At 66.8% G+C, this 57,410-nt stretch carries 48 protein-coding genes, 1 tRNA gene and 1 riboswitch (1 of these 50 running past the window's edge); of the genes, 29 read left to right on the top strand and 20 right to left on the bottom strand.

What is annotated here, in order from left to right:
• Positions 1–797, top strand: partial view of an ROK family transcriptional regulator gene (locus tag OC550_RS12660; RefSeq protein ID WP_262106117.1) — the 3' portion only. It extends 433 nt beyond the left edge of the window; only the last 797 of its 1,230 coding nucleotides appear in the window; its start codon lies beyond the left edge, outside the window; it ends in the stop codon at positions 795–797.
• Between the two features lie 464 nt (positions 798–1,261).
• On the opposite strand, the gene OC550_RS12655 is transcribed toward OC550_RS12660, so the two are convergent.
• Positions 1,262–1,334: transfer RNA gene (locus OC550_RS12655), tRNA-Arg, on the bottom strand.
• 17 nt (positions 1,335–1,351) lie between these two features.
• Positions 1,352–2,011 (bottom strand): hypothetical protein, encoded by a 660-nt coding sequence (locus OC550_RS12650; protein ID WP_262106116.1) that lies wholly within the window; start codon positions 2,009–2,011, stop codon positions 1,352–1,354.
• Positions 2,012–2,150: 139 nt separating this feature from the next.
• Between OC550_RS12650 and pcrA the strand changes: the two genes are divergently transcribed.
• From pcrA to fdhA, 7 genes are all read left to right on the top strand, one after another.
• Positions 2,151–4,517 (top strand): DNA helicase PcrA, encoded by a 2,367-nt coding sequence (pcrA, locus tag OC550_RS12645; RefSeq protein ID WP_262106115.1) that lies wholly within the window; start codon positions 2,151–2,153, stop codon positions 4,515–4,517.
• Between the two features lie 132 nt (positions 4,518–4,649).
• On the top strand, positions 4,650–5,657 hold the full coding sequence (locus OC550_RS12640; RefSeq protein ID WP_262106114.1) for a mechanosensitive ion channel family protein: 1,008 nt from the start codon (positions 4,650–4,652) through the stop codon (positions 5,655–5,657).
• A 233-nt stretch (positions 5,658–5,890) separates the two neighbouring features.
• Positions 5,891–7,054 (top strand): ADP-forming succinate--CoA ligase subunit beta, encoded by a 1,164-nt coding sequence (gene sucC / locus OC550_RS12635; protein ID WP_262106113.1) that lies wholly within the window; start codon positions 5,891–5,893, stop codon positions 7,052–7,054.
• 20 nt (positions 7,055–7,074) lie between these two features.
• Positions 7,075–8,010 carry a succinate--CoA ligase subunit alpha gene (gene sucD / locus OC550_RS12630; RefSeq protein WP_262106112.1) on the top strand — a complete coding sequence of 312 codons (936 nt, stop codon included), beginning with the start codon at positions 7,075–7,077 and terminating at the stop codon, positions 8,008–8,010.
• A 229-nt stretch (positions 8,011–8,239) separates the two neighbouring features.
• Positions 8,240–9,295 carry a zinc-dependent alcohol dehydrogenase family protein gene (locus OC550_RS12625; RefSeq protein ID WP_262106111.1) on the top strand — a complete coding sequence of 352 codons (1,056 nt, stop codon included), beginning with the start codon at positions 8,240–8,242 and terminating at the stop codon, positions 9,293–9,295.
• 116 nt (positions 9,296–9,411) lie between these two features.
• Positions 9,412–10,197 (top strand): MIP/aquaporin family protein, encoded by a 786-nt coding sequence (locus OC550_RS12620; RefSeq protein ID WP_262106110.1) that lies wholly within the window; start codon positions 9,412–9,414, stop codon positions 10,195–10,197.
• A gap of 77 nt (positions 10,198–10,274) precedes the next feature.
• Positions 10,275–11,489 carry a formaldehyde dehydrogenase, glutathione-independent gene (gene fdhA, locus OC550_RS12615; RefSeq protein ID WP_262106109.1) on the top strand — a complete coding sequence of 405 codons (1,215 nt, stop codon included), beginning with the start codon at positions 10,275–10,277 and terminating at the stop codon, positions 11,487–11,489.
• Between the two features lie 121 nt (positions 11,490–11,610).
• Here fdhA and OC550_RS12610 read toward each other — a convergent pair whose 3' ends face one another.
• The 3 genes from OC550_RS12610 to OC550_RS12600 are packed head-to-tail and all read right to left on the bottom strand — an operon-like array spanning position 11,611 to position 16,406.
• Positions 11,611–14,091 carry an FAD-dependent oxidoreductase gene (locus OC550_RS12610; protein ID WP_262106108.1) on the bottom strand — a complete coding sequence of 827 codons (2,481 nt, stop codon included), beginning with the start codon at positions 14,089–14,091 and terminating at the stop codon, positions 11,611–11,613.
• Between the two features lie 57 nt (positions 14,092–14,148).
• On the bottom strand, positions 14,149–16,023 hold the full coding sequence (locus tag OC550_RS12605; RefSeq protein ID WP_262106107.1) for a BCCT family transporter: 1,875 nt from the start codon (positions 16,021–16,023) through the stop codon (positions 14,149–14,151).
• Positions 16,024–16,055: 32 nt separating this feature from the next.
• Positions 16,056–16,406 carry a bifunctional 3-phenylpropionate/cinnamic acid dioxygenase ferredoxin subunit gene (locus OC550_RS12600; RefSeq protein WP_262106106.1) on the bottom strand — a complete coding sequence of 117 codons (351 nt, stop codon included), beginning with the start codon at positions 16,404–16,406 and terminating at the stop codon, positions 16,056–16,058.
• A gap of 307 nt (positions 16,407–16,713) precedes the next feature.
• Between OC550_RS12600 and OC550_RS12595 the strand changes: the two genes are divergently transcribed.
• The 3 genes from OC550_RS12595 to OC550_RS12585 all read left to right on the top strand — a co-directional run bounded on the left by OC550_RS12595 (position 16,714) and on the right by OC550_RS12585 (position 20,363).
• Entirely contained in the window at positions 16,714–17,892 is a 1,179-nt protein-coding gene (locus OC550_RS12595; protein WP_262106105.1) for an NAD(P)/FAD-dependent oxidoreductase, read from the top strand.
• A 62-nt stretch (positions 17,893–17,954) separates the two neighbouring features.
• Positions 17,955–19,157 (top strand): aromatic ring-hydroxylating dioxygenase subunit alpha, encoded by a 1,203-nt coding sequence (locus OC550_RS12590; protein WP_262106104.1) that lies wholly within the window; start codon positions 17,955–17,957, stop codon positions 19,155–19,157.
• Between the two features lie 120 nt (positions 19,158–19,277).
• Positions 19,278–20,363 (top strand): S-(hydroxymethyl)mycothiol dehydrogenase, encoded by a 1,086-nt coding sequence (locus tag OC550_RS12585; protein ID WP_262106103.1) that lies wholly within the window; start codon positions 19,278–19,280, stop codon positions 20,361–20,363.
• A 103-nt stretch (positions 20,364–20,466) separates the two neighbouring features.
• On the opposite strand, the gene OC550_RS12580 is transcribed toward OC550_RS12585, so the two are convergent.
• The 3 genes from OC550_RS12580 to OC550_RS12570 form a co-directional block, all read right to left on the bottom strand.
• Positions 20,467–21,273 carry an IclR family transcriptional regulator gene (locus tag OC550_RS12580; protein ID WP_262106102.1) on the bottom strand — a complete coding sequence of 269 codons (807 nt, stop codon included), beginning with the start codon at positions 21,271–21,273 and terminating at the stop codon, positions 20,467–20,469.
• A 57-nt stretch (positions 21,274–21,330) separates the two neighbouring features.
• Positions 21,331–21,762, bottom strand: coding sequence for a cupin domain-containing protein (locus OC550_RS12575; protein WP_262106101.1), 432 nt, complete (start codon positions 21,760–21,762; stop codon positions 21,331–21,333).
• Positions 21,763–21,902: 140 nt separating this feature from the next.
• Positions 21,903–23,507, bottom strand: coding sequence for a cytosine permease (locus tag OC550_RS12570; protein ID WP_262106100.1), 1,605 nt, complete (start codon positions 23,505–23,507; stop codon positions 21,903–21,905).
• A gap of 171 nt (positions 23,508–23,678) precedes the next feature.
• Here OC550_RS12570 and OC550_RS12565 point away from each other — a divergent pair, with 171 nt between their 5' ends.
• Positions 23,679–25,187: a PucR family transcriptional regulator ligand-binding domain-containing protein gene (locus OC550_RS12565; protein ID WP_262106099.1), complete on the top strand. Its 1,509-nt coding sequence runs from the start codon at positions 23,679–23,681 to the stop codon at positions 25,185–25,187.
• A 52-nt stretch (positions 25,188–25,239) separates the two neighbouring features.
• The gene (locus tag OC550_RS12560; RefSeq protein WP_262106098.1) at positions 25,240–25,674 is read left to right on the top strand and encodes a nucleoside deaminase; all 435 of its coding nucleotides are present in this window, start codon (positions 25,240–25,242) and stop codon (positions 25,672–25,674) included.
• A gap of 30 nt (positions 25,675–25,704) precedes the next feature.
• On the opposite strand, the gene OC550_RS12555 is transcribed toward OC550_RS12560, so the two are convergent.
• The 6 genes from OC550_RS12555 to OC550_RS12530 form a co-directional block, all read right to left on the bottom strand.
• Positions 25,705–26,523, bottom strand: a complete 819-nt coding sequence (locus OC550_RS12555; RefSeq protein WP_262106097.1) for an IclR family transcriptional regulator — start codon at positions 26,521–26,523, stop codon at positions 25,705–25,707.
• Between the two features lie 89 nt (positions 26,524–26,612).
• Positions 26,613–27,866: an aminopeptidase P family protein gene (locus OC550_RS12550; RefSeq protein WP_262106096.1), complete on the bottom strand. Its 1,254-nt coding sequence runs from the start codon at positions 27,864–27,866 to the stop codon at positions 26,613–26,615.
• A 237-nt stretch (positions 27,867–28,103) separates the two neighbouring features.
• The gene (locus OC550_RS12545) at positions 28,104–28,889 is read right to left on the bottom strand and encodes a creatininase (protein ID WP_262106095.1); all 786 of its coding nucleotides are present in this window, start codon (positions 28,887–28,889) and stop codon (positions 28,104–28,106) included.
• Between the two features lie 76 nt (positions 28,890–28,965).
• Positions 28,966–30,315 carry an MFS transporter gene (locus OC550_RS12540; RefSeq protein WP_262106094.1) on the bottom strand — a complete coding sequence of 450 codons (1,350 nt, stop codon included), beginning with the start codon at positions 30,313–30,315 and terminating at the stop codon, positions 28,966–28,968.
• A 290-nt stretch (positions 30,316–30,605) separates the two neighbouring features.
• Positions 30,606–32,078, bottom strand: coding sequence for a cytosine permease (locus OC550_RS12535; RefSeq protein WP_262106093.1), 1,473 nt, complete (start codon positions 32,076–32,078; stop codon positions 30,606–30,608).
• A gap of 80 nt (positions 32,079–32,158) precedes the next feature.
• A complete protein-coding gene (locus OC550_RS12530) occupies positions 32,159–32,833 on the bottom strand; it encodes a GntR family transcriptional regulator (RefSeq protein WP_262106092.1) in 675 nt (224 codons plus the stop codon).
• A 147-nt stretch (positions 32,834–32,980) separates the two neighbouring features.
• Between OC550_RS12530 and glyA the strand changes: the two genes are divergently transcribed.
• From glyA to OC550_RS12485, 9 genes are all read left to right on the top strand, one after another.
• Complete coding sequence (gene glyA, locus OC550_RS12525; RefSeq protein ID WP_306556932.1) at positions 32,981–34,264, top strand: serine hydroxymethyltransferase; 1,284 nt, start codon at positions 32,981–32,983, stop codon at positions 34,262–34,264.
• Positions 34,264–35,481, top strand: a complete 1,218-nt coding sequence (locus OC550_RS12520) for a sarcosine oxidase subunit beta family protein (RefSeq protein ID WP_262106091.1) — start codon at positions 34,264–34,266, stop codon at positions 35,479–35,481. The genes glyA and OC550_RS12520 overlap by 1 nt, the downstream gene beginning before the upstream one ends.
• 19 nt (positions 35,482–35,500) lie before the next feature.
• Entirely contained in the window at positions 35,501–35,821 is a 321-nt protein-coding gene (locus tag OC550_RS12515) for a sarcosine oxidase subunit delta (RefSeq protein WP_262106090.1), read from the top strand.
• Positions 35,818–38,718: a sarcosine oxidase subunit alpha family protein gene (locus OC550_RS12510; protein WP_262106089.1), complete on the top strand. Its 2,901-nt coding sequence runs from the start codon at positions 35,818–35,820 to the stop codon at positions 38,716–38,718. The genes OC550_RS12515 and OC550_RS12510 overlap by 4 nt, the downstream gene beginning before the upstream one ends.
• Complete coding sequence (locus tag OC550_RS12505; RefSeq protein WP_262106088.1) at positions 38,711–39,349, top strand: sarcosine oxidase subunit gamma; 639 nt, start codon at positions 38,711–38,713, stop codon at positions 39,347–39,349. The genes OC550_RS12510 and OC550_RS12505 overlap by 8 nt, the downstream gene beginning before the upstream one ends.
• Complete coding sequence (locus OC550_RS12500; protein ID WP_262106087.1) at positions 39,349–40,749, top strand: L-serine ammonia-lyase; 1,401 nt, start codon at positions 39,349–39,351, stop codon at positions 40,747–40,749. The genes OC550_RS12505 and OC550_RS12500 overlap by 1 nt, the downstream gene beginning before the upstream one ends.
• Before the next feature lie 10 nt (positions 40,750–40,759).
• Positions 40,760–41,632 (top strand): formyltetrahydrofolate deformylase, encoded by an 873-nt coding sequence (gene purU / locus OC550_RS12495; protein ID WP_262106086.1) that lies wholly within the window; start codon positions 40,760–40,762, stop codon positions 41,630–41,632.
• 511 nt (positions 41,633–42,143) lie between these two features.
• Positions 42,144–42,767 carry a TetR family transcriptional regulator gene (locus OC550_RS12490; RefSeq protein WP_262106085.1) on the top strand — a complete coding sequence of 208 codons (624 nt, stop codon included), beginning with the start codon at positions 42,144–42,146 and terminating at the stop codon, positions 42,765–42,767.
• Positions 42,764–44,344, top strand: a complete 1,581-nt coding sequence (locus OC550_RS12485; RefSeq protein ID WP_262106084.1) for an MDR family MFS transporter — start codon at positions 42,764–42,766, stop codon at positions 44,342–44,344. The genes OC550_RS12490 and OC550_RS12485 overlap by 4 nt, the downstream gene beginning before the upstream one ends.
• Before the next feature lie 295 nt (positions 44,345–44,639).
• On the opposite strand, the gene OC550_RS22375 is transcribed toward OC550_RS12485, so the two are convergent.
• On the bottom strand, positions 44,640–44,795 hold the full coding sequence (locus OC550_RS22375) for a hypothetical protein (protein WP_368736939.1): 156 nt from the start codon (positions 44,793–44,795) through the stop codon (positions 44,640–44,642).
• A gap of 51 nt (positions 44,796–44,846) precedes the next feature.
• Positions 44,847–45,986 (bottom strand): VIT1/CCC1 transporter family protein, encoded by a 1,140-nt coding sequence (locus OC550_RS12480; protein WP_262106083.1) that lies wholly within the window; start codon positions 45,984–45,986, stop codon positions 44,847–44,849.
• Positions 45,987–46,239: 253 nt separating this feature from the next.
• On the opposite strand from OC550_RS12480, the gene OC550_RS12475 reads away from it, so the two are divergent.
• Positions 46,240–46,650 carry a YidH family protein gene (locus OC550_RS12475; protein WP_262106082.1) on the top strand — a complete coding sequence of 137 codons (411 nt, stop codon included), beginning with the start codon at positions 46,240–46,242 and terminating at the stop codon, positions 46,648–46,650.
• A gap of 2 nt (positions 46,651–46,652) precedes the next feature.
• Positions 46,653–47,000, top strand: coding sequence for a DUF202 domain-containing protein (locus OC550_RS12470; RefSeq protein ID WP_262106342.1), 348 nt, complete (start codon positions 46,653–46,655; stop codon positions 46,998–47,000).
• Between the two features lie 118 nt (positions 47,001–47,118).
• Here OC550_RS12470 and OC550_RS12465 read toward each other — a convergent pair whose 3' ends face one another.
• Positions 47,119–48,642: a sodium:solute symporter gene (locus OC550_RS12465; RefSeq protein WP_262106081.1), complete on the bottom strand. Its 1,524-nt coding sequence runs from the start codon at positions 48,640–48,642 to the stop codon at positions 47,119–47,121.
• A gap of 188 nt (positions 48,643–48,830) precedes the next feature.
• Between OC550_RS12465 and OC550_RS12460 the strand changes: the two genes are divergently transcribed.
• The 3 genes from OC550_RS12460 to OC550_RS12450 all read left to right on the top strand — a co-directional run bounded on the left by OC550_RS12460 (position 48,831) and on the right by OC550_RS12450 (position 52,317).
• A complete protein-coding gene (locus OC550_RS12460; RefSeq protein ID WP_262106080.1) occupies positions 48,831–49,406 on the top strand; it encodes a helix-turn-helix domain-containing protein in 576 nt (191 codons plus the stop codon).
• 99 nt (positions 49,407–49,505) lie between these two features.
• Positions 49,506–50,630: an agmatinase gene (gene speB / locus OC550_RS12455; protein ID WP_262106079.1), complete on the top strand. Its 1,125-nt coding sequence runs from the start codon at positions 49,506–49,508 to the stop codon at positions 50,628–50,630.
• A gap of 4 nt (positions 50,631–50,634) precedes the next feature.
• On the top strand, positions 50,635–52,317 hold the full coding sequence (locus OC550_RS12450) for a thiamine pyrophosphate-binding protein (RefSeq protein WP_262106078.1): 1,683 nt from the start codon (positions 50,635–50,637) through the stop codon (positions 52,315–52,317).
• Between the two features lie 201 nt (positions 52,318–52,518).
• On the opposite strand, the gene OC550_RS12445 is transcribed toward OC550_RS12450, so the two are convergent.
• Positions 52,519–52,947, bottom strand: a complete 429-nt coding sequence (locus tag OC550_RS12445) for a very short patch repair endonuclease (RefSeq protein ID WP_262106077.1) — start codon at positions 52,945–52,947, stop codon at positions 52,519–52,521.
• Between the two features lie 169 nt (positions 52,948–53,116).
• Here OC550_RS12445 and OC550_RS12440 point away from each other — a divergent pair, with 169 nt between their 5' ends.
• Both OC550_RS12440 and OC550_RS12435 read left to right on the top strand, forming a co-directional pair.
• A complete protein-coding gene (locus OC550_RS12440) occupies positions 53,117–53,977 on the top strand; it encodes a methylenetetrahydrofolate reductase (RefSeq protein WP_262106076.1) in 861 nt (286 codons plus the stop codon).
• Entirely contained in the window at positions 53,862–54,611 is a 750-nt protein-coding gene (locus OC550_RS12435; RefSeq protein WP_306556923.1) for a maleylpyruvate isomerase family mycothiol-dependent enzyme, read from the top strand. The genes OC550_RS12440 and OC550_RS12435 overlap by 116 nt, the downstream gene beginning before the upstream one ends.
• A 7-nt stretch (positions 54,612–54,618) precedes the next feature.
• Here OC550_RS12435 and OC550_RS12430 read toward each other — a convergent pair whose 3' ends face one another.
• Positions 54,619–56,025 carry an aminomethyl transferase family protein gene (locus tag OC550_RS12430; protein ID WP_262106341.1) on the bottom strand — a complete coding sequence of 469 codons (1,407 nt, stop codon included), beginning with the start codon at positions 56,023–56,025 and terminating at the stop codon, positions 54,619–54,621.
• Positions 56,026–56,211: 186 nt separating this feature from the next.
• The gene (locus OC550_RS12425; RefSeq protein ID WP_262106075.1) at positions 56,212–56,997 is read right to left on the bottom strand and encodes a M23 family metallopeptidase; all 786 of its coding nucleotides are present in this window, start codon (positions 56,995–56,997) and stop codon (positions 56,212–56,214) included.
• Between the two features lie 2 nt (positions 56,998–56,999).
• A riboswitch (cyclic di-AMP (ydaO/yuaA leader) is annotated at positions 57,000–57,171 on the bottom strand.
• Positions 57,172–57,410 lie beyond the last annotated feature (239 nt).

Genomic DNA, 57,410 nt, shown 5'->3' with positions numbered 1-57,410 from the left:
TCGGTGTCGGGCTGGCTGCCCCCGGCCCGATCAGCCTGCCTGAGGGCATGATGGTCTCGCCGCCGATGCTGCCGGGCTGGGACCGGGTGCCGCTGCGGGAACCGCTGGAACGCCTGATCGACCTGCCGGTACTGCTGGACAAGGACGTTACGGCGGCGGTGGTGGCCGAGCTCTGGGCCGGTGAACGCGAGGCCCCGGCCAACTTCGTCTTCATCTATCTCGGCACCGGCCTGGGTGCCGGCGTGGCCCTCGGCGGCGAGGTGCTGCGCGGTTCTTCCGGCAACATCGGCGAGATCGGCCACTTCCCGGTGCCGGACGAGGTCCCGCTGTGCGGCTGCGGCCGGCGCAACTGCGTGGGCATGAGCCTCAACTTCGCCGGGCTGATCCGCCAAGCAATCGACGCCGGGATCTTTCCGCCGAACCACGATGCGCAGCAGCTGCCAGAGACCACCGCGGCGATCCTCGAGCTCATCCAGCTGGCGGAATCGGGCCACCCGGAGGCGCTCTCCATCCTGCGCCGAGCCGCGCGGAACCTCGCCTTCGCCGTCGCACAGGTGGTCAACGTGCTCGACGTGGACACGGTGATCTTCGGGGGACCGCTCTGGGACCCGCTGTCGGAGCTCGGACTGCCGGTTCTGCGAGAGGAGTTGCCCCGTGAGGTCGTCGCCCGCGAAATCCACGGGCTGGAAGTGGTGGGCTCCTCCCAGGGCCCCGAGGTCGGCGCGATCGGCGGGGCGTGCCTGATCCTCGACGACGCCTTTTCGCCGAGGGCCAGCGGGCTGCTGTTGGGCAACTGACGCGTAACAATCGCCACATAACGTCACAACCCGCAAGGTTCATCCGCAGTTAACCCGTCGGGCTTGATTAAGTAAATCAAATGGATTTACATATATACCAACAGCGGGTGTTCGTATGACTACGCCATCTCTTGGAATGAACGGTCCAAGAGCGGGTGCGGCCCTGGGGAGGGGCGCCGGCTGTTGAGCCATGCAGGAGGCTGTGGCTGCCTCGGGTTCCGGGAACGGGAAGTCCGGAAACCGAGGTGCCCGCTCAGGGGCGTCGCGGCTTCTGCCTGGTCAAGCACCATGAAGCGGCCGTCGGCTGCGCATCCGTGGGGGGATGCGCAGACGACGGCCGCTCCAGTTAAGTCTCCTGCCTGGCAGGTTCGCGGGACCCGCGGGCGGGTGTCCTGCGGCCCGCGCACAGATGCCTGCGGCAAGGGCACAGATGTTTCCGCGGCCCGCGGTCGCCGACCTGAAAGTGCCCCCGATTGGATTCGAACCAACGACACCGGCTTTAGGAGAGCCGTGCTCTATCCCCTGAGCTACGGGGGCAACGGATCGAGTTTAGCTTAAGCGTTGGGGTCCGCGGCGGTGGCCTGGGTCCCGCGGGGCCTGGCGAAGACGGCGACCAGGGCGGCCGCGATGCTCAGGCCGAACAGCACGGATTTGGCGGTTGTGAGGAAGCTGGGCCACCCGGCGTCGCCCACGGGATCCGTGGCCAGCATCGCGTCCACCGTCAGGTTCTCCGCCACGTCCGCAATGACGTACAGCAGGACGGGCGCCCAGCAGAGCCAGCGCAGTGCCCGGCCCTTAAGCTGCTGGCCGATCAGCAGGAGCCAGGTGAAGCCGAACAGCAGCGGGAAAATCGTGTCCGCCGTCTTGTGCCAGTAGTTGTACTGCTCCGCGCCCTCTGCGCCGATGGCGGTGCGAAGTTGCTGGGCATAGTCGGTGGAGTAGCCCGTGATCAGCGTGTCCGGTACCGCGAGGCCGCCACTGAGCTGCTGCAGCTGTGGCATCACGATCAGGAACGAGTAGCCGAACAGCAGGGCCGAGGACACGGCGCCGGCGATGATGATGGCGGAGGCATTGCCTGCGGCCTTCCGGGGCGTGCGGTCTGTGGAGGGATTGACGACGCCGGGGCTCGCGCCTGCGGCAGCGGCCTCGCCAGGGCGGGGGGCGCCAGCGGCGGGACCGTGTTTGCGTGCGCGCTGTGCCGGAGTCTTTGACATGGCTCCATTATCCCCGCTCCGTCCCCTTTACGGCTGGGAAGTGATTGCCGCTTGGCCGCGGCCTGCGCACCGCTGCACGGCTTGGCCCTGAGCGGATCCGTCCGCCGCTGTCAGTGGCGGCGAATAGACTTAAAGGACCATGGATTTTCTGACAGACCCGGCTTACGATGCACCGCCCGCCCCAGCCCTGCCGACTGCGCAGGAGCTGCTGGCCGGACTGAATCCGCAGCAGGAGGAGGCCGTCAAGCATGCCGGCTCGCCGCTGCTGATCATTGCCGGCGCAGGCTCGGGCAAGACCCGGGTGCTCAGCCACCGGATTGCCCACCTGCTGGCGACACGCCGCGCCCGGCCCGGGGAGATCCTCGCTATCACCTTCACCAACAAGGCCGCCGCGGAGATGCGCGAACGGATCGAGTCCTTGGTGGGGGAGCGGGCCCGGAGCATGTGGATTTCCACCTTCCACTCCTCCTGCGTCAAGATCCTGCGCCGCGAAGCGAAGAACGTCGGCCTGAACTCGAACTTCTCCATTTATGATTCGGCGGACACGCTGCGGCTGATCACGCTGGTGGCGAAGGGCCTGGACCTGGATCCGAAGCGCTTCGCGCCGAAGGCCATCGCGCACAAGATTTCGGCGTTGAAGAATGAGCTGATCGACGAGGAGTCCTACGCCTCCACGGCCAACTACTCGGACCCGTTCCAGCAGGCCGTTGCGGACGTCTACAAGGGCTACGCGGAACGCATGCGCCAGGCCAATGCCTTCGACTTTGACGACCTGATTGCCCAGGTGGTCTACCTCTTCCAGGCGTTCCCTGCGGTGGCGGACTCGTACCGCAGGCGTTTCCGGCACATCCTGGTGGACGAATACCAGGACACCAACCACGCCCAGTACGTCCTCGTCAGGGAACTGACCGGGGCCGGGGACGCGGACACTCCTGCGGGGGAGCTCACGGTGGTCGGAGACTCGGATCAGTCCATTTATGCCTTCCGCGGGGCGGACGTGCGCAATATCGTCGAGTTCGAGAAGGACTATCCGGACGCCCGCACCATCCTGCTGGAGCAGAACTACCGCTCGACCCAGACCATCCTGTCTGCGGCGAACTCGGTAATCTCGCGGAACCCTGACCGGCCCGCCAAGCGGCTCTGGACGGCGGAGGGAGACGGGGCCAAGATCGTCGGTTACGTGGGCGAGAACGAGCACGACGAGGCGCGGTTCATTGCGGATGAGATCGACCGCCTGCAGGACGCCGGGCAGGTGCGGCCCGGGGACGTGGCCATCTTCTACCGCACCAACGCCCAGTCCCGTTCCATCGAGGACCTGCTGATCCGGGTCGGACTGCCCTACAAGGTGGTCGGCGGCACGCGCTTCTACGAACGCAAGGAAATCAAGGACGCGCTGGCTTACCTTCGGGTCCTTGTGAACCCGGATGACGTGGTGAACCTCCGGCGCATCCTCAACGAGCCCAAGCGCGGGATCGGCGACCGCGCGGAATACGCCGTGGCGGCCCTCGCCGAACGCGAGCGGATCTCCTTCATGGAGGCGCTGCGCCGGGCCGAGGAAGCGCCGGGAATGGCCACCCGGTCGGTCAACAGCGTGGCCGGCTTCGTCAAGCTGGTGGATGACCTGGCGGAGGTGGCCAGCGGTTCCGGTCCGGCGTCCGCGCTGGAAGCCGTGCTGGAACAGACCGGCTACCTCGCGGCCCTGCGGCAGAGCAACGATCCGCAGGACGAGTCCCGGGTGGAGAACCTGGCCGAGCTGGTCGCGGTGGTCCGCGAATACGAGCGGGACAACCCCGAGGGCTCGCTCGGCGGCTTCCTGGAGCAGGTGGCGCTCGTGGCGGACGCGGACCAGATTCCGGACGCGCCGGACGACGAGGGGGCGAAGCTCGCCAAGGACCAGGGCGTGGTGACGCTGATGACCCTGCACACGGCCAAGGGCCTGGAGTTCCCGGTTGTCTTCGTCACCGGCCTCGAGCACGGCGTGTTCCCGCACCAGCGGGCGATGGCGGACCCGAACGAACTGGCGGAGGAACGCCGGCTGGCCTATGTGGGGCTGACCCGGGCCCGCCAGCGGCTGTACCTGACCCGGTCCGAATCGCGCAGCCTGTGGGGACAGAGCCAGTACTACCCGGCCAGCCAGTTCATCGAAGAGGTCCCCGCCGAGCTGATCGAGTGGAAGCGGGAAGGGGCCCGGCGTCCGGCCTTCGTGGGCTCGAGTGGCGCCGGCTCCAGCCGCTTCGGAGGATCCCACTGGGGCGCCGGCCGCGCCTCCGGCCAGCAGGTTGCCCCGCAGCCCCTGGCCCCCGCGGCCGTGCGCCAGGGGCGGGTCCAGCCGCAGAAGGAAGTCATCGCCCTAACCGTCGGGGACAAAGTCAGCCACAGCAGCTTCGGCAGCGGCACCGTGCTGTCACTGGAGGGTGCGGGCGACAAGACTGTGGCGAAGGTCAAGTTCGACGTCGGAGAGAAGCGGCTGCTGCTGCGCTACGCGCCGCTGACGAAGCTGGACTAGGGGCTTTTCCCCGCGTCGGCCGGAACCAGTCCGGAAAGCCTCCCGGCGGGGGACCGCCCTGCCTGTCCGGCGGGGCGCGGGAGCGGCCGGAGCATTTGGGTTACGGGCCGATAACGCCCTACCGTTTTGACCATGGATTTTATCGCGGTGGATGGCGCCGACGTTGCGGCAATGGGTTCCTTGGATTTCTGGCTGGATAAGCCGCTCCGTGTCAGCGTCATCATCATCGGGGCGTTCCTGCTGAACCTGGCCGTGCGCATCGTCATCCGCCGCACCACGGGGAAGATCGCCGACGGGGAAACCGCCAAGCTGGAGAAGCTGGAAACGGCCAAGGTCGGCAAGAAGGACCCGCGCTACTGGCTGATGCAGGATTCCCCGATCGCCGTGGTCCGGCGTGCCCAGCGCGCCAAGACAATCGGCTCGGTGCTGCGCTCCATCGCCACGGTGGCGATCTCCGCTATCGGCATCCTCATGGTCATGACCGAGCTCGGCTTCAACCTCGCCCCCCTGCTGGCCAGCGCCGGTATCGCGGGCGTCGCCATCGGTTTCGGTGCCCAGACCCTGGTCAAGGACTACCTGTCCGGCCTGTTCATGGTGGCCGAGGACCAGTACGGCATCGGCGACGTCGTGGACCTCGGTGAAGCCTCCGGAACGGTGGAATCCGTCGGGCTGCGGGTGACCCAGGTCCGCGCCGTCGACGGAACGCTCTGGCACGTGCGCAACGGCGAGATCCTGCGTGTGGGCAACTCCTCGCAGGGCTGGGCCCGGGCTGTGCTGGACATTCCCGTGCCCTACGACGCCGACGTCGAAAAGGTCAGCGACCTGATCCTGCGGTCCGCGAAGGAACTGCGCGAGGACGACGAGTACAGCCGCGTGATCCTCGACGATCCGGAGCTCTGGGGCGTCGAGGCGCTCACGGGTGAATCCATCACGATCCGGCTCGCAATCCGCACCAAGCCGCTGGAACAGTGGGGCGTGGCCCGCGCCATGCGTGCCCGGCTCAAGCTGGACCTGGACCGCGCCGGCCTGCGGATTCCGCTGCTGAACCAGACCGTGATCCGCGACGGCGGCACCACCGTTCCGGCCGGATCCGAGAGCCATGCGGACGCCGCGGAAAGCGCCGCGCAGCCCGCGCGCTAGGCCGCCCCGCCCGGCGTATAGCGGTTCCGGCACGTACCGCAAGCCGTGACATTTCTACAACTGATAGAACTGTGCCCTTGATCACGAAACACGGTAGTCTAGGCCAGGCGCCTCGTGCCAAGGGACTAAAGTTCCCCATGGAGCGTGATCGCTGCCCGGGCCTCCTGCAGGCGGCCCGGTGAGGATCACCCGCTCCGAGTCAGAAACGACTTCGACGTAGAAGGACACAACCCGTGGACCTGTATGAATACCAGGCGCGCGATCTCTTTGAAGCACACGGTGTACCCGTGCTGGCTGGAATCGTTGCGTACACCCCCGAAGAAGCCAAGGCAGCTGCGGAAAAGATCGGCGGCGTCGTCGTCGTCAAGGCGCAGGTGAAGGTTGGCGGCCGCGGTAAGGCCGGCGGCGTCAAGGTCGCGAAGACTCCGGATGAGGCGTTCGAGTACGCCTCCAACATCCTCGGTATGGACATCAAGGGCCACACGGTCAAGAAGGTCATGATCGCGCAGGGCGCGGACATCGCTGAGGAATACTACTTCTCCATCCTGCTCGACCGGGCCAACCGCAACTACCTGGCCATGTGCTCGGTGGAAGGCGGCATGGAGATCGAGCAGCTCGCCGTCGAACGCCCCGAAGCGCTGGCGCGCATCGCCGTCGATCCCGCTGTCGGCATCGACCAGGCCAAGGCTGACGAGATCGTCGCCGCCGCCGGCTTTGCCGAGGAACTGCGCCCGAATGTCGCCGAGGCGATCATCAAGTGCTGGGACGTCTTCAAGAAGGAAGACGCCACCCTGGTCGAGGTCAATCCGCTGGTCAAGACCGGCGCCGGCGACATCATCGCCCTGGACGGCAAGGTCTCCCTGGACGAGAACGCTGACTTCCGCCAGAGCGGCCACGCCGAGCTCGAGGACAAGGAAGCCACGGATCCGCTCGAGGCCCGTGCCAAGGAACTGGACCTGAACTACGTCAAGCTGGACGGCCAGGTCGGCATCATCGGCAACGGCGCGGGACTGGTCATGTCCACCCTGGACGTCGTCGCCTACGCCGGCGAGCGGCACGGCAACGTCAAGCCCGCCAACTTCCTCGACATTGGCGGCGGCGCATCGGCCGAGGTCATGGCCAACGGCCTCGACGTGATCCTCAACGACGAGCAGGTCAAGAGCGTGTTCGTCAACGTCTTCGGCGGCATCACCGCCTGCGACGCGGTCGCCAACGGCATCGTCAAGGCCCTGGAGATCCTGGGCGACAAGGCCACCAAGCCGCTGGTTGTCCGCCTCGACGGCAACAACGTGGACGAGGGCCGCCGCATCCTGCGCGAGGCCAACCACCCGCTGGTTACCTCGGCCACCTCCATGGATGAGGGCGCCGACAAGGCCGCCGAGCTGGCGAACGCCTAAGGATCGAGGAAAAAAAGAACATGGCTATCTTCATCAACAAGGACTCCAAGGTCATCGTCCAGGGCATCACCGGCGGCGAAGGCTCCAAGCACACCGCCCGCATGCTGCATGCCGGGACCAACATCGTCGGCGGCGTGAACGCCCGCAAGGCCGGCACCACCGTCAAGCACAAGGACCAGCACGGCGCCGAGCTTGAGCTGCCCGTCTTCGGCTCGGTCAAGGAAGCTATGGCTGAAACCGGCGCCGACGTCTCCATCGTCTTCGTTCCGCCGGCCTTCACCAAGGACGCCGTCGTCGAGGCGATCGAAGCCGAGATCGGACTCGTCGTCGTCATCACCGAAGGCGTGCCCGTGCAGGACTCCGCCGAGTTCTGGGCCCTGGCCCAGTCCAAGAAGGACGCCAACGGCGAGCAGGTCACCCGCATCATCGGCCCGAACTGCCCCGGCATCATCACCCCCGGCGAGTCGCTGGTCGGCATCACCCCGGCCAATATCACCGGCAAGGGCGGCGTGGGCCTGGTCTCCAAGTCGGGCACCCTGACCTACCAGATGATGTACGAACTGCGCGACCTGGGCTTCTCCACCGCCATCGGCATCGGCGGCGACCCGGTCATCGGTACCACGCACATCGACGCCCTGGCTGCGTTCGAGGCGGATCCGGACACCAAGGCGATCGTCATGATCGGCGAAATCGGCGGCGACGCCGAGGAGCGTGCGGCCGAGTTCATCAAGAAGAACGTCACCAAGCCGGTCGTCGGCTACGTGGCCGGCTTCACCGCCCCCGAGGGCAAGACCATGGGCCACGCCGGCGCCATCGTCTCCGGCTCCTCGGGCACCGCGCAGGCAAAGAAGGAGGCCCTCGAGGCCGCAGGCGTCAAGGTCGGCAAGACCCCGTCCGAGACGGCCCACCTGCTGCGCGAGGTCTACCCCGAGCACGAAGAGGCCTCGAACCTCTAAGCACGCGGCACCTGGAGGAACCTTCTTCCGGATCGACTGCTCTGCTGATGCCCTTTTCCGCCCGAAAAGGGACATCGGCTGCTTCCTGGATCAGGGGAGTACGACGGCGCCCGTTCACCTTCCGTTCGGAAAGGCGAACGGGCGCCGTCGTACTTTAACGTGGCGGCGCGGCAAGCTGGCCGGGCGGCGCTAGTCTGAAGACGCATCCCACTGACCGAAGGAGAGACGCGTGCGAGCTGCCGTTATTCATGGACCAGGAGACATCCGCGTGGAAGACCGGAACTACCCCGAGCTGAAGCTGCCGACCGATGCCCTGGTCCGCGTCACGGCGGCGTGCGTCTGCGGTTCCGACCTCTGGCCGTACCGCGGGGTGCGTCCCACCGAAGAACCGCGGGCGATCGGCCACGAGTTCATCGGCGTGGTCGAGAAGGTCGGTGACGCCGTCTCCACACTGGCGCCGGGGGACTTCGTGATCGCGCCGTTCGTGGTCAGCTGCGGAAACTGCCCGTCCTGCCGGAACGGCATCACCGTGGCGTGCAGCCACCGGGCGGGTTGGGGCGGGGAGGACGAGCATGGTCACTACGTCGACGCCGGGCAGGGCGAGGCGGTCAGGGTCCCGTTGGCGGACGGGACTCTGGTCCGCGTACCCGGCGTCACCGAGCCGGAGGCGGCGCTGGCGGCGAGCCTGCTGACGCTGTCGGACGTGATGGCCACGGGGCACCATGCTGCCGTGAGCGCCAAAGCGGGCCCCGGCCGGACCGTCGTGGTGGTCGGCGACGGCGCCGTGGGGCTGTGCGGGGTGCTGGCGGCGAAGCGGGTGGGCGCCGAGCGTGTCATTGCGATGTCCCGGCATGCCGACCGCCAGGCGCTGGCGCGGGAGTTCGGCGCCACCGACATCGTGTCCGAACGCGGCCGGGACGGAGCGCAGAAGGTCCGCGAGCTGCTGGGTGGCGTGCTGGCCGATTCGGTGCTCGAATGCGTCGGGACCAAGGAATCGATGGACCAGGCACTGCGCTGCACGCGGCCCGGCGGCAGCCTCGGCTACGTGGGCGTGCCCGCGGCCGGACCGGAACTGCCGATCGGAGTGCTCTTCGCCAAGAACATCTCGGTCGCCGGCGGCATGGCACCGGCCCGGACCTATATCCCGGAGTTGCTGGAGGACGTGCTGTCCGGCGCCATCGACCCGGGCCGCGTCTTCGATGTCGAGATGCCGCTCGAGGACGCGCCGGAAGCCTACCGGGCTATGGATGAGCGCCGTGCCATCAAGGTGTTGCTGAAGCCCTGAGCGCGGTTGTGCCCTTCTACCCATTGACTCATTCCAATGGCCCCGCCTAGACTCGCAGCCAGCTAGCCAGTTCCATTTTCGTAACTTTTTCTGCGTTATCGAATGGATGGTGCAAAATGACCCCGCCTCTCATGCGACGCCTTGCCGCAGAAGTGCTTGGCACGGCAGTACTGGTAGTTTTTGGCGTCGGCTCCGTGCTGGCGGCGCTGACCGCGGGCCAAGGAGAGCTGACGTACCCGGGCGTTGGATTCATTGCCCTGGCGTTCGCTATCGCCGTCGCAGTGTCCATCTACGCATTGCTGGCGGTTTCCGGCTCCCACATCAATCCGGCCGTAACGATCGCCTTGGCCGTGACGCGGCGCTTTCCCTGGGCAGAGGTGCTTCCTTACTTCATCGCCCAGTTCGTGGGCGCCGCCGTCGGCAGCCTCCTGCTGGTGGCATCCTTCGGAACGCGGGCTGTTGACCTGGGCGGCGGCGCGACCGCGCTGGGAGATGGAGTCTCCTACGGCCAGGGCATCGTCGCCGAGGCCTTGGGAACCTTCCTGCTCATGCTCGCCGTCATGGCGGTCGCGGTGGACAGGCGCGCCCCCAAGGGCTGGGCCGGCCTGATCATCGGGCTGGCCGTCGCGGGAGCCATCCTGGTCATCGGCCCCCTGACCGGCGGTTCGCTCAACCCCGCCCGCACATTCGGGCCCGATCTCGTCCAGTCCATCTTCGGCGGCCAGGTCGAGTGGTCACAGTTCCCCCTCTATATCATCGGCCCTTTCATCGGCAGCATTGTCGCCGCCGTGGTCTACGATCTGGTGGTCCGCCCGCGCGAGGTCCCCGAAGCCGAACCACGGGCGGACAAACCGTCAGTGGCACCGGAGAACAGCAAGAAGCATTTTTCCGACGACGAATAATCAGGCGCGTTCAATCGAGCCAACAGATTCGCGGGGCACTGCGGCCTCGCGCCTACTGGAAACGAGAGGAAAACACCATGACGGGAAACCGTGTTGTCGTTTATAAGGGGCCCGGGGAAGTAGCGGTTGAGACAATCGACTACCCGAAGCTCGAGCTGCCGTCCGAGGTAGCCAGCAAGATGGGCATCCAGCAGAAGGCCCCGCACGCCGCGATTCTCAAGCTGGTCGCGACTAATATCTGCGGCAGCGACCAGCACATGGTCCGTGGGCGCACCACCGCGCCGGCCGGCCAGTCGCTCGGCCACGAGATCACCGGCGAGGTCGTCGAGACCGGCGATGACGTGCTCTTCGTCAAGGAAGGCGACATCTGCTCAGTCCCGTTCAACATCGCCTGCGGCCGCTGCCGGATGTGCAATGAAGGCAAGACCGGGGTCTGCCTCAATGTGAACCCGGCCAGGCCCGGCGCGGCCTACGGCTACGTGGACATGGGCGGGTGGGTCGGCGGGCAGGCCGAGTACGTGATGGTGCCCTACGCCGACTTCAACCTGCTCAAGTTCCCGGACCGGGACCAGGCGCTGGAGAAGATCCTGGACCTGACCATGCTCTCCGACATCTTCCCCACCGGCTATCACGGCGCGTTCACTGCCGGCGTCACGACAGGCTCCACGGTCTACGTCGCCGGAGCGGGGCCGGTGGGACTGGCCGCTGCTTTTTCCTCGCAGCTGCTGGGCGCCTCGGCGGTCATCGTCGGCGACTTGAACGCCGAACGGCTGAGGCAGGCCGCAAGCTTCGGCTGCGAGACCATCGACCTGAGTCAGGAAGGCTCGCTGCCGGAAAGGATCGAGCAGATCCTCGGCATCCCCGTAGTCGATGCCGCGGTGGACGCGGTCGGGTTTGAGGCCCGCGGGCACGGCGCCAACGCCGGTGAGGCGCCGGCCACGGTGCTGAACGACGTCATGTCGGTGACGCAGGTGGGCGGCGCGCTGGGCATTCCCGGCCTCTACGTTACCGGGGACCCCGGCGCCGTCGACGAGAACGCAAAGGTCGGCCAGATCGGCGTGAATCTGGGGACCGGCTGGGCCAAGTCGCTCTCGTTCACCACGGGACAGTGCCCGGTGAAGCGGTACAACCGCAAGCTGATGAACCTGATCTTGGCCGGCAAGGCGGACATCTCCAAGGCCGTGAACGCCACCACAATCAGCCTGGACGACGCGCCCCAGGGCTACCGGGAATTCGACCAGGGAGCGGCGAAGAAGTACGTGATCGACCCGCACGGGATGGTTCCTGCCTAGGCGATGGTACGGGCGGCCGGGGCGTAGCAGGCCCGGGCCGCGCAAACGAGGGGCACGGCCCGCAGCGAACGGCGGACTGTGCCCCTCCCTTTTGCACTCATCGGCTGGGCCGGCGAAGGAATCAGCCTCTCAGCCGCTCCATGCCCGGATCGACCAGCGGCTCGGCGGTCACCGTGGCGGCAATCCGGCGGCCGAAGTACTCGATCTCCACCTTCTCGCCCTCCACCGCATCGGCCGGCAGCCAGGCATAGGCGATCGGCTTGCCGATGGTGTGGCCGAACGCGGCGCTGGTGACATAGCCGGCGGGCCTGGCCTGGAAGTACACCGGCTCCTTGCCGAGCACAACGGAACGGCCGTCGTCGATAGTCAGGCAGCGCAGCCGCCGCCCGGATTCCTGCGGGACCGCCAGCGCCTCGGAGCCGACGAACGGCCCCTTGTCCGCCTTGACCGCGAAGCCCAGGCCGGCCTCCTCGGGGCGGTGTTCGGCAGTGACCTCGTGTCCCCACAGCCGGTAGCCCTTCTCCAGCCGGAGGCTGTTGAACGCCGCGCGCCCGGCGGCGATGATGCCGTGCTCCTGCCCGGCCTCGAACAGCGCGTCCCACAGCCGCAGGCCCTGGTCCGCCGTCGTGTAGAGCTCCCAGCCGAGCTCTCCCACATAGGACAACCGCATCGCGGTGACGCTCAGGCCTGCAATCCGGACCTGCGCGGTGCGGAAGTACTTCAGCGAGTCGTTGCTGAAGTCGTCGTCGCTGACCTTCGAGATGACCTCGCGCGCCAGCGGCCCCCAGAGGCCGATGCAGGCGGTGCCGGCAGTGATGTCGTGCACCTGGACCCAGCGGGTGGCGTCCGCCGCGCTCTGCTCGGCCGCCTCGCGGCGCAGGTACTCGAAGTCGACGTTGTTGTTGATGCCGGCCTGGAACCGTTCGGCGCCAAGCCGCGCCACCGTGATGTCGCTGCGTACCCCGCCTGCCTCGTCGAGCAGCAGGCAGTACGTGACCGCGCCGGGCTTCTTATTGATCTGCCCGGTGCTCAGCCGCTGCAGCAGGTCCAGCGCGCCGGGGCCGGAGACCTCCACACGCTTCAAGGGGGTCATATCGTAGAGTGCGACGGCGGTGCGCGTCTTCCACGCTTCGGCGGCGGCGATAGGGGAGTGGAAGCGGGCGGACCAGTTGTCGCGCTCCGGCGGCTGCCAGGCGGCGGGCAGTTCCTCGAGCAGGCCGGCGTTCGCTTCGTACCAATGCGGCCGCTCCCAACCGCCGGATTCGAGGAAGAATGCGCCCAGTTCCTGCTGCCGCGGGAAGAAGGGGCTGGTGCGCAGGTTGCGCGGGGACTCCTTCGGCTGCAGCGGGTGCAGCACGTCGTAGATTTCCACGAAGTTCTGCTGCGAGGTTTCGCTGACGTAGGCCTCGGAGCGCTGCACGTCCTCGAAGCGCGTGGCCTCGCATTCGTGCAGGTCCGTCCGGGAACGGCCCTCCACCAGCAGTTCCGCCACCGCCTTCGCGACGCCGGCCGAGTGGGTGACCCAGACGGCCTCGGCCAGGTAGAAGCCCTTGACGTCGGGGGACTCGCCGATCAGCGGCCCGCCGTCCGGGGTGAAGGAGAAGATGCCGTTGAACCCGTCCTCGATCCGGGCACCTCGCAGCATCGGCAGCAACCGCTGGCTCTCTTCCCACGAGGGCTCGAAGTCTTCCGACGTGAAGTCCAGCCGCGACGGCATCCGGTGCTCGGACATCTGCTCCGCGGTGAAGACGGGCAGCTCGTCCAGATCCACGGGCATGGGCCGGTGCGCGTACGAGCCGATGCCGATGCGCTCGCCGTGCTCGCGGTAGTACAGGTCCGCGTCCTGGTGCCGCAGGATCGGCAGCCGGGCGCCGTTGGGCAGCTCGTTCCGGCCGGCCAGTTCGGGCACCGGCGTGGTCTTCACATACTGGTGCGCCAGCGGCAGCAGCGGAACGTCCATGCCAACCATGGCGCCGATCTTCGGGCCCCAGAAACCTGCGCAGGAGACAACGATGTCGGCCGGCACCTCGCCGTCGTCCGTCAGCACTGCGGCGACCCGCCCGCCCTCCTCGCGAATCCCGGTGACCGCGGTGGAACCGCGGAAGACAACGCCGGCCGCGGACGCCCGCTCGATCAGCAGCTGGACGGCGCGGGCGGCCTGGGCCAGTCCGTCGGACGGGACGTAGAGCGCGCCGAGGACGCGGTCGCGGTCCAGCAGCGGGTAATGCTTCTCGCACTCGTCCGGGTCGACCAGCCGGCCCTCCACGCCCCAGGACGTGGCATAGCCGAGCTTGCGCTTGAGGTCCTCGAGCCGCTCCTCGGTGGTGGCTACCTCCAGGCCGCCGAGCTGCCAGAAGCACGACTGGCCGTCCTTGCTCAGCGACAGCAGCTTGTCGACGGTGTAGCTGGCGAATTCGGTCATCGTCTTGGAGGCGTTGGTCTGGAAAACCAGGCCGGGGGCGTGCGAGGTGGAACCGCCGGCCAGGTGCAGCGGACCCTGCTCGAGCACCGTGACATTGTTCCAGCCGCGTGTGGCGAGCTCGTCGGCGAGGTTGGCGCCGACGATGCCGGCTCCGATGATGACGACGCGAGGTGAGGTCATGGGTGTTCTCCTAAGTAACGTCTTGGTCTAAAAAGCGGACGCGGGCATCCGGGGGCGTTAGCTGGTACTCGCCGGGCAGCGCTCGCCGTCCGGACATTCGCCGTCGCACTCGTGTTTGGTGACAAGGTCGAAGCGCACGCCCCGGTGCTGGTCCACACCGGAGCGGATGGCACGCTCCACCACCGAGTCGGCCAGCCGCTTGCGCAGGGCAAGCGGGTCGCGGCGCAGGTCCTTGACCAGGGCGAAGCACATGAGGGACATCACCAGCACGAATGGCAGCGCCGACACGATGGTGACCCGTTGCAGGCCGCTGAGGGCTTCGGCAGGTTGGTCGCCGCCGGCCAGCAGCATAACCGCGGCGACCGCACCGGTGAGGGCGCCCCAGAAAATGACCACGCCCCGGCGTGGTTCCTCCGTGCCATTGGAACTGAGCGAACCCATCACAATGGAGGCCGCGTCGGCGCCTGTGACGAAGAAGATGGCCACCAGAACCATGGCGAGAATCGAGACCGCGCCGGCGATGCCATTGGACAGCGGCAGGTGATGCAGCAGATCGAAGAGCGCGCTGTCGAAGGAAATGGTGGGCGTGCCGTCGACGATGGTGGCGAGTCCGTCTCCCGCGGCCGGAGTAGCGTCGGCCGCGGACTGGATATTGATAGCGGCGCCGCCGAAGACGCCGAACCAGATCACGCTGACGATGCTCGGCACCAGCAGCACACCCGTGACGAACTGTCGGATGGTGCGGCCGCGGCTGATCCGGGCAATGAACATGCCAACGAAGGGCGTCCAGGACACCCACCACGCCCAGTAGAAGATGGTCCAGCCGGACATCCACGTGCGCAGCGCGTCGTCACCCACGGCCTCCGTGCGGGAGGCCATCTCGGCCAGGTCCCGGGCATAGTCGCCGACGGCCGCCGGGATCAGGTTCAGGATGAAGAGCGTCGGCCCGGCCACGAAGACAATGATGGCAAGGACCACGGCCAGGACCATGTTGATGTTGGAGAGCCACTGGATGCCGCGGCTGATCCCGGAGACGGCCGAGGCGATGAAGCAGGCGGTAAGGACGGCAACGATGACGACAAGAACGGGCGTGGCCAGTTGGCCGCCGATCCAGCCGTTGGAAGCCATGCCACTGCCGATCTGCAGGGCCCCGAGTCCGAGGGATGCCGCGGTACCGAAGAGCGTGGCGAAAATGGCCAGCATGTTGATGACCTTGCCGAGCGGACCTTCCACCCTCCGGATTCCGAAGAGCGACGTGAAGGTTGCTGAGATGAGCTGTCTGCGGCCAAGCCTGTAGGTTCCGTAGGCCATGGCAGCGCCCACTACCGCGTACATGGCCCATGGGTGCAGGGTCCAGTGGAAGATGGAAGTCGCCATGGCCGATTGGACGGCCGCAGGCGTCTGGCCGTCGACCGTGCCCGGCGGCGGGGAGATGTAGTGGTAGAGCGGTTCTGCCACACCGTAGAACATCAGGCCGATGCCCATACCTGCGGCAAACATCATCGAGATCCAGGAGACCATGGAGTACTCGGGCTTTTCGCCGTCCCTGCCCAGCGGGATATTACCAAAGCGGCTCAGGGCCAGCCACAACACGTAGACCACGAACAGCGAAGCCACCGCGACGAAAAGCCAACCGGTATTTTCCATGACCCAGTCCAGCATTACCTGGGACGTGGCCGCGAAGTTCTCCTTGCCGGAAAACCCCCAGATGACAAATGCCAGGGTTAGCAGACCCGTCACCCCGAAGGTGACCTTGTCGAGGCCCTCCCTGCCGAACAGCCGGCGACGCGTCGCAGCCTGCTCGGTTTTGCTCTCTCGCAGGGCCTGGAGGATCTGCCGGTCCTCTTCGACCGGAGCGAGCTCCGGTTCCGTATCCGGGCCAACGGGAGGTACGTTGCTTTGGCCGACGGTGACGTCGCTGTTGATTGCCATGAACGGTTCCTTTGTATATCGGGGGAGAGGACTCAGGCGTGGCCGTCGACGGTCAGGCCAGGCGGGAGGTTCGGAGCCTCAGCGGATTCCTCGACCATGATGTCGCCGTCGACGACCGATACCTTATGTACCCGGACCGGCAGCTTGGCCGGGGGAGAGTCGACCTGCCCGGTGCGCAGGTCGAACTTGGAGGCATGCAGCGGGCACTCGACTTCGCAGCCCTCAACCCAGCCGTCGGCCAGCGAGGCGTCCTGGTGGGTGCAGGTGTCGTCAATGGCGAAAAGCTCGCCCTCCTCCGTATGGAAGACGGCGATGGGTGGGGCGGTATCGAGGCGCAGGGCGTCTCCCGGGGCGAGGTCCTTGAGCGGACAAGCTTTGTGCATCGGCTGCGACCTTTCGTCTGCCACGATCTGCCGTGAGCTGTAGTTCCGTTATGAACAACGTTGTTCACAATAGGCAACACCATGCGGTGTGGGGTGGGTCACTGTCAAGGGTTTTTTGTTGCGGCGAGGTAAACAATCTCCCTATTGCCAGTGATGCTGGAACCGGTCATAAAAAGTCTTGACAGGACTTCCGGGCGGCTTCATGCTGTTTCACATGGCGACACAAGTTGCCAATGGCGCGATATCAAGCCTCACCCCGCTCCCGCCAAAGGGAGCACCCTTTTCCATCTGTCTGAAAGGGCAATCTATGCAGACTCTCGCAGTGGTCGGAGCCTCCCTCTCAGGGCTCTCCGCCGCACGCGCGGCCCGTGCCCAGGGGTTCACCGGCAGGCTCATCATGATCGGCGACGAAGAGCACCGCCCCTACGACCGTCCCCCACTGTCCAAGGACTTCCTGGCCGGCAGGATCACCACCGATGACCTTGCCCTGGAGACCGCAGGGGAGGACCTGCAGGCAGAGTGGCTAGTAGGCAGCCGTGCGGTCCGCCTGGATGGTGATTCCCGCACCGTCACTCTGGCCAACGGCGAAAGCCTCTCCGCGGACGGGATTGTCCTGGCTACCGGCGCGTCCGCCCGCACTCTGCCGGAGTTGGCCGGCCTGGCCAACGTCTTCAGCCTGCGCACCCTGGCGGACGCCCAGCTGCTGGGCGAGGAACTGCAGCCGGGCCGCCGGCTGGTTGTCGTCGGAGCAGGCTTCATCGGAGCCGAGGTAGCCTCCACGGCGAAGTCCCTTGGCCTGGAAGTCACCGTCATCGAGGCGCAGCCCACTCCACTCAGCGGTCCGCTGGGCAAAGAGATGGGAGCCGTCGTCGGAGGGCTCCACGGCCTCAACGGCGTGGAACTGATCTGCGGTACGGGCATCGACCTCTTCTATAGCGGAGAAGGGACAGTCACCGGACTGCGGCTGACGGACGGCCGCTACGTCCCGGCAGACCTCGTGCTGGTCGGCATCGGTGCCATCCCGAACACCGGCTGGCTTGCGGGCTCCGGAGTGGAAACCGGCAACGGCATCGTCTGCGATGCCGCCGGCCGGACCAACGTGCCCGGAATCGTGGCCGTCGGCGATTGCGCGGCCTGGTTCGACTCGCGGCTGGGAGCCCATCGCCGGGTGGAGCATTGGACCACCGCCACGGAGCATCCCGAGGTCGCCGTGGCCGCCCTGCTGGACAGGCCAGCGGCCCGGCCAATCAAGGCTCCCTACTTCTGGTCCGACCAGTACGGAGTGAAGCTGCAGTTCGCGGGCAACGCCGCCGGAGCCGACCACGTGTCCATCGAAGCCGGCGATCCCCGGGAACATAACGTCCTGGCGCTCTACTACCGCGGCGAGGAGCCGGTGGCGGTTCTTGGCATGAACCAGCCGCGGCTCTTCACCAAGTGGCGCCGCACCCTCAGCACTTCAGTCGCGACCGATTCCGTCGCCGCCTGACCTCAGTCCGGCCCGTCCTTTCGCCACCGACCGTCACATCGTCTTCAACAGAGGAAGCAAGCATGACCACCGAAATCATTTCCGAGAGCCTGATCGCCACGCTGCCCGGGCACACGTATACTGATGCCGCCATTTTCCGGGCCGAGCAGGAGCGGATTTTCGAGCAGATGTGGTTCTGCGCGATCCGCTCGTCGGATCTGGATAAGGCAGGGGCGTGGAAGACGGTGCAGATCGGCCGGGAGTCCGTGCTGATCAGCCGGACGCGCAAGGGCGAGATCCGCGCCTTCTACAACATCTGCCGGCATCGCGGTGTGAAGCTGTGCATGGAGGAATCCGGCGAGGCCGCCCGCTCCTTCCAGTGCCCGTACCACGCCTGGACCTACGACTTCGAGGGCAAGCTCATCGCTGCGCCCAACCTCACCAAGATGCCCGACATCGACCGGAACGAGTACGGCCTGGCCAAGGTCCACATCCGCGAGTACCTGGGCTACGTCTGGGTCTGCCTGGCCGACGAACCGCCCTCCTTCGAAGAAGACGTCATGGGCGCCATCGAAGAGCGCCTCGGTGACGTCCACGCCGTCGACGGCTACGACGTCGCCAACCTGAAAGTCGGCCGGCGGATCAGGTACGACGTGAAGGCCAACTGGAAGCTCATCATCGAAAACTTCATGGAGTGCTACCACTGCGCGACCATCCACCCGGAGCTGACCGAGGTGCTGCCGGAGTTCGCCGACGGCCTGGCCGCACAGTACTTCGTCGGCCACGGCGCGGAATTCGGCGATGACGTCAAGGGCTTCACCATCGACGGCTCCGAGGGCCTGGATGTCATCCCCGGCGTCGGCGAGGACCAGGACCGCCGCTACTACGCGATCACCATCAAGCCCACGGTCTTCGTCAACCTGGTGCCCGACCACGTGATCATCCACCGCATGTTCCCGCTGTCGGCCGACCACACCATCGTCGAGTGCGACTGGCTCTACCTGCCCAGCGTGGTCGAGTCCGGCAAGGACGTCACCGCTTCGGTGGAACTGTTCCACCGCGTGAACATGCAGGACTTCGACGCCTGCGAACGCTGCCAGCCGGCCATGGCCTCCAAGATCTACTCAAAGGGCGGGGTACTCGTCCCCAGCGAACACCACATCAGCGCCTTCCACCAGTGGGTGCACGGCAAGGTCGGCGACGTCCAGCGCACCGGCGAAGACCTGCTGGGCATCACCCAGGACACCGCCCCCCTGGAAGAACGCGCCCAGACCATCGTGGGCTAGGACGTATCCGGCGACCGCCGACGATTCTCTCCGGTTGCCCGGCCTGCTTGATGACTTCAGGCAGGCCGGACAGCCGCCAGCCAACAGAATTCCCCGGGTATGAAAGGAACTGCCCCCAGCATGGTTCATAAGGTCAAGGCCGTTGTTGCCACAGAGAAGAACGCCCCGGTCAGCATCGAGACGATCCTCGTGCCCGACCCGGGTCCGGGAGAGGCCCTGGTCGACATCCTCACCTGCGGCGTCTGCCACACCGACCTGCACTACAAGCAGGGCGGCATCGGCGAGGACTTCCCCTACCTCCTCGGCCACGAAGCCACCGGCACCGTCGCCGCTATCGGCGAAGGCGTCACCGAAGTCGCCGTCGGTGACCGCGTCATCCTGAACTGGCGCGCCGTCTGCGGCCAGTGCCGCGCCTGCGCCAAGGGCCAGCCGCAGTACTGCTTCAACACCCACAACGCCACCCAAAAAATGACCCTCGAAGACGGCACCGAGCTCTCCCCCGCCCTGGGCATCGGAGCGTTCGCCGAGAAAACCCTCGTCGCCGCCGGCCAGTGCACCAAGGTCGACGCCGACGCCGACCCCGCCGCCGTCGGCCTGCTCGGCTGCGGCGTCATGGCCGGCATCGGCGCCGCGATCAACACCGGCGAGGTCAAACGCGGCGAATCCGTCGCCGTGATCGGCTGCGGCGCCGTCGGCATCGCCGCGATCGCCGGCGCGAAACTCGCCGGCGCGACCACGATCATCGCCGTCGACATCGACGACAACAAGATCGACATGGCCAAACACCTCGGCGCCACCCACGGCATCAACTCCAAACAGCAGGACCCCGTCGACGCCATCCGGGAACTCACCAACGGCTTCGGCGCCGACGTCGTGATCGAGGCCGTCGGCCGCCCGGAAACCTACAAACAGGCCTTCTACGCCCGCGACCTCGCCGGCCGCGTCGTCCTGGTCGGCGTGCCCACCCCGGAGATGACCCTCGAACTGCCCCTGCTCGACGTCTTCGGCCGCGGCGGGGCCCTGAAGTCCTCCTGGTACGGCGACTGCCTGCCCAGCCGGGACTTCCCGATGCTCGTCAACCACTACAAGCAAGGCAACCTCGACCTCGACGCCTTCGTCACCGAACGCATCACCCTCGACCAAATCGAAGAAGCCTTCAACAAAATGCACGAAGGCAAAGTCCTCCGCTCGGTGGTGGAACTGTAGCCTCCAGGAACCGTGGAGCTGACGACGACGGCGGCAACCGACCGCGCCGGGACCTGCGGGTTCCGGGCGGCGCGGCTGCCGCCGTCGTCGTTGGTGCGCTGGATTACTCCGGGGCGTAGCCCATCCGCGAGCTGATTTCCAGCCCGGCCTGCTTCAGGTCTTCAAGTAGGTCCGGCATTTCCTCCGGCTTGAACCTGAACGCGGGCCCGGAAACGCTGATGGCTCCGATGACCGCGCCGGCGTGGTCATGGACGGGGACGGCGACGGCGTTCAGCCCAATCTCGAATTCCTCGTACACTACGGCGTAGCCGGTGGAGACGACCTCCATCAGCTGCTTCTCCAGCTCGCGCCGGGAGGTGATGGTGTTGGCCGTCTGCGTCGGCAGGCCGGTTTCCTTGAAGATCTTCTCGCGCTGCTCCGAGCTGAGCCCGGCCAGCAGGATCTTGCCGCTGGAGGTCGCGTGCAGCGGAGTGAGGCTGCCGATCCAGTCATGCGTGGCCAGCGACGAGGGGCCCATGGCCTGGTCGACGTTGACTGCATAATTGGAGCGGAGGACGGCGAGGTTGACGGTCTCCTTGTACTGTTCCGCCAGGGCGTCCAGCAGGGGGCGGGCCTCCTGGACCAGACTGAGCCTGCCGGGGATCGAGTTGGCCAGCCGCAGGATGCCGAAGCCGAGGTGGTACTTGCCGCGCTCCGAGTTCTGCTGGACCATGCCGCCCTGCAGCAGCGACGCGAGCAGGCGCGAAGCCGTGGACTTGTGCACGCCCATCTCGTCGGCGATTTCGCTCACGCCTGCGCCGCCGCGCCGGCGCAGGATTTCCAGGACGGCGATCGCGCGGTCCACGGACTGCACGCCGCGGCTCAGCTGCCCAGCGGTATCCTCGTCGTCGTAAACCTCAAGATCTGCCATAAGCCCATAGTCTCAGAACCTTGGCGGAAGCGTGCATTCCTGCGTTCCCGGCCGCGGTCATAGGGCCGTCGGCGCGCCGTCGGCGGGATTCCGGGCAGCGTTGGCGGACCGCCAGGAGCCGAAGGACGAATAGTCGGCCGTGCCGGGTTCGCCCCACACGACGAGCACACGCAGCGGGCCGGTGCCGGTGTTCGCCAGGTCGTGGTCGGAGCCGACGGGGGCGAGCAGGGCGTCCCCGGCGGCCAGGTCATGGCTGGCGCCGTCAAGGTGCATCCGCGCGGTTCCATCCATGATGACGTAGAGCTCCTCAAGCGGCCGGTCTTCCCGGGCGTGGGCATGCATCCCTTCGGTTCCGCCCGGCGGAAGCTCCCAGACCTGGACGGCAACGGGCAGTTCGGACCTGCCGTGGAACAGCCATTGCATGCGCACGGGCGCGCTGCCGCCATGCAGGTCGTAGTCGAAGGCGTAGCTGCCGCGGCGCTCGAGCATGATGTGTCCTTCCGTCCGTTGTGGTGGACGGAGGCTATCCTCCGTCCGGTGCACTGGGAAAAGTACGACGGCGGATGGTCCCCTTGGGGAGGCCATCCGCCGTCGCGGTCTACTGCAGGTACCGATAGTGTCCGGAAGGGTCAGGAGGTGGGAGCCCCCGTGCGGACCTCCTCGCGGCCCTCGCCTTCGGCACCCTCGACGCCGCCGACGACGGTGGCCGGCACCTCTTCGTGCCGGGCGACCTCGCAGTCGCCGTGCTCTGCCAGGAACTTCTCGTCCGAGGTTCCGGCATGGATGCCCAGCGGCACGCCGGACTTGATCCGGGAGCGGAAGCGCGGGTAGCCCATGGCGAAGTACAGCGTGGCCGAGGTGAGCGAGCCGGCCAGCCATGAAAGGTCGACCCCGCCCATCGCCGTAGCGATGGGGCCCTGGAAGACCGGCAGTGCGCCGTACATGAACAGCCACGTCATGACGAGCCCGGCGAGGAAGGCAATGATGGCCGACGGGTTGACTGCCTTCAGGTGGGTGTCCCGCGGGGACATGAACAGGTAGCTGAAGTTCTTGTGCTTGCGCTCAAAGATGAAGTAGTGGACCGCCATGATGCCGCCCCAGGTCGAGACCCAGGCCGCGATCGCGATGACCCAGCTATCCAGGATGGTCGCGAAGTCCTCGGCGAAGAGGAACAGGATCACCGCGCACATCGAGAAGCAGCCGACGAGGAGCGAGATCTTCTTCCGGGAAATCCGGACGTCGAGGGCCTGGGTCGCAACGCCGAAGGTGTAGAGGTTAATGATGTTCGTGGCGATCGGGCCATGGATGACGAGCAGGATGACCGGAATGGCGAGGCCGCCGAAGCTCTTGACCACCAGTTCGCCCGGGTCGGCGCTGCCGTTCATCGTCGCGAGGCTCGCGCCGAGCAGGCCCAGCCACACGACCGGCAGGAACTGGCCGAGAACGGAGGTGAGGTACAGCTTGCGGGGGGCGATGCTCTTGGAGACGAAGCGTGAGTAATCGGGGGCGTAGGTGAACCAGCCGATGCCCCAGCCGATGCCGATGGCGGTCATGATGCCGGACATCACGGCGATGCGCTCGCCGCCGGCGAGGACCGCTCCCTCGGGGCCGACGTAGCTCCAGTCGATCGGCAGCTGCGTCCAGGCGATGATGGACATGGCGACGAGGACCAGGATCGTGGGCGGCATGGTGATGCGTTCGAACTTGGCGATCGCACTGTAGCCGCGGTAGCAAATGCCCACCTGGATGCCCATGATGACGGCTGCCACGGCGATCTTCCAGACGAGGTTCTGCTCGGCCGGGTCGACCCAGCCGATCATGCCGAACAAGGCCATGACGAGGTCGAGGATGACCCACGTGTTCACCGCGGACCAGCCGACCGCCACGATCGCCTGGATGGCTGCGGGGAGGTAGGCGCCGCGCCGGCCGAAGGCGCCGCGGGCGAGCAGCATGCCGGTCGCCCCGGTCTTCTGCCCGAGCAGGACGAAGAAGCCGAAGCCGACCATTCCGATAATGTTGCCGACGATGAGTACCGTCATGGTGTCCACGAGGCCGAGGCCCAGGTTGATGCCCAGGGCGCCGAGGATCCAGTTGATCGGGGCGACGTTGGCACCGGCCCAGATCCAGAACTGGCCGGACAGCTTGGTGGTGCGGGCCGATTCGGGAACGGGCTGGAGGACGTCTTCGACGTCGTGGGTAGCGCTCTCTGAGCTGGTTGCTGATCTAGTGCTCATTGCATCTCTCTCTTCAGGAGGCTGTGGGAGCTAAAAGCCTTCAAACAGCATAGGTGTGATCTATGCCATACCATATAGACGGAATGTGCACGTTTCGCGGTTCCGGCTTGACGGTATGTCAAATGAACCCCTAGGCGAGCCCCATTACGAACGAAAGATCGGTGTGATTCCATGGTGATCCGCTTGACCGAGGTGCTGGAGAGCGAATTGGTCAAACAGGCCAGTCCCCGCATCCGGGCCTGCAAGGAGTTGGTGGAGACCGCCCAGGTGCGCTGGGTGCATTCAAGCGAGGTCCTCCAGATCGCGCCGCTGTTGAGGGGCGAGGAACTGCTGCTGACCGGAGGCAGCGCGCTGCTCGCGTTGAAACCCGCGGCGCAGCACGACTACATCCGCAGCCTCGCAGAGCGCCATGTCAGCGCGCTGGCGATCGAAACGGCAAGCGTGGGCAGGCCATTGTCGGCAGACCTGGTGCAGGCAGCGGAAGAGGCCGGTCTGCCCCTGATCGAGTTCCAGAAGGTGGTCCCGTTCGTAGACGTCGCCGAAGAAGTGAACCGCCGAATCGTCTCCCAGCAGGTCATGGCCCTTCAGGCAGCCGATTCGGTATCCCAGCGCATTGCGGAACGGCTCGCATCGTCGGGGCCGGCCCTGCAGCCCCTGCTTGAGCTGATCACGGAATCCCTCCAGATTGGAGTCCAGCTCGTAGATGCCAACGGCGAGGTGCTCGAAGCTGCCGGCGATTTACCGGGCGATTCGACACCCGATTACACCGAGGTCGACGTCCTCGTCGGCGGCATCGTGGCGGCCAAGCTCAGGATGCACAGCCGTGCGGGCGTGGACAAGGACTATCTGAAGACCGTGGGGGAGAGGCTCACCAACATCCTCGCCCTGGCCATGTCCCAGCGTCACCGTCCCACCTTGGCGCAGATTGCCGATACCGCCCTGATGCGCGCCATCGTCGCCGGAGCTGGTGCGGCCCAGATCCGGGAGTTGTGCCGGACGGTCGGACTGGACCTTGGCCGGCCCGTGTTCATGCTGGTGTTCCACAGCTTCGGGATGGCCCAACTGCAGGGAGTCACCGAGCAGGCGCTGCGGCGATGCTGTCCCGGCGTGCGAACCCATATGGACGGTGAAAACCTGTACGCGCTCGTCCCGCTCCGGCCAAACGGGACCATGACCAAGCGCTCCGAATTGCTGGAGGACCTGAGGGCTGCCCTTGCTGATACGCCAGTGGCCGGCGTGATGGGACCGACAGTTACCTCGCCGGTGAAGGCGTCCTGGTCCCTCACCGAGGCAAAACTGGCTTTGTCCCTCGGGCCGGCCACCGAGTTCAGGGGCAATATCCAGGACAGCGAGAATCTGGTCGTCGAACGCCTTGGGGCCCGCGAATTGTCGGGAGCTACCATCGAGAGGCTGACCCAGGAAGTGCTGGGCGAGCTGATGGCCTACGACCGGCGGAAGGGGAGCAGCCTGCTGGAGACCCTCGACCAGTGGCTGACTTTCGGGTGTAATTCCACCGAAGCTGCCAAGGCGCTGTTTCTTGAGCGGCAGACCATGCACAACCGGCTGACCAGGGCGTTCGACCTGCTGGGAGGAGATCCGCGGGGTAGCGGCAAAATGGCGGGACTGCACCTGGCTGTGCGGCTGGCACGGACTTCGCTGGCGCCGGAGATCATGGAATGATCGGCTGCAGCCGCGGGTACAAGGCGTGGACGTGCGATGAAAGGACAAGCAGATGATGGATCCGGGTTTTGAAGCTGCAGTCGAGGCTGCGCAGAAGAGCCTGCGCGAAGGCGGGATACCAATCGGCGCGGCCCTGGTCCGGGACGGCAAGGTGGTCGCCACGGGGCACAACGAACGCGTACAGCACTCGGATCCGATAGCGCACGGCGAGATGGCGGCACTGCGTGCTGCCGGCCGCCAGAAAACCTACCGGGACACCACCCTGTATACGACGCTTGCGCCCTGCGCGATGTGTACCGGGACCATCATTCAGTTCAAGATTCCACGCGTGGTGGTCGGGGAGGCGGAGACGTTTGCAGGAGAGTTCGATCTGCTGCGTTCCCGGGGCGTCGAGATCACGGTCCTGGATGACGCGCGCTGCAAGGAAATGATGGTGGCCTTCCAGCACGAGCATCCGGAGCTGTGGGCGGAGGACATCGCCGAATAGCCCACCCGCGGATGGGCGCCCTTGGCTCCGCTATTTCGGCGGCAGGCCGCCCATCCGGACGGTGATCTGCGCCGCCGCGGCGCAGCAGGCTTCGGCCAGCAGCTGCAGGTGCTCGGCCGTGGTGCGGTAGCGGGGAGCGGCGAGCATGACGGCGGCCACGATGCTGCCGCGGTGATCGTGCACCGGCGCGGCGACGCCCACCTCATCCATGCTGGTTTCGCCGTAGTTGGAGGCGTAGCCCGCGGTCGCCACGGTCTTCAGCCGCTCGATGAATTCGTCGGCCCTGGCAGGCGTCGGCGACGGATATTCAATGACGCCGCTCGTGAGCAGTGCGCGGGCGCGCTCCGGATCCTCCGCGGCGAGGAAAACCTGGACGCTTGCACTCAGGGCGGTGTTGTAGCGGGTGCCGAGGGGCGAGGTGTGCTTGACCTGCTGCGGGCTGGGGATCTGTTCCACGCAGACGGAACTGGAGCCCGTCCACGTCAGCAGTGCGCTGGTTTCCTGGGTCCGCTCGGTGAGTTCCCGCAGCACGGGATAGGCCACGCGGCGCTCGTCCAGTTCGGCCAGCAGGGGTCCGGCGACGCCGATCAGGCCCAAACCCAGTTTGAACCGCCGGGAGGTCTCGTCCCGTTCCACCAGGTCCTCCTGCTCCAGGGTGGAGAGGATCCGCGAGACCGTGCTTTTGTGCAGGCCCACCCGCGAGGCGATTTCGGTCACGCCCAGCAGCGGCTCGTCCACGCTGAAGCAGCGCAGTACGGCTATGGCGTTGACCAGGACGGAGGCCCCGCGGGAGTCGGCGTTGGCCGTTTCGGAGCCGTTTGCGGCTGCGGTGTCTGGATGGCTGTTCATGATGTCTACTATCTTCCCGGATATGGCTGCGGGTTGCGGCACGACCAGTGGCCGTGCCGCAACCCGCTGGGAGTCGCCTAACGAACTGGCTAGGCGTCGATGATGTTGTGCTCCGGGCCGAAGCCGAACTTGGTGATGTTCTCGACGCTGTCCTCGCCGATCACGAGGATGTCGTGTTCCCGGTAGCCGCCGGCACCCGGCTGGCCGTCGGCGACGGTAATCATCGGTTCCATCGAGACGACCATGCCCGGCTCGAGCACGGTGTCGATGTCCTCGCGCAGCTCCAGGCCGGCCTCGCGGCCGTAGTAGTGCGAGAGGACGCCGAAGGAGTGGCCGTAGCCGAACGTGCGGTTCGGGAGCAGTCCGTAGCCGATGTAGATCTCGTTGAGCTCGGCGGCGATGTCCTTGCAGACCGCGCCGGGCTTGATGAGTTCAAGGCCGCGGCGGTGCACCTCGACGTTGATGTTCCACAGGCGCAGGCTTTCCTCGTCCGGCTGGCCGAGGAACATCGTGCGCTCCAGGGCGGTGTAGTAGCCGGAAGTCATCGGGAAGCAGTTCAGGGACAGGATGTCGCCGCGCTGCAGCTTGCGGGTGGTGGCCCAGTTGTGGGCGCCGTCGGTGTTGATGCCGGACTGGAACCAGACCCAGGTGTCGCGGACCTCGCGGTGCGGGAAGGTCTTGGCGATCTCGTGCACCATGGCTTCGGTGCCGATGAGCGCTACCTCGTACTCGGTGATGCCCTCGCGGATCGCGGCCTTGATGGCCTCGCCGCCCAGGTCGCCGATGCGTGCACCGTGCTTGATGACCTCGATCTCCTCCGCGGACTTGATCATGCGCTGGCGCATGGCGTCCTGGGAGACGTCGAGCAGCTCGGCGCCGTCGAAGGCCGCCTGGATGCGCTGACGGGTCATCAGCGGCAGGGCGTCGTCCTCGACACCGAGGCGCTTGGCCGTGACGCCGCGCTGGCGCAGGGCTTCCTGGAGGCCGAAGTAGAAGTTGTCGCGCTTCCAGTCGGTGTAGACGATGTTCTCGCCGTAGCTGGTGCGCCACGGCATGCCGGCATCGATGTTCGCGGTGATCGTGACCGAGTCGTCGGCGGTGACGACCAGGGCGTAGTTGCGGCCGAACGTCGTGTACAGGAAGTCCGAGTAGTACTTGATGCCGTGGTAGCTGGTAAGGATCACCGCGTCGAGATCCTTCGCAGCCATGATCTGGCGCAGGCCGGCCAGGCGGCGCTCGAATTCAGTGTCCGAGAAAGTCAGCTTCTGCTTGGAGCCGTTGTGCAGGACCTTCAGGCGCTCGAGTTCGGAAACGCTGGTTGCCGCGGAGTTGGCGATGGTCATCGTCAGTCCCTTCTGGATGGGTTGGATTGCTGAGCGGAAGTCTTCAATGTTGCGTTTGCCGCAACGTTGTTGCACCAGAGTATGTGTGGTGCGATTCACTGTCAAGGGTTTTTTGTGGTGTTCGTCGCACTTTCTCCGATCGGTGCAACAGCGTTGCTTTTCACCCCCGGTGGTGGTCCCGGAAATGCACATCGGACGGCCCCCATGAGCAGGGACCGTCCGACAAGATGAACTGGCCTAGCGAGCGGACAGGCCGAATTCCGACGTCAGCGCAGTCGACATGGCGGCGCGGGCGCGCTTAAGCAGGGTGAAGCCTTTATCGGCCGTCGCGGCGGCCGCCGAGGACAGGCAGCCGGACTCCGGCGTCAGCTCAGGCCGGACCGGAAGCACGTCATAGTTCGGCATGACCGCCGGCGGAGCGTCGACCACCTGGGTCATGTCTACCTTTTCGGGGAACAGGTGGAGCATCAACGAGGTCTCGAGGACCCCGCCGTGCTCCAGGTCCCAGCCGGTGAAGCCTTCGGGATAGAGCTCGGCGATAGTGGCATCATCGATAAAGTCCCAGTAGGAGAGCAGGACGACCTTCATGTCCTCGATCCCGGCCAGCTGCAGCTCGCGCAGGGCAAGGTCAACACCCTCGTAGAGGAATTGGTAATTCTCGAAGTGGCCGTTGATGAAGGCGATCTGTCGGGCGCCATGGCGGGCAAACTCCAAGGTAAGGGTCTTGGCGATCGAGATGATCGTTGCTGCGTCCAGGCTCGTGGTTCCCGGCAGGTGGTTGCCGCCGCCGGAACGCTGCTGTGACTTGTAGCCATAGACCACCGGCGCGGCCACCAGCCCCTGCAGCTCTTCCGCCACCTGGCCGGCCATGGCCCGGGACAGCAGGACATCGACGTTCAGCGGCATGTGCGGGCCGTGCTGCTCGATGGAGCCCACCGGGATCAGGACCACGGTCTCTTTCCGGGCGACGGCCTTGCGGTAGCTGAAGGCGTCGAGGTCTTCCATGTAGACGCTGTGTCGCATCGTTGTTCCATTCTGTTTTGTCTGGATCTGGGTGAAGGATAGAAGGAATGCGCCGTCGGCGAGGGGTCCGCCGCAGTCACTGGTGCCGCAGCGGCATCCGGCTGGTTTCCTTGGACAGGGCAACGGCGACCAGGGATACGAGCGCGGCGGCCCCCAGGTACCATGCCGGGGCGAGGGCATTGCCACTCAGGGAGATGAGCAGGGTGGCGACGAAGGGAGCCGTCCCGCCAAAGAGCGCGTTGGAGAGGTTGAAGCTGACTGCGAAGCCGCTGTAGCGGATCTTCGTGGGGAACATTTCGGCCAGGAAGCTGGGCAGCGTGCCGTCGTTGAGGGTGAGCATGCCGCCCAGCAGGATCTGCACGAGCACGATGACCAGGAAGCTGCCGGTTTCCAGCAGCATGAAGGCCGGGACCGTCAGCGCCACGAAGAGCAGGGACGCGCTGATGAGCACCTTCTTCCGGCCGAAGCGGTCTGAGAGCATTCCGGTGCCGAAGATGAATCCGATGTAGGTCAGCAGCGCGATCGTCGTGGCGAGGTAGGACTCGGTTGCGCCCAGGCCCAGCTCCTCCGACAGGTAGGTGGGCATGTAGCTGAGGATGACATAGAAGCCCACGGCGTTGAGCAATACCGCGCCGACCGCCAGCAGCAACTGCCGCCAATAGTTGGCGAGCAGGCTCCGCACGGGCGCCTTTTCGGAGTGTTCCTCGACTTCCAGTTCACGGAACGCGGGGGTGTCTTCGAGCTTGGTGCGGATGTAGCGCCCGATCAGGCCCATGGGGGCGGCCAGCAGGAAAGGCAGGCGCCAGCCCCAGGAGTGCAATTGGTCCTCGGACAACAGTCCGGTCAGGCCGGCTGCCAGCAGCGAGCCCAGCAACAGGCCGGTGGCGGTGCTGGCCGGGACCACCGCCGCATAAAGTCCCCGGCGGTGTGGCGGTGCGTATTCGACCAGGAAGGCGGATGCACCGGCGTACTCGCCGGATGCGGAGAAGCCCTGCACGACGCGCACGACCAGCAGCAGCGTCGGCGCCCAGAGGCCGATGGTGCCGTAGCCCGGGATCAGCGCGATGCAGAACGTGGACAGGGACATGATCAGGATCGACAGCGACAGCGCGTTCTTTCGACCCACGCGGTCGCCGATATGCCCCCAAATAAACCCGCCCATGGGCCGTACCAGGAAGGAGATGGCGAAGAGGGCAAAGGTAGACAGCAGCGCTGTCTGGGGGTCGGCTTCGGGAAAGAACACGACGGCGATCGTGGCGGCCAGATAGCCGTAGACGGCGTAGTCGAACCACTCGACGAAGTTGCCGATGAAGCTGGCCGCGATGACGCGGCGGCGGACCTGCGGATCAACGCCCGGACCGCCATTGGCCCGGTGCTGTGAGGTAGAAGGGGCGGCGCTGATCGCCGGATTAATACGGTTTGTCATGGAGAGAACCACCAAATCGTCAGACGTTGCGACAAGTGCAACCTTGTTGCAGCAGATTAGAGTGTGGCTCTCGTCACTGTCAATGACTCCAGATGCCCGTGACGGGAATGGGCAGACTATTACCGCCGTGACCAAGGTGGCGACGACGGGAGGTGGAGGTGACGTTCTCTGCAACGGCGTCTCACGGAGCGCGACGCCGCCCTGCGGACCGCTTCTCCTGCCGGGAGCAGCCGGGCGTTCCTCGCCTTCGGGAGCGGCGGGGCGCTCCCGATGCTCAAAACCGCGGTGTCCTAGACGTCGGGCACGGCGCGGCTCTCGTGGGCCGACGGAAGCAGATACCGCTGGTGGATGCCGCGGCCGAAGATTGCATAGACGGCCGCGCTGGTCAGGCCGCCGGCAAGCCATGACAGGTCGAGCCCGTTGAGGGCGACGGCGACTGGTCCCTGCGTCGCGGGGAGCAAACCGTACATGAACAGCCAGGTGGCACAGATGCCGGCGAGCAGGGCCCCGATGCCTGCCCAGTTGACGACCGGAAGCCGCGGAGTGCCGATCGGGTCAAAGAGCCGCCCCGTGTCGGCCGGGCGCCGGCGGTCGATGTAGTAGTAGTGCACCAGCATGATGCCGCCCCAAGCAGCGACCCATGCAACGAGGCCGATGAGCCAGGAGTCCAGTATGGCGGCGAAGTCTTCCTGGTAGATGAAGAAGACGACGGCGACCAGTGCGAAAACACCGACGATGAGGTTCAGGGCCTGCCGCTTGGCTCGAACATCCAGCGCCTGGGTAGCGACCGAGAACGTATAAATGTTCAGGATGTTGGTCGCGATAGGACCGTGCAGGACCATCAGCAGCACCGGAATGGCCAGCGCGCCGTAGTTCTCCACGATCAGCTGGCCGGGGTCGATGCTCCCGCTCTTGGTAGCAAGGCTGGCGCCGAGGACGCCGAGCCAGACCACCGGGAGGAACTGGCCGAAGACGGAGGCAAAGTAGAGGCGTTTCCGTGGCACGGTGCGGGATACGAAGCGGGAATAGTCGGCAGCGTACGTAAACCAGGTGATGCCCCAGCCGATACCGATGGCCGTCATGACGGCGCTCATGGCGGCGATCCGCTCGGTTCCGGCGAGGATCTCGCCGGGAGGGCCCGCGTACGTCCAGTCGATGTCCATGCCGAACCAGGCAACCGCAGACATGGCCGAGAGGACCAGGATGGTGGGCGGGACGGTCCAGCGCTCGAAAGCGGCGATCGATTTGTATCCGAAGAAGGCGATGAGGACCTGGAGGGCCATCAGCCCCGCGGCGACCGCGATCTTCCATCCGTAGTTCGGCTGGTCGGGATCCACCCAGCCCAGCTTGCCGAACAGGGCCATCACCAGATCCAGGATGATCCACGTGTTGATGGCGCACCAGCCGATGCCGAGCGTCGCCTGGATGGCGGCCGGAAGGTAATTGCCCCGGCGGCCGAACGCTGCGCGGGCCAGGACCATGCCCGTCGCTCCCGTGCGCTGGCCAAGCAGGACGAAGAAGCCGAACAGGGCCATGCCGATGAGGTTGCCGAGGACCAGGACCGTGATGGTGTCGGCGAAGCCCAGGCCGAGATTGATGCCCAGCGCCCCCAGCACCCAATTGATCGGGGCGAGGTTGGCGCCGGCCCAAATCCAGAACTGGCCCGACACTCTGGAAGTGCGGGAGTCCTCGGGGATGGGTTGCAGTTGCTGTTCGATGTCCGTGCTGACTGCGGCATCTGTGGCCGAATGGTCCTGGGGCATTGCATCCTCCTGGTCCGTGACGTATCAGCAACGATAAGTGATTCGCCTCACACAGGCCACAGAAGGAAGTCTGTATTTTGTTACAGCACTTTGCGGATGGTCTCCTCGAAACTGGTGATGTGCTCCAGTGCGAGGTCCGCCGCCCGGTCCGCGTCGCCGTCGACAATGGCTTCCAGCAGTTGGACATGCTCGGTGATGTGGCCGGTGACCGAGGGCACCTTATCCAGGACCAGGCACCAGATGCGGGTGGCCAGGTTGTCGAGGCGGATGAGGGTTTCCTCCAGATGCGGGTTTCCGGCCGCGTGGTAAATGCTGCGGTGCACGCTCAGGTCGTAGCGCATCAGGTCCGAGGCCCTGTCGATGCCCTGCTCGTCGAGGCGCTGGATGTCCTCTGCCAAAACGGACAGCTCCTGCCGCATCGCGGTGTTGGCGCTGTGTGCCGCCTTTCGGGCGGCCATCGGCTCGAGGACGCGGCGCAGTTCCGAGACGTCGGCCAGGGCGGTGATATCCACGATGGTGGCGAAGGTGCCGCGGCGCGGATACGAGACGACGAGGTGGTCCAGCTCCAACCGCTTCAGCGCTTCGCGGACGGGGGTGCGTCCAATGCCCAGGGCTGCCGCGAGCTGGCCGTCGTTGATGGGTTCGCCGGGCCGGATGTCCAGCATGATCAGCCGGTCCCGCAAGCCGCGGTACGCGCGCTCGGCGAGCGATAGGGCCGCGTCAGTTGCCTCTGCCGCAGCGGCGGTTACGCTCATGATTTGCTCCTCGGGTGCTGTCCGGCTGTCTGCTTCGGAGTCACATTTTATTGCTATTGACTCGTTGTGATCCACAGCATACCATTTCAAACATCACTGATATATCAGTCGAACATAAGTTTTTTCAGTTCTTAGAGGAGAGGCCGGATCGTGACGAATCTGTCAACTACCTTGGCCGCGGCGGACCCCGAGGTCGCAGCCGCTATCGGACGCGAGCTTGAGCGCCAGCAGTCCACGCTGGAGATGATCGCTTCAGAAAACTTTGCGCCGAGCGCCGTGATGGAAGCCCAGGGCTCCGTCCTGACCAACAAATATGCCGAGGGATACCCGGGCCGGCGGTACTACGGCGGCTGCGAGCACGTTGATGTGATCGAGCAGCTGGCCATCGACCGGGTGAAGGCGCTCTTCGGCGCGGAGGCCGCCAACGTGCAGCCGCACTCGGGCGCCCAGGCAAACGCCGCCGCGATGTTCGCGCTGCTGAACCCCGGCGACACGATCCTCGGCCTGGACCTGGCCCACGGCGGCCACCTGACGCACGGCATGAAGATCAACTTCTCCGGCAAGCTCTACAACGTGGTGTCCTACGGCGTTTCCGAGCAGGACCACAGCATCGACATGGCCGAGGTCGAGCGGCTCGCCGTGGAAAACCAGCCCAAGCTGATCGTGGCCGGCTGGTCCGCCTACACCCGCCAGCTCGACTTTGCCGAGTTCCGTCGGATCGCGGACAAGGTCGGCGCCTACCTGATGGTGGACATGGCCCACTTCGCCGGCCTGGTGGCCGCGGGGCTGCACCCGAACCCGGTGCCGTTTGCCGACGTCGTTACTACCACTACCCACAAGACCCTCGGCGGCCCGCGCGGCGGCGTCATCCTCTCCAAGCAGGAGCTGGCCAAGAAGATCAACTCGGCTGTCTTCCCCGGGCAGCAGGGCGGACCGCTGGAGCATGTGATCGCGGCCAAAGCCGTCGCGTTCAAGTTCGCCGCCTCCGAGGACTTCAAGCAGCGCCAGCAGCGCACCCTGGAAGGAGCCCGGATCCTCGCGGACCGGCTGCTGCAGGACGACGTCGCTGACACCGGGATCAGCCTGGTCAACGGCGGCACGGACGTGCACCTGGTGCTCGTGGACCTGCGCCACTCCGAGCTGGACGGCCAGCAGGCCGAGGACAGGCTCCACCGGGTCGGCATCACGGTCAACCGCAACGCCGTCCCCTTCGACCCGCGCCCGCCGATGGTTTCCTCCGGTCTGCGGATCGGCACCCCGGCGCTGGCCACGCGCGGCTTTGGCGCCGCGGAGTTCGCCGAGGTCGCCGACATTATCGCCACGGCCCTGACGCACGAGCTGACCGAGGAGCTCGCCAGCGAGCTGCGCGGGCGGGTTGGCGTCCTGGCCGACAAGTTCCCCCTGTACCCGAACCTGAACGGAGCCGAGTAATGGCTGATCTGTTGCCTGAGCATCCGGATTTCCTCTGGCGGAACCCAGAGCCGAAGTCTTCCTACGACGCCGTGATCGTCGGCGGCGGCGGCCACGGCCTCGCCACCGCCTACTACCTGGCCAAGAACCACGGGATGAAGAACATCGCCATCCTGGAGCGCGGTTGGCTGGCCGGCGGGAACATGGCCCGCAACACCACGATCATCCGTTCCAACTATCTTTGGGACGAGTCCGCCGCCATCTACGAGCACTCCCTCAAGCTCTGGGAGCAGCTGCCCGAGGAACTCGAGTACGACTTCCTGTTCAGCCAGCGCGGCGTGCTCAACCTGGCCCACACGCTGGGTGACGTCCGCGAGTCGGTCCGCCGGGTCGAGGCGAACAAGCTCAACGGGGTGGACGCGGAATGGCTGACCCCTGAGCAGGTCAAGGAAGTCTGCCCGATCGTCAACATCGGCGACGACATCCGCTACCCGGTCATGGGCGCGACTTACCAGCCGCGCGCCGGTATCGCCAAGCACGACCACGTCGCCTGGGCCTTTGCCCGCAAGTGCGACGAGATGGGCGTGGACATCATCCAGAACTGCGAGGTGACGGGCTTCATCAAGGACGGCAACCGCGTTGTCGGCGTCGAAACCTCCCGCGGCCGGATCCTCACGGACAAGGTCGGCCTGGCCGCCGCCGGCCACTCCAGCGTGCTGGCCGAGCTCGCCGGCTTCCGCCTGCCGATCTCGTCCCACCCGCTGCAGGCCCTGGTTTCGGAGTTGTTCGAGCCGGTCCACCCGACGGTGGTCATGTCCAACCACGTGCACGTCTACGTCTCCCAGGCGCACAAGGGCGAACTGGTCATGGGCGCGGGCATCGACAGCTACAACGGTTACGGCCAGCGCGGCGCCTTCCACGTGATCGAGGAGCAGATGGCCGCCGCCGTCGAACTCTTCCCGATCTTCGCCCGGGCGCACCTGCTGCGCACGTGGGGCGGCATCGTGGACACCACCCTGGACGCCTCACCGATCGTGAGCACGACGCCGGTCGACGGTGTGTTCGTCAACTGCGGTTGGGGGACCGGCGGCTTCAAGGGCACCCCGGGCGCCGGCTACACCTTCGCGCACACCATCGCCACCGGTGAAGCACACGCGCTGAACGCCCCGTTCGCGCTGGACCGCTTCGAGACCGGCCACCTGATCGACGAGCACGGCGCCGCCGCCGTCGCCCACTAAGACGTAAGGATTCCTCACCATGATCCTCATTGAATGCCCCAACTGCGGCCCGCGGGACGAGACCGAGTACCACTACGGCGGCCAGGCCCACGTGGCCTACCCCGAGGACCCGAGCCAGCTGACCGACAAGGAATGGGCCGAGTACCTGTTCTACCGCGACAACCCCAAGGGCCTGTTCGCCGAGCGCTGGGTCCACAGCGGTGGCTGCCGCCGCTGGTTCAACGCCGTGCGCGACACCGTCACCTACGAATTCAAGGCCGTTTACCGCAGCGGCGAACCCCGCCCGGACCTGGCCTCCCTGCGCCAGGCAGAGAACAACAAGGAAGGAGCCGCGAAGTGAGCACCACACAGTCCCACCGCCTGGCCGAAGGCGGCCGTATCGACCGCGGCGCCGAGCTGACCTTCACCGTGGACGGCAAGTCCTACGCCGGCTACCAAGGCGACACCGTGGCCAGCGCCCTGCTCGCCAACGGGGTGCTGCGCTGCGGCAACTCGATGTACCTGGGCCGCCCGCGCGGCATCATGAGCGCCGGCGTCGAGGAGACCAACGCGCTGATCCACGTCTCCGCGTCCGGACCGGCCAACCCGGTCGACGAGTCCATGCTGACCGCCACCACGGTTGCGCTGCGCGAGGGCCTGAACGCCCGCTTCCTCTCCGGCCTGGGCACTCTGGACCCCCGCGATGACACCGCACGGTACGACAAGAAGTACGTGCACGCCGACGTCGTCGTCGTTGGTTCCGGCCCGGCCGGACTGGCCGGGGCCCGCGAGGCTGTCCGCGGCGGAGCCCGCGTCATCCTGATCGAACAGGATGCCGAGTTCGGCGGCTCGCTGCTGGCCCAGCCGCAGGCCCTGATCGAGGGCAAGCCCGCGCAGGAGTGGACTGCCGAGGTGCTGGCCGAACTGGCCGCCGCCGAGGACTGCACGCTGCTGAAGCGCACCGTGGCTTTCGGTTCCTACGACTCCAACTACCTGCTGGCCAACCAGAACCGCACCGGCCATGCCGGCGAGGCGCCGGAAGGCGTCTCCCGCAGCCGGCTCTGGCACATCCGGGCCGCGCAGGTCGTCCTCGCCCCGGGCGCGCTGGAGCGGCCGATCACCTTCGAGAACAACGACCGGCCGGGAGTCATGCTCGCCGGCGCGGTGCGCACCTACGTCAACCGCTACGCAGTGGCACCGGGCCGCAACGTGGTCTTCTTCACCACCAATGACAGCGTCTACGACGCGGTGGAGGACCTGGCCGCCGCCGGCGTGCAGGTTGCCGCCGTCGTCGACGCCCGCGCCGAGCTGTCCGCCCGGGCCGCGGCGGTCCGCGACGCCGGCATAGAGGTCATCACCGGGTCCGCCGTGGTGGACACGGAAGGGGCCGAGCGTATTTCCGCCGTCAGCGTCAGCGCCATCGACGATGCCGGCACCCCGACCGGCGAAGTCCGCCGCATCGAAACCGACCTGCTGGCCGTCTCCGGCGGCTGGACCCCGACCATCCACCTGCACAGCCAGCGCCAGGGCAAGTCCCGCTGGGATGACGCCCTCGCCGCCTTCGTGCCGGTGGCCCCGGTGGCCAACCAGCACGTGGCGGGTGCGTTGAACGGCACTTACGACACGGACAGCTGCGTGCTCGAGGGCCTCGTGGCCGGGCGCACCGCAGCAAAGGCCTCGGGCTTCCCGGTCTCCGGGGACACCGTCGTCGCGCCGTCCGAGGAAGTCCGCCGCGCCGCCGCGGGCGTGTTCCGCCAGCTGTGGCTGGTGCCGGGAACCGGCCAGGACTTCTCCGCCCACTTCGTGGACCTGCACCGCGACCAGAGCGTGAAGGACGTGCTGCGCGCCACCGGCGCCGGCATGCGCAGCGTGGAGCATGTGAAGCGCTACACCTCCATCTCGACCGGCGACGAGCAGGGCAAGACGTCGGGCGTGAACGTGATCGGCGTGATCGGGCACGCGCTCAAGAGCGGCGACATCGGAGGGATCGGCACCACGACGTACCGCGCCCCCTACACCCCGGTGGCTTTCGCCGCCGTGGCCGGCCGCAAGCGCGGCGAGCTGTTCGACCCGGCCCGCATCACCTCGATCCACCCGTGGCATGTAGCCCAGGGCGCCCTGTTCGAGGACGTCGGGCAGTGGAAGCGGCCTTGGTACTTCCCGAAGCCGGGCGAGGACATGGACACCGCGGTGCTGCGCGAATGCGCCGCCGTCCGCGATTCCGTCGGGTTCATGGACGCCACCACGCTGGGCAAGATCGAGATCCGCGGCAAGGATGCGGCGGAGTTCCTGAACCGCATCTACACCAACGGCTACACGAAGCTGAAGGTCGGGATGTGCCGCTACGGCGTCATGTGCACTCCGGACGGCATGGTCTTCGACGACGGCACCGTGATGCGGCTGGCCGAGGACCACTTCCTGCTCACCACCACCACCGGCGGCGCCGCAAAGGTCCTGGACTGGTTCGAGGAATGGCTGCAGACCGAGTGGCCTGAGCTGGACGTCGTGGCCACCTCGGTGACCGAGCAGTGGTCCACCGTGGCCGTCGTCGGACCGAAGTCCCGCGCCGTCGTCGCCAAGCTGGCACCGGGACTGGACGTCACCAACGAGGCGTTCCCGTTCATGGCCTTCCGCGACACCACGCTGGCCTCCGGGGTTCCGGCCCGGATCGCCCGGGTGTCCTTCTCGGGTGAACTGGCGTACGAAATCAACGTGCCCGCCTGGTTCGGACTGCATGTCTGGGAGTCGGTGGCGGAGGCCGGGGCCGAGTTCAACATCACCCCGTACGGCACCGAGACCATGCACGTGCTGCGCGCCGAAAAGGGCTTCATCATCGTCGGCCAGGATACGGACGGCACGGTGACCCCGCAGGACGCCAACATGGAGTGGATCGTCTCCAAGGCCAAGGACTTCGTGGGCAAGCGCTCCTACTCGCGCACCGACAACGTCCGCGAGGACCGCAAGCAGCTGGTCGGCGTGCTGCCGGTCGACAAGTCCTTCCGGCTGCCGGAAGGGGCCCAGCTGGTCAACCAGGGCACCCGGATCGCCCCGGCCGAAGCATCGGTGCCGATGGAGGGCCACGTGACCTCCAGCTACCACAGCGCCGCGCTGGGCCGGTCCTTCGGGCTGGCCCTGGTCAAGAACGGCCGCAACCGCATCGGAGAGACGCTGCAGGCCCCGCTGGACGGGAAGCTCGTGGACGTCGTCATCGCAGAACCCGTACTTTTCGACCCCGAAGGGAGCCGTCGTGATGGCTGAACAGGTAATGACCGACATTTCCCAGCTGCGCCGCAGCCCGCTGGCCCATCTGGAAGACGTCCTCCGCGAGGGGACCGTCGCCGGCGAACGCGGTGTGGAACTGCGTGAGATTCCGTTCCTGACGCAGGTCGGCCTGCGCGCGGAGCCGGGCTCCGCCGCAGCCAAGGCGCTGGAGACCGCGGCCGGCGTGCCCCTGCCGACCAAGGTGGGGGAGACCACGGGCGATAACAACGGCAGCGGCGGCATCGCGGTGCTCTGGCTGGGACCGGACGAGTACCTGCTGGTCGCACCGGAGGGCTCCGACGCCGTGGCCAAGCTGACCGCGGCCCTCGGCCGCGAGCCGGGCGCCGTCGTCGACCTCTCCGCCAACCGCACCACGCTGGAACTGAGCGGACCCTCGGCCCGCAAGGTCCTGGAAACGGGGTGCCCGGCGGACCTGCACCCGCGGGTCTTCGGCCCCGGCACCGCCGTGACCACCACCATCGGACTTGTCCCGGTGCTGCTCTGGCAGACCGCGGAGGAAGGCGGCTCGCAGACCTACCGGATCCTGCCGCGGGCGTCCTTCGCGGACTTCGCAGCGCGCTGGATCCTGGATGCGATGACGGAGTTCGCCGGGCCCGAGGTCGACTGATGGCACTCAGTGCCCTTGACCTGTTCTCCGTCGGCATCGGCCCCTCCTCCTCCCACACGGTGGGGCCGATGCGTGCGGCCCGGCAGTTCACTGCCGGGCTGGAGCGGGACGGCGAGCTGCAGTCCGTGGCGCGCGTGCGGGCCGAACTCTTCGGTTCGCTCGGCGCCACGGGCTGGGGCCACGGCTCCGACAAGGCCGTGATCCTCGGACTTCAGGGCGAAGACCCAGAGACCGTGGACACGGACACCGCGGATGCGCGGGTCAAGGAAACGGTGGGGGGCCGCAAGCTGCTGCTGGCGGGCACCCACCCCGTGGAGTTCGACGGCGACGCGGACGTGATCCTGCACCGGCGGCGTTCGCTGCCGGCCCACCCGAACGGAATGACCTTCTTCGCCTACGACGACGGCGGTGTCCTGCTGCGCGAGCGGACCTACTATTCCGTGGGCGGCGGCTTCGTGGTCGACGAGGACGCCGCCGGGGCGGACCGGGTGGTGCAGGACGAGACGCCGCTGCCGTACCCGTTCACCACGGGGAAGCAGTTGCTCGAGCATTGCCGCCGCGAGGGCAAGTCCATCGCGCAGATCATGCTGGCCAATGAGCTGTCCTGGCGCAGCGAGGAGGAGCTGCGCTCGCGGCTGCTGCACATTTGGTCGGTCATGCAGGAATGCGTGGAAAACGGCTGTACCCGCACCGAGGAAAGGCTGCCCGGGGGACTGAAGGTCCGCCGTCGTGCCCCCGGCCTGCGGACCAAGCTCCGCCAGGCGGAAGCCGCGGTCGCCACCAGCGGCGCGGCGCAGTCGGACCCCCTGTGGGCGATGGAGTGGGTGAACCTCTACGCGCTGGCCGTGAACGAGGAGAACGCTTCGGGCGGCCGGATTGTCACCGCACCCACCAACGGGGCGGCGGGCATCATTCCGGCGGTGCTGCACTACTACACGCGCTTTGTTCCGGGCGCCAACGACGACGGCGTGGTGGACTTCCTGCTCACGGCGGCGGCGGTGGGAATCCTGTTCAAGGAGAACGCCTCCATCTCGGGTGCCGAGGTGGGCTGCCAGGGCGAAGTCGGCTCGGCCTGTTCCATGGCCGCGGGTGCGCTGTGCGCGGTCACGGGCGGAACCCCGGAGCAGGTAGAGAACGCGGCGGAGGTCGGGATCGAGCACAACCTCGGCCTGACCTGCGACCCGGTGGGCGGGTTGGTGCAGATTCCGTGCATCGAACGGAACGCCATTGCCAGTGTGAAAGCCATCAATGCGGCACGGCTGGCACTGCAGGGGGACGGCGAACACAAAGTGTCGCTGGACCAGGCGATCAAGACGATGCGCGAGACTGGCAAAGACATGAAAATCAAATACAAGGAGACGTCCCGTGGTGGCCTTGCCGTCAACGTTATCGAATGCTGAACTGAACAGCGTGAAAACTCCCAATAACCCCAACGAACTGGTCCTGACCCTCGATTGTCCCGAGGGGGCCGGCATCGTCAACGCGGTCAGTGCCGTCCTGCTCGAGCACGGGTGCACGATCGTTGAACTCAAGCAGTTCGACGACCGCCGCTGGGGCCACTTCTTCATGCGGGTCCACGTGGCGTCCGCATCCGGCGAGCCGCTCGACGAGGAAGCCCTGCGGCGGGACTTCGTGCCCGTGGCCGAACAGTTCAAGATGAACTGGCAGCTCGGCCAGCACGGGGCCAAGAAGCGTGTGATGGTCATGGTCTCCAAGTTCGGGCACTGCCTGAACGACCTGCTCTACCGTGCCCGCACCGGGGAACTGCCGGTCGACATCGTCGCCGTCGTGTCCAACCACCTGGATCACCAGCGGCTCGTGGAATGGCACGGCATCCCGTTCTTCCACATCCCGGTCACCAAGGAGACCAAGCCTGAGGCCGAGGCGAAGCTGCTGGAACTCGTGGACAGGTTCGAGGTTGAACTGGTGGTGCTCGCGCGCTACATGCAGGTGCTGAGCGACCAGCTCGCCACCCGCATGGCCGGCCGCGTCATCAACATCCACCACTCCTTCCTGCCCAGCTTCAAGGGCGCCAAGCCGTACCACCAGGCGTACGAGAAGGGCGTGAAGACCGTCGGCGCGACCGCGCACTACGTCAACGCCGAGCTGGACGAGGGCCCGATCATCGCCCAGCAGGTGGTCGCCGTTGACCACACCTTCGGGCCCGAGGACCTCGTCGCCGCGGGTCGCGACACCGAATGCAAGGCGCTCTCCGACGCCGTGAAGTGGCACTGCGAAGGCCGCGTCATCCTGCACGGCAACCGGACCGTGGTCCTGCGGTAGGACAACGCATCTCCCGGCGGATCTCCCGCCTAGGTCCGTCTGGCGGCGGCCACCCACAAGGTGGCCGCCGCCGTCGTTAACCCACCCTCCCGGACCGCGGGTCCTGCTCCTCCCGCGCGCTCCCGGGCCGTGCACCTTTCTCCTTCTGCGCCCTCCCCGGACGGCGCACCTTCTCCTTCCGCCCCGAAATGAAATCCTGCTCGCGTTCTGAACCGTCGGCAGAATCCCAATTCGCAGCAAAACGTCCCCGGCCTTCGCTCCGCTTTGGTTCTCCCGCTCCGGTTCGAGCTGGAGCCAAGTGACCAAAGCGGAGCGGACTCACGGGGCTGCACCGGAAACGCGCGGGATCGCACGGATCGCGTGGGATCGCGTGGGTGGCACGGATCGAGTGGGACCGCACGGATCACGGCGCCCGGCACGGGGCTGCGCGGCGGCCTCTAACCGATGTGATTTCTTGCACTTATGTAAGTTTGCACTTGTGAAAAATTTGCCTTCCTGACAATATAGTTCGGTGAGTCAACCAATTTCCCTGCGTGAACGGAAGCGTGCCGAGACCTGGTCCGCGTTGCACGCCGCCGCCTCGGCAACCGCGCTCGAGAAGGGGCTGGAGCACGTGGGGGTCGAGGCCGTTGCGGCTGCCGCCGGTGTCTCCACCCGCACGTTCTTCAACTACTTCCAGTGCAAGGAAGATGCTGTCCTCGGGCTGCAGGAGCCGTCCGTGGACGATTCGATGCTGGCTAGCTTCAACGTGGAGGGCGAGCTGCTGGAACAGGTCAGCCACCTGATGCTGAGTGTGCTCCAGTCCATCCAGGGCGGTGCCTCCGGCGAAAACCGGCATGCGATCCTGCACAAGTACCCGCATCTGGCGCACCGGCGGTTCCAGTACGTCGTCAAGGTGGAGCAGCTCGTTACGGGGATCGTCACGGAGCAGCTCGCCTCGTCGCAGCGCTGGGCCAGCCGCCGGGACGAGCCCTACAGCGTCGAGGACGTAGCCAAGACCATCGTGATGGTGGCCGGCGCCGGACTGCGCAACGTTATGCAAAAGACCATTTCCCGTCCCACCCGCGAATCCCAGTTCGATGCCCTTGATGAGGGGCTTCAGCTGATGCGATCGGTCCTGAAGGAACTTCTATGACAACATCCCCCAACGCCACCGGGACCAAGCACGGCAACCTAGCGCTGGTCTTCGTGGCCCTGGTGCTGGCCATGCTGCTGGCCTCGCTGAACCAGACCATCCTGGGCACGGCCCTGCCGACCATCGTCGGCGAACTCAACGGCGCCACGCTGATGCTCTGGGTGATCACCGCTTTCATCCTGGCGTCCACGGTCATGATGCCCATTTACGGCAAGCTCGGCGACCTGATGGGGCGCAAGTGGCTCCTCGTCGGCGCCATCTCGATCTTCCTGGTCGGCTCGGTCATGGGCGCGCTGGCCCCGGACATGGGCTGGCTGATCGCGGCCCGCGTGGTGCAGGGCCTGGGCGGCGGCGGGCTGATGATCCTGTCGCAGGCCATCATTGCCGACGTCGTTCCCGCCCGGGAGCGCGGAAAGTACATGGGCGCGATGGGCGGCGTCTTCGCCTTCTCCTCGGTCGTCGGCCCGCTGATCGGCGGCTGGCTGACGGAGGGGCCGGGATGGCGTTGGGCCTTCTGGTTCAACGTGCCCCTCGGCGTGCTGGCCCTGTTCGGCGCCATATACTTCCTGAAGTCGCCCGCGCGGCGGGGCCGTCCGACGCTCGACGTCTGGGGCATGGTCCTGGTGGCGGTGGCGACGACCGGGCTGGTGCTGATCAGCAGCTGGGGCGGCAGCACCCTGGAGTGGAATGACCCCGAGATGCTCGCCCTGATCGCCGCGACCGTGCTGGCCGCAGTCGGTTTCGTCATGGTGGAGCGGCGGACGGCCGAGCCGATCATCCCGATGGAGCTGTTCAAGGACCGGAACTTCAACTTGGCGACGATCTCCGGCCTGCTCGTCTCCGTGGCCATGTTCGGCGCGATCGGCTATATGCCGACCTACCTGCAGATGGCTACCGGTGCCTCGGCGACCGAAGCCGGCCTGCTGATGATCCCGATGATGGCCGCGCTGCTGGGCGCCTCGGTGACCTCCGGGTCACTGGTGTCGAAGACCGGCCGCTACAAGTGGATGCCGATCGCCGGCACCATCATCGTGGCCGGCGCCCTGCTCCTGATGGGAACCGTGCACGCGGAAACCGCCGTGTGGCACATCTGTCTCAACCTCGGCATACTGGGCCTCGGCCTGGGCCTGAACATGCAGATCCTGGTGCTGATCGTGCAGAACTCCTTCCCGCTGCGGCAGGTGGGAACCGCGACGGCGGCCAACAACTTCTTCCGCCAGATTGGCGCCACACTGGGGTCGGCCGTGGTCGGCAGCCTGTTTGCGCACCGCCTGGTGGACCTGCTCACCGAGCGGCTGCCCGCGGCGGGCTCCGGGAGCGCGGGCGGCGCGAACTCGCTGACGCCGGAACTGGTCCACGGCCTGCCGGACCCCGTGCGCAGCCTCGTGGTCGAGTCCTACAACGGTGCGCTGATGCCGCTGTTCGCCTACATGGTACCGCTCGTGCTGATCGCCACCGTGCTGTGCTGCTTCGTCAAGGAGAAGCCGCTGGCCACCTCGCTGGAGCCGGACGTGATACCGGAGGCGCTCTCCGAGGGCAACGTGCTGATCAACTCGGATGAACCCAGCCGCCGCTAACCGAAGGACTACTGCAACACCGAGCCCACCGGCCGGGCACCCGCGAGGGGCGCTCAGCCGGTGGGCTCGTCCATAGCCGGATCCGTGGTGCACTCGCTGTCGATCGTCAGCGCACTCCCGTGAGTCCCCGGCTTGTGGACAATATAGTTGGCCTGATTAATGCCCGACGCACGTGCACTTCAGTTCCGCCAGGGAAGCGGCAACTAGCCGGCAGCGCCACTCAAGCTCCTGTGCAGCTTCGGCCAGGCTGCTGCTGTTTGGCATGTTGTCAGTGCCGCTGAGTCGACGCGGACCATTACTGCATCCACCGTCCCCGGGCCACTGCGGGAATTTGCCCGGGCATCGGCCGCGGAATACCGGCCGCGGCATGATGGACATTGTCCATCATTTCGTAGTCGCCCTTGAGGTATTCATGAACCGCCCGCCGGGTGCGGTGCACAGGACTGCCCATGCGGGATGCCCCACGAAGGTCCTGTCCGTGCGGCACTCCGCCGATGGCAGATCAGGCGACGCTGGTACCGAACAGGAGGCCCAGCAGGTAGGTGGCCACGGCCGCTCCGATGCCGATCGCCAGCTGCCGGAGGCCGCGCTTGGCGGGCGAGGAGCCGGAGAGCAGGCCGACGACGCCGCCGGTGAACAGCAGCGCCACACCGACCAGGACCAGCGACACGACCAAGGCGGCCAGGCCTTCCAGGCCGAAGATGTACGGCAGGATCGGGACCAGGGCACCGGTGGCGAAGAAGAGGAAGCTGGAGACGGCGGCATTCCAACCGGTGCCGATTTCCTGGTATTCGTTCTCATAGACGTCAGGCGTCTGGAGCGAAAGGCTGGGATCGCAGTCGCAGTCGAGGTAACCCATCCGCTCGGCCGCCCGGTGCTCGGCCGCCTCCTGTGACATGCCGCGAGCCCGGTAGACGAGCACGAGTTCGTTGCCGTTCAGGTCGAGGTCCGGCGCCGCCTGCAGCGTGATCTGGGTGGGTTTGGTGGCGGCCAGCAGCTCGCGCTGGGAACGGACGGAAACGTACTCCCCGGCGCCCATGGACAGCGCTCCGGCGAGCAGGCCGGCGATGCCGCTGAACAGCACGAAGGAGCTGGACACGCCGGTGGCGCCGATGCCCATGATCAGGGCCAGGTTCGATACCAGCCCGTCGTTGGCGCCGAAGACCGCGGCGCGGAAGTTGCCGGAGATCCGGGCCCGGCCGCGCGTGGCCAGGCCGCGGACCACCTCTTCATGGATCAGTTCGTCCGCGGCCATGGCGTCCGTCGCCGCCGGCTCGGAGCTGTAGGGGGAGCGTCCCTCGGCGCGCTGGGCCAGGGCCATCACGAAGATAGAGCCGAAGCTGCGGGCCATGAAGCGCAGCAGGATCCGGCGGAACGACGGGCGGATGGGCTTGCTGGCGTGATCGCCCAGGAGGTCGCGCCAGTGCTGTTCGTGCCGGCCTTCGGCGTCCGCGAGTTCGAGCAGGATCTCGCGCTCTTCGCCGGTCCGGCGACGGGCCAGGTCACGGTAGATCGCGGCCTCTGCCCGTTCGTCGGCGAGGTAGCGGCGCCACCGCTTGATGTCGGAGTTCGACGGCGGTGCCTGGGTGGGGTTTGGGAATCGTTCGGGGGAGGGGCTCGTGTTCACGGTGCTCCTGGTCATGGGCCGGAAGCCCCGGGCCTCCGGCCAGTTGGCATCAACTGACCGAAGGTCTCGCTCGCCCGGTCCTGCAGTGCAGGCCGGGTGGACTGCCGGGCCGCACAATCACGGCCAGTATGTCGACAGCCCTCCGCGCCGGTCCATGGCGGACGGCGGTGGAGCTACTCCCCTTCGCAGCCTCCATCATACCCGGCGACGACCGTAGCGCAGGGCTCGTATGGTCGGGATCACCGCCGTCCGCCGCTAGGATGAAGCCGTGCCAACCTCAGTACCCCCATCGGATCCCGGTCCCGACTCCGGCCGCAGCAAGTTCACTGCCAAGCTGCTGCGGGGAGGCACCGAGCCCGATCCGCGTTTCACACTGGCCAACGAGCGCACGTTCCTCGCTTGGATCCGAACCTCGCTGGCGCTGCTGGCCGGCGGGATCGCCGTCGAGGCCTTCACCAGCGACCTGCTGAGTCCGGAGATCCGCAAAACGACCGCCATCCTGCTGCTGGTGCTGGCCATGGTGATCGGTGCCGGGGCGTTCTTCCGCTGGCTGAACGTGGAGCGGGCCATGCGGCAGAAGGCACCGCTGCCGCTGCCCGTGATTGCGCCGATCCTGGCCATAGGCGGGGCCCTGGTGGGGGCGATCTTCGTCGTATTCGTTATTCTGCGGCCGGTCTGATGATGGCGCCCCGCCGCCACGTCCCGGAACACCGGGATCCCGGCCTGCAGCCCGAGCGCACCTCGCTGGCCTGGGGCCGCACCACGCTGGCGATGGTGGTCGCCGCGGCAATCTTCCTGCGCTGGATGCCGCACCACGGGCTGTTCACTGGCGTGCTCATCGCGCTCACCCTGCTGGCGGCCCTGGCCATCAACGGGACGCAGCGCGTGCGCTACCACCGCGCCGTCCACGGAATCGCGAACGAAACGATACACGCCGACGTCGTTGCCGTCCTTTTCACATCCCTGAGCGTGGTGGCGCTTGGCGCGCTGGGAATCTACACAGTCGTCTTCCTGCCGGTTCCCGGGTAGGCGCCACAACCGGGCGCAGGCCAGGACCGTGCCGGCGAGCAACGGCCTTGACCTGCGTCCGGATGGAGCCCAGGCCCGGGACGCTGAGCGGCTCCAGGCGATCAACGCGCCGAGTTGCTCACCGGCGGGAGAGCTCCTCTTCGGACCCCGCCACAGGCACCTCCTGGGCCGCGGCGCCGGCCACGCGGCGGTCCCAAGCCGCCCGGACCGCGCGATCGGTGGGGCGGGTGGCCAGCGAGACCGCGATGTAGCTGACCAGGGAAGCGGCCAGGCCGTAGTAGATCGGCTCGTTGGCGTAGACGCCGTCGTACTGGTTCTCCGCGTTGATCTCCAGGACAATCATGGTGGTGAGGGTGACGACGCTGCCGACGGCCATCGATACCGCAGCGCCCATGCCCGTTCCGCGCTTCCAGATGAGGCCGCCGAGAATGGCGATCAGTAGCCCGCCGACCAGGATGTCGTAGGCGATGGTCAGCGCAGCCACGACGTCCTGCACCAGGATGGCCAGCAGGATGGACAGCGCGCCGAGCCCGAAGACCCACCAGCGGTTGCCGGCGACGTCGTGTTCGGCATGCTCGTGGTCATCGTGGACGGTCTTGCCGAACCAAGACATCACGAACGGCACGACGTCCGCCTTGGCCACCGTTGCGGCCGCGATCAGGGTGCCCGATGCCGTGGACATCATGGCGGCGACGGCCGCGGCCAGCACCACACCGCCGATGCCGAGCGGGAGCAGGTTCATGGCAACGTCGGCATAGACATCGTCCGGCGCCTCGATGTTGGGCATAACGACGGCGGCAGCCATGCCGATCAGTGCGCCGGCGGCCCCGTAGAGAATGCAGTAGATTCCGGCGGCCGCCCCGCCCCACCGGGCGACCTTGGGTGTGCGGGCAGTGAACACGCGCTGCCAGATGTCCTGCCCGATGAGCAGGCCGAGCGTGTAAACGACAAAGTAAGTGATGATCGTCTGCACACCGATGCCGGTGATGGAGAAGAACTCGGCGTCCACGCGGCCCCGGATACCGTCGATTCCGCCGGCGGAGGACCAGGTCAGGGGGAGCATCAGGAAGAAAACGCCGATGGTCTTGATGGTGAACTGGGCCATGTCGGCGAGGGTAATGGACCACATGCCTCCGACGGTGGAGTAGACCAGCACGATCGCCCCGCCGACCAGGATCGCCAGCCAGCGTTCCCAGCCGAACAACACCACCATAATCGTGGCGTAGGCTCCCGTGGAGGTCGCGCAGAGCATCAGCGTATAGGCGAGCATGACGATGCCGGAAAACCTGGTCGCGTGCACACCGTAGCGCAGCGTCAGCATCTGGGCCACGGTGTAGATCCGCAGCTTCTGCAGCGTGGGAGCGAAGAGCAGGCTGAGCAGCAGCACGCCGGCGCCGATGGCCACGACCAGCCACATGCCGGAAATTCCGTACTGGTAGCCGAGGCCCACGCCGCCCACGGTGGAGGCCCCGCCGAGGACGACGGCCGCCATCGTGCCCGTGTAGAGGAGCGGGCCGAGGCGCCGGCCGGCTACGAGGAAGTCGCTGGTGTTCTTGGTGCGGGACTTGCCCCACCAGCCGAAGAGCAGCATTGCGGCCAGGTAGGCCACAACAATCGCGACGTTGATGACTTGGCTGTTCATAGAAAAACTCCGGGGAAGGGGGAGAACTGATGAGAAGAATTGCCTATCAGGCAACAAGTGTTGAGTGCTAGGCTAATTGTGGTGGCAGTCACCGTCAACCGCCCCCGGATGGAGAGCGGTGCCCCAGGTGGGTGGTGAACCGTTCAGTGGTTAAGCTCTAGTGAACTTCCGTTGCGAGAGAGGACACCGTGAAAGCCCTGCCCGTCGAGCCCAGCAATGCCCCGATCGCCATCGGCTCGCGCATCCGTGCCGCCCGCCGGGGCCAGCGCATGACCATTGAGCAGGTGGCCGAATCCACGGGCCTGACCAAAGGCTTCCTTAGCCGCGTGGAGCGGGACCTGACGTCGCCGTCCGTGGCTTCGCTGGTCACGCTCTGCCAGGTGCTCGGCATCTCGGTCGGCGACCTGTTCACCATGCCCGAGACCCACCTGTCCCGCCGCGGCGAGGGTCCGCGGGTGAACCTGGGCGGCGAGGGCATCAGGGAGGAGCTGCTCACGGCCCGGCACGAGCACCGCCTGCAGATCATCCGGGCGGTGATCGAGCCGCACGGCCGCGGCGAGACCGAGCTCTACTCCGTGGACTGCGATGTCGATGTCCTGCAGGTGGTCTCGGGACGCATCACCCTGGTCTTCACGTCCGAGCGCTACGAACTGGAAGCCGGCGACACCATCTCCTTCCCCGGACGGGAGCCGCATACCTGGATCAATGAGAGCGGCGAGCCCGCCGTCGTCATTTGGACCCTCGTTCCGGCGGCCGCCCGCTGAGCTCCCGAAACATCCCGTTGCCTTGACTGAGACTCCGGCCACAATTAGCGTATTGAAAAACACTTGATGCCTATCAGGCAACTTCTTGAGGAGACCAGCGTGGAAGAAATCCGGATCGAAACCAACGGCAGGCTCGGCCCCATCGACTCGTCCCGAGTCCCTCGCTTCTCGGGGGCGGCGACCTTCGCGCGGCTGCCCAGGCTGGACCAGGTGGACCGGGCGGATGTCGCCCTGGTCGGCGTGCCCTTCGATGCCGGGGTCTCCTACCGCCCCGGCGCCCGCTTCGGCGCCAACCATGTGCGGGAAGCGTCGCGGCTGCTGCGCCCGTACAACCCCGCATGGGACGTGAGCCCGTTCGAGGAGCTGCAGGTCGCGGACGCCGGAGACATGGCGGTCAACCCGTTCAACATCAACGAGGCCATCGAAACGATCCAGCAGAACGCCCTGGAGCTCACGGCCGGCGGCACCCGCCTGGTCACGCTTGGCGGCGACCACACCATCGCCCTGCCCCTGCTGCGTGCGGCGTCGGAGCGCGCGGGAGAGCCGGTGGCGATGCTGCATTTCGATGCCCACCTGGACACCTGGGATACGTACTTCGGAGCCGAGTACACCCACGGCACACCGTTCCGCCGCGCGGTCGAGGAGGGCATCCTGGACACCGAGGCGATCTGCCACGTCGGCACCCGCGGCCCGCTCTACGGCAAGAAGGACCTGGAGGACGACCGCCGCTTCGGCTTCGGCATCGTGACCAGCTCCGACGTCTACTATCAAGGCGTGGCGGAGGTCGTGGCCAAGCTGCGGGACCGGATCGGTGACCGGCCGCTCTACATCTCGGTCGACATCGACGTGCTGGATCCGGCCCACGCCCCGGGCACAGGTACCCCCGAGGCCGGCGGCATGACCAGCCGCGAACTGCTCGAGATCATCCGCGGCTTCCGCGGGATGAACCTGGTCGGCGCCGACGTCGTCGAGGTCGCTCCGGCGTACGACCACGCCGAGATCACCGGCGTCGCCGCAAGCCATGTCGCCTACGACCTGGTGACGCTGCTGGCCGCCAACGCCGCCGACCTGCAGGACACCGGCGGGTCTGCCCGTACGGCGGGCCATAACGACGGCGGCGCCTCGGCAGGTGCCGCGGCCCACGGTGTGGTGCCGGACGGGTCGCGCAAGCTGCACGGGGACCCGTTGGCCGGGACCGCCCTTGGCACGCCGGAAGGACGGTGAACCGGTGACCGTACAGCCCAACGGAGGTGCCGTCCGCAACGGCGGGGACCTCGTCGTCGAAACCCTCAGCGCGCTCGGGGCCACCACCGTCTTCGGGATCCCGGGGCAGCACGCGCTCGGCCTCTTCGACGCGCTGTCCCGCTCTAACCTGCGGTTCATCTCCTCCCGCGTGGAGAACAACTCGGCCTTCGCTGCTGACGGCTTCTCCCGCGCCACCGGCGAGGTCGGCGTGCTGTTCCTGTCTACCGGTCCCGGGGCGCTGACCTCGCTCGCCGGGCTCCAGGAGGCCTATGCCACCGGCGTGCCGATGGTCGTGGTCGCCAGCCAGATTCCGCTGGAGGGACTGGGCGCGCGGCGCAAGGGCATGCTGCACCAGCTCGATGACCAGAAGGCGTCCGCGGCCAATGTCACCAAGAGCCAGCGGCTGATCCAGCATGCGTCCGGAATCCCGTCGGCCATCCAGGACGCGTGGACCGAGGCCATCTCCTCGCCGCAGGGACCGGTCTGGGTCGAGGTCCCGCAGAACGTGCTTCTCGATCCCGTGCTGGTCCCGCCGGTGGAAGACGCGCTCGCGGAAGCCTTCGACAACCCGCCGCGGACCGAGCTGGTGAAGGAGGCCGTGAAGTGGCTTGCCGCGGCGCAGCGCCCGGCGATCATCGCCGGCGGTGGCGTCCGGCGCGGCAAAGCCGAACCGTGGCTGCTGTCCCTCGCGGAGAAGCTGCGGGCGCCCGTGGCCTGCTCGCCCGGAGGCAACGGCGCGTTCCCATGGCAGCACGAGCTGTCGCTGCAGTCCTGGGTGGAGGACCGGTATGTCACGGAGGTGTTTGAAGATGCGGACGTACTGCTTGTGCTGGGCTCGTCGCTGGGCGAGGTGACCAGCAACTACTTCACGCTGGAGCCGCGCGGCCGAATCATCCAGGTTGACGCCGAGCCGCGGGTGCTCGAATCCAACCGGCCGGCGCTCGGCATCAGGGCGGACGCGGGACAGGCGCTGGCGGCGCTGGACAGTTCCCTTGACGCGGTGCTGGCCGCCGGGGCCAACGTCCCGGATTGGCACGGCAAGACGCCGGAACAGCTGGTCAAGGAAACGCTCACCAAGGTCCAGGCTCGGCTCGACGGCCAGGACCTGGGCAGGGAACGGACCTTCATGGCGGACATTCGGGCGGCCGTTCCGGACAGCATGCAGACGTTCTGGGATATGACCATCTCGGCCTACTGGGCCTGGAGCTGCTGGGACTCCCGGGAGGGGCAATTCCATTCGGCGCAAGGGGCCGGCGGGCTCGGCTTCGGATTCCCCGGCGCGATCGGCGGATCCGTGGGCCTCGAGTCCAAGGGGCTCCCGGCCCGCGTACTGGCCGTCTCCGGCGACGGCTCGGCGATGTATTCGATCAGCGAGCTCGCCACCGTCCGGCAGCACAACCTGCCGGTCACCTGGTTGATTGTCGACGACGGCGGGTATGGCATCCTGCGCGAGTACATGCAGGATGCCTTCGGCCAGGCGACCGCGACGGAGCTGGCCCGGCCGGACTTCGTTAGGCTCGCCGAATCGTTCTCGGTGCCGGCCAGACGGGTGCGGCCGGAGGATGTCCGGGAGGCGCTGGAGGACAGCCTCGCCGCCGACGGGCCGAACGTCGTCGTTGTTGAAACCACGCTGAAGATGTTCGCCTCCACCCACTTGGCCACCTGACCGATGGTCGCCACCAACTCCGGTGCCGGCCAGGCCGACTGCCTCTCCGGGCAGGCCCAGCTGTAACCTCACTGGTCGACCTGCAGCGGCCCCTTCCCCGGTCCAGGGGAGGGAGCCGCTGCCATGCCGCGCCTGACGCCTGGGAGTCCCGGCCTGCCGCGGTTGGTTCTGCCGCCCGCGGCAACTGAACACTCCTTCTCGTCAACCCAGGAAGCCGACCAGCCGTTCCTCCAGTTCCTGCAGATCGGAGCTCTTCTTGAACTCGCACTCCCACACCGTCAGTACAGTCCAGCCGGCCTGTCGCAGCTGCTCCCGCTGGGCGGCGTCGCGCGATGCTGTCCGCTCGCGTTTCGCGGACCAGAAATCCGCGTTCGACTTGGGTGCATGCTGGCCTGCCCGGCAATCGTGCGAGTGCCAGAAGCACCCGTTGACGAAGATGACCTTGCGCCGGCCGGCGAACACGAGATCCGGCTTGCCCGGCAGGGTCCGTCCGGCGGCCGACCCGTGGAGCCGGAAGCGGTAGCCGCGCGCATGCAGGAGGCGGCGTACGAGCAGCTCCGGCTTGGTGTTCTTGCCCCTGATCCGTGACATATTGGCGCTGCGCTGCTCCGGGGTGAGCTTGTCGGCCATGACTCCAGTTTAGGCGCGGCCGCGAGAACCCAGGCGCCCCCTGGAACTCACTATGAAGATAGGGAAAGGGGCTAGAATCGTGCTTGCCGCCCCGCTTCATGGACGAAGCAGCGGGTATGCCGGCGTTCGGGCCGCGCAGGGAAGCTCGGAGGAAGGGACCTATCGCGATATGGCTGGACAGACCCCCCATCACGGCGCGGAGCGCGCTCTGCTCGAAGGTTTCTCCCTCGAGATGACCGGAAAGGACGTACCCGGCTTGGAGGAGGCGGCCGGATCGATTCCTCCCGGCACGCGCGTCAACATCACCTTCCTGGGGAATGAGGACCTGCCGATGCGCGTTGCCGCAGCCGCGGCCGTCAAGCGGCTCGGCTTCGTCCCCGTGCCGCACATATCCGCCCGGCGCCTGGGCTCCCAGGTCGAGTTGGAGGAATTCCTCGGCGCGCTGGAAACCGAGGCCGCCGTGGCAGATGCATTCGTCGTCGGCGGCGATCCGGCCGCACCGCTGGGCCCCTATGAGGACTCGCTGGCCCTGATCGGCAGCGGTCTGCTCGGCCGATACGGAATCCGGAATGTTGGCATCAGCGGGTACCCGGAGGGCCATCCAGACATTGACGACGCACGGCTGTGGGCCGTGCTGCTGGACAAGTGCGCGGCGCTGCAGGAGCAGAACCTGCAGCCGACCATCATCACGCAATTCGGATTCGACGTCGATCCGGTGCTGGACTGGCTCGCCGAACTGCGCCGCCGCGGCGTCCATGCGCCGGTGCGAATCGGCGTGCCGGGTCCGGCCGGAGTGAAGCGGCTGCTGGCCTTTGCCCGCCGGTTCGGCGTAGCGTCCTCGGCAGGCATCGTCCACAAGTACGGCTTTTCGCTGACCAACCTGCTCGGCACGGCGGGCCCGGACAGGTTCATTGGTGAGCTTGCCGCGCGGCTGGACCAAGCGGACCACGGCCGGGTGCAGTTGCACTTCTACACCTTCGGCGGCCTCAAAGCCACGGCCGAGTGGGCGCGAAGGTTCGCCGCCGCATGAGCACCGGAAGGAAGTCCGCGGCCGACATCTGGCGTGCGGTGCACCTCGAACGCGAGTCGCTGATAGGGGACCTGCAGACCCTGACCGGCAGCAGTGGAGCACGCCCTCCCTCTGTCGCGGATGGGACGTCCACGACGTGCTGGCCCATCTCGTGGACGACGCCAGGACGACCAGGCTCGGCTTCCTCTGGAGCTTCACGGCCGCCGGCTTCGACTTCAACCGCTGCAACGCCCGCGGGGTCGCCCGCGAGCGGGCTGCCGATCCGGCCTGTACCGTGGCTGCCTTCCGGGCGGCGAGCGGGCGGACGACGAGCGCCCCGGCGGCGCCCGCGACCCGCCTGGTTGAGGCCATCGTGCACGGCGAGGACATCCGCCGGCCGCTGGGCATCGTCCGCGACTATCCTGCCGCCCCGGTGGCCTCGGCGCTGAGATACCAGCTGGACACCAGCGTGAAGTTCGGCGGCGGGAAGGAGCGGGCCGAGGGGCTGCGGCTTGTGGCCACGGACATGGATCTCCGCGCCGGTGATGGCACCATGGTGCGGGGGACCGCCGTCGCTCTGCTGCTCGCCGTCTCGGGCCGGCCCCTGGGCCCGGACGAACTCTCGGGTCCAGGGGCCGCTGCCCTGCGAAGCTGACCGGCCCCTAGCCTTTGCGGCCGGTACGCCAGCCGCCGCGGTAATCCTGCCGCGCCGCCGCCGCGTACGGTACCGGGCTGACCACGGCCCTGACCTCGAGCTGTCGGTGGGGCTCCACCGTGGTCTTGCGCGTGCCGCCGTCCGGCTCGCCCCAGACCACCTTGAGCTCGGTGCCCTCGGGGACATCAGGGTCCACCGTGGCCAGCGAGAGCGCCCGCTTCTCGTTGGCGCTGTAGCCCGTGAACATCGACAGGCCGACGGTCGTCCCGCCGGCGTCCACCACGGCGTCGTAGTTGGACGAGCCGTAGTTGGCCAGCGGCAGGTCGAAGTACTTGTACGGGGTTTCGCCGGTGTCGAAGAGCGAGGCGAAGATCTTCGCAACGTCGTCGGAATTCCAGGCCAGCGTCACCTTCTTGCGCTGGGCCGCAGGATCGATCTTCTCCAGGGCCTCGCGGCCAATGAAGTCGTGGTCGAACTTCACGAACGAGCCGTAGCCCAGCGCCCACGGCGTCAGATAGTAGTCCTCGATCTTCTCCGAGACGAAGCTGCCGCCAACGGCGTTGGTGGCTTCGTAGCTGTCCGCGCCGAGCCACTCGCGGTACGGGCGCAGTTCCTCGCCGGTGTAGATCGCCGGCAGCGGCGAGGGAATCCAGCCCGATTCCAGCGTGTTGGAGGGGTAGGCGCGCGAGCCGACGGCGAGCATCCCGAACTCCCGGCCTGCCTCCAGGATGGTTTCGCGCGCCCGGTCGTAGGTCTCGTACGGGCCCCACAGCTCCAGGCCCGGGGCGCCGGCCATGCCGTGGCGCAGCGTGTGGACCTGGGCGCCGGCCACATTCATGCGGTCCATGGTGAAGAACTTCAGCTGCTCCACCGGGCCGCCGTTGACTTTTTCGATGATCTGCCACGCGTTCGGGCCCTGGATTTGGAACCGCCAGTACTTGCGTTTCACCGGCTGGCCCATCGGACGCGAGGGGGAGCGGCGGTCGACGACGATTTCCACGTCGTAGCCGCCGGTCTCGCCGTGGAAGAGCAGCCAGTTGGCGGCCGGCGCCCGGCCCACGTAGACGTACTCGTCCTCCGCCTCGTGGAACAGGATGCCGTCGCCGATCACGTGGCCGGACGGCGTCGTCGGCACGTACTGCTTCGCCTTGTTGACCGGAAAGCTGGCCACGGAGTTGATCGCGGTGTCCGAAATCAGCTTCAGGGCGTCCGGACCCTTGATGAACAGGTTGTCCATGTGGTGCGACTGGTCGAAGAGCACCGCCGTCTCGCGCCAGGCCCGCTGTTCGCTGCGCCAGTTCGTGAATTCGGGAGCGACGACGGGGTAGACGTAGGCGCCGATCTGCGAGTTGCGCAGCAGGTCGAGGGTGTTGCCGGCTTGGTCCAGGACATCCTGCAGGTTCTTGGCAGTCATCGGTTCGGTCACGGGACAGCTCCTTAGCGCAGATGAACAACGGTGATGTAGCTCACGCTATCCGAGATGACTCACTATGACTATAGGTAGCTAGGGTGGGCCGACAGGGCGCGGCAGCGGGGACACGGGAGGGGTTGTGCGGCATGCCGCACAACCCCTCCCGCAGAAGACCAGATCCGGGACGGCCTAGAAGAACTTGGCGGGGTTTATCTCGGAGCCGCCCTTGAGGACCTCGAAGTGCAGGTGGCAGCCGGTCGAGTTGCCGGTGGTGCCCAGCGCGCCGATCTTGTCGCCGGCCGAGACCTTCTCGCCCTGGGTGACGCCGATGCTCTGCAGGTGGTTGTAGGTGGTGGTCATGCCGCCGCCGTGCTTGATGACGATGCGGTTGCCGTAACCGCCGGCGCTGGAGGAAGTCTTCGAGACCGTGCCTGCTGCGGCAGCGCTGACGGGGGTGCCGCAGCCCAGGGCGAAGTCCAGGCCATTGTGGAACTCGCCGGCCGCGCCCGTCACGGGATTGATGCGGTAGCCGAAGCCGGAACTGGTGACCATTTTCTTGACCGGGGACACGAGGTCCTTGGCATCGGCCTTTTTGGCCGCTTCCTTCTTCGCCTTGGCCGCATCCTTGACGGAGGCGGCCTTAGCCTCCATCTTGGCCTCCTTCGGGGCGGCCTTGCTCGTCACCTCGACGCGCTTAAATTCGGCCTTGGCGTCCTCGGGGACCGTCACTGCTGCGGGGGTGACGCTGGACGCCTGGGTTGCCGCAAGCTGTTCGACGCCGGCCTGCGCGGTCGGAATGGCGGTGAGAGCCAGGATGCCGGCGGCCGCAAGGGCGACGCCGAACTTCTGGCTGCGGGTGGCGGCGAAGGCGTCCTTCTTGTTGCCGCGACCGGCGGCGCGATGGCCGCGGATGGCAGCCATCAGCGAGGTGTCGGTGTTGCGTCGGCGTCCGCGCATGGGGGAGTTGCTGTTCAAGGGATTCCTCTCAGGGCGCCGGCGAAGTTAGCTGTCGGATTCGAGCCAGAGAGTTCTGCTCGGTTCGCTGGCAGGCAGGACTATCGTCTCTGCGGCCGGGCGAACTTCACCCCAAGGCGCTTCGAGCGCCGGAAGTGGTTCCTCCGCCCCTGTCGGGAAGGTCATTGAACGGTACCTGTCGGCTGCTGACAGGGTTAGGCGGGCAGCCGAGGCGGCTAACACTCGTTACGTGGAAGCGCAATCCAACTTACCGGGTCGATATCAGCTGTTACAAACTCGTTATGCGTGTTTGTCAACACATCAACGTTTAAGCGGCGTGTCGATTTGGATTCGCGTCACCGCGTGTGATCGCAAAGTCGCGCTAATTCAGGCATGAGGCCTCAGCCCGTCGTTATGCCCCTGCCGGATTGGCG

Source organism: Arthrobacter sp. Marseille-P9274, assembly GCF_946892675.1.
In the GTDB taxonomy this organism is placed as follows: Bacteria; Actinomycetota; Actinomycetes; order Actinomycetales; family Micrococcaceae; genus Crystallibacter.
The sequence above is the reverse complement of the archived record's forward strand: the minus strand, read 5'-3'. Positions and strand labels throughout refer to the sequence as shown.

Bases quoted from the DNA above. Each gene is read 5' to 3' on its own strand.
- OC550_RS12650 (WP_262106116.1), bottom strand. From the start codon at position 2,011: ATGTCAAAGACTCCGGCACAGCGCGCACGCAAACACGGTCCCGCCGCT.
- pcrA (WP_262106115.1), top strand. From the start codon at position 2,151: ATGGATTTTCTGACAGACCCGGCTTACGATGCACCGCCCGCCCCAGCC.
- OC550_RS12640 (WP_262106114.1), top strand. From the start codon at position 4,650: ATGGATTTTATCGCGGTGGATGGCGCCGACGTTGCGGCAATGGGTTCC.
- sucD (WP_262106112.1), top strand. From the start codon at position 7,075: ATGGCTATCTTCATCAACAAGGACTCCAAGGTCATCGTCCAGGGCATC.
- OC550_RS12620 (WP_262106110.1), top strand. From the start codon at position 9,412: ATGACCCCGCCTCTCATGCGACGCCTTGCCGCAGAAGTGCTTGGCACG.
- fdhA (WP_262106109.1), top strand. From the start codon at position 10,275: ATGACGGGAAACCGTGTTGTCGTTTATAAGGGGCCCGGGGAAGTAGCG.
- OC550_RS12610 (WP_262106108.1), bottom strand. From the start codon at position 14,091: ATGACCTCACCTCGCGTCGTCATCATCGGAGCCGGCATCGTCGGCGCC.
- OC550_RS12605 (WP_262106107.1), bottom strand. From the start codon at position 16,023: ATGGCAATCAACAGCGACGTCACCGTCGGCCAAAGCAACGTACCTCCC.
- OC550_RS12600 (WP_262106106.1), bottom strand. From the start codon at position 16,406: ATGCACAAAGCTTGTCCGCTCAAGGACCTCGCCCCGGGAGACGCCCTG.
- OC550_RS12595 (WP_262106105.1), top strand. From the start codon at position 16,714: ATGCAGACTCTCGCAGTGGTCGGAGCCTCCCTCTCAGGGCTCTCCGCC.
- OC550_RS12590 (WP_262106104.1), top strand. From the start codon at position 17,955: ATGACCACCGAAATCATTTCCGAGAGCCTGATCGCCACGCTGCCCGGG.
- OC550_RS12585 (WP_262106103.1), top strand. From the start codon at position 19,278: ATGGTTCATAAGGTCAAGGCCGTTGTTGCCACAGAGAAGAACGCCCCG.
- OC550_RS12580 (WP_262106102.1), bottom strand. From the start codon at position 21,273: ATGGCAGATCTTGAGGTTTACGACGACGAGGATACCGCTGGGCAGCTG.
- OC550_RS12575 (WP_262106101.1), bottom strand. From the start codon at position 21,762: ATGCTCGAGCGCCGCGGCAGCTACGCCTTCGACTACGACCTGCATGGC.
- OC550_RS12570 (WP_262106100.1), bottom strand. From the start codon at position 23,507: ATGAGCACTAGATCAGCAACCAGCTCAGAGAGCGCTACCCACGACGTC.
- OC550_RS12565 (WP_262106099.1), top strand. From the start codon at position 23,679: ATGGTGATCCGCTTGACCGAGGTGCTGGAGAGCGAATTGGTCAAACAG.
- OC550_RS12560 (WP_262106098.1), top strand. From the start codon at position 25,240: ATGATGGATCCGGGTTTTGAAGCTGCAGTCGAGGCTGCGCAGAAGAGC.
- OC550_RS12555 (WP_262106097.1), bottom strand. From the start codon at position 26,523: ATGAACAGCCATCCAGACACCGCAGCCGCAAACGGCTCCGAAACGGCC.
- OC550_RS12550 (WP_262106096.1), bottom strand. From the start codon at position 27,866: ATGACCATCGCCAACTCCGCGGCAACCAGCGTTTCCGAACTCGAGCGC.
- OC550_RS12545 (WP_262106095.1), bottom strand. From the start codon at position 28,889: ATGCGACACAGCGTCTACATGGAAGACCTCGACGCCTTCAGCTACCGC.
- OC550_RS12540 (WP_262106094.1), bottom strand. From the start codon at position 30,315: ATGACAAACCGTATTAATCCGGCGATCAGCGCCGCCCCTTCTACCTCA.
- OC550_RS12535 (WP_262106093.1), bottom strand. From the start codon at position 32,078: ATGCCCCAGGACCATTCGGCCACAGATGCCGCAGTCAGCACGGACATC.
- OC550_RS12530 (WP_262106092.1), bottom strand. From the start codon at position 32,833: ATGAGCGTAACCGCCGCTGCGGCAGAGGCAACTGACGCGGCCCTATCG.
- OC550_RS12520 (WP_262106091.1), top strand. From the start codon at position 34,264: ATGGCTGATCTGTTGCCTGAGCATCCGGATTTCCTCTGGCGGAACCCA.
- OC550_RS12515 (WP_262106090.1), top strand. From the start codon at position 35,501: ATGATCCTCATTGAATGCCCCAACTGCGGCCCGCGGGACGAGACCGAG.
- OC550_RS12505 (WP_262106088.1), top strand. From the start codon at position 38,711: ATGGCTGAACAGGTAATGACCGACATTTCCCAGCTGCGCCGCAGCCCG.
- OC550_RS12500 (WP_262106087.1), top strand. From the start codon at position 39,349: ATGGCACTCAGTGCCCTTGACCTGTTCTCCGTCGGCATCGGCCCCTCC.
- OC550_RS12485 (WP_262106084.1), top strand. From the start codon at position 42,764: ATGACAACATCCCCCAACGCCACCGGGACCAAGCACGGCAACCTAGCG.
- OC550_RS22375 (WP_368736939.1), bottom strand. From the start codon at position 44,795: ATGGGCAGTCCTGTGCACCGCACCCGGCGGGCGGTTCATGAATACCTC.
- OC550_RS12480 (WP_262106083.1), bottom strand. From the start codon at position 45,986: ATGACCAGGAGCACCGTGAACACGAGCCCCTCCCCCGAACGATTCCCA.
- OC550_RS12470 (WP_262106342.1), top strand. From the start codon at position 46,653: ATGGCGCCCCGCCGCCACGTCCCGGAACACCGGGATCCCGGCCTGCAG.
- OC550_RS12465 (WP_262106081.1), bottom strand. From the start codon at position 48,642: ATGAACAGCCAAGTCATCAACGTCGCGATTGTTGTGGCCTACCTGGCC.
- OC550_RS12445 (WP_262106077.1), bottom strand. From the start codon at position 52,947: ATGGCCGACAAGCTCACCCCGGAGCAGCGCAGCGCCAATATGTCACGG.
- OC550_RS12440 (WP_262106076.1), top strand. From the start codon at position 53,117: ATGGCTGGACAGACCCCCCATCACGGCGCGGAGCGCGCTCTGCTCGAA.
- OC550_RS12430 (WP_262106341.1), bottom strand. From the start codon at position 56,025: ATGACTGCCAAGAACCTGCAGGATGTCCTGGACCAAGCCGGCAACACC.